Annotated in this window: 56 protein-coding genes and 3 tRNA genes; 8 read left to right on the forward strand and 51 right to left on the reverse strand. The window is 44.2% G+C overall.

What is annotated here, in order from left to right; genetic code table 11:
• Positions 1-300: 300 nt before the first annotated feature.
• From MSG37_RS20370 to MSG37_RS20385, 4 genes are read right to left on the reverse strand one after another with little or no spacing between them, the layout of a single operon-like run.
• Positions 301-897, reverse strand: coding sequence for a TlpA disulfide reductase family protein (locus MSG37_RS20370; protein ID WP_248472568.1), 597 nt, complete (start codon positions 895-897; stop codon positions 301-303).
• On the reverse strand, positions 894-1376 hold the full coding sequence (nrfF, locus tag MSG37_RS20375; RefSeq protein ID WP_248472570.1) for a heme lyase NrfEFG subunit NrfF: 483 nt from the start codon (positions 1374-1376) through the stop codon (positions 894-896). Before nrfF ends, MSG37_RS20370 begins: the two co-directional genes overlap by 4 nt.
• Complete coding sequence (locus MSG37_RS20380; RefSeq protein WP_248472571.1) at positions 1373-1924, reverse strand: DsbE family thiol:disulfide interchange protein; 552 nt, start codon at positions 1922-1924, stop codon at positions 1373-1375. The genes nrfF and MSG37_RS20380 overlap by 4 nt, the downstream gene beginning before the upstream one ends.
• A 16-nt stretch (positions 1925-1940) precedes the next feature.
• A complete protein-coding gene (locus tag MSG37_RS20385; protein ID WP_248472573.1) occupies positions 1941-3911 on the reverse strand; it encodes a heme lyase CcmF/NrfE family subunit in 1971 nt (656 codons plus the stop codon).
• Positions 3912-4342: 431 nt separating this feature from the next.
• Here MSG37_RS20385 and ccmI point away from each other — a divergent pair, with 431 nt between their 5' ends.
• Complete coding sequence (ccmI, locus tag MSG37_RS20390; protein WP_248472575.1) at positions 4343-5596, forward strand: c-type cytochrome biogenesis protein CcmI; 1254 nt, start codon at positions 4343-4345, stop codon at positions 5594-5596.
• A gap of 602 nt (positions 5597-6198) precedes the next feature.
• Here the strand turns inward: ccmI and MSG37_RS20395 are convergent.
• Positions 6199-6492, reverse strand: a complete 294-nt coding sequence (locus MSG37_RS20395) for a c-type cytochrome (protein ID WP_248472577.1) — start codon at positions 6490-6492, stop codon at positions 6199-6201.
• A 323-nt stretch (positions 6493-6815) separates the two neighbouring features.
• Between MSG37_RS20395 and ccmA the strand changes: the two genes are divergently transcribed.
• The 6 genes from ccmA to MSG37_RS20425 all read left to right on the forward strand — a co-directional run bounded on the left by ccmA (position 6816) and on the right by MSG37_RS20425 (position 11390).
• Entirely contained in the window at positions 6816-7466 is a 651-nt protein-coding gene (gene ccmA, locus MSG37_RS20400; protein WP_248472579.1) for a cytochrome c biogenesis heme-transporting ATPase CcmA, read from the forward strand.
• 9 nt (positions 7467-7475) lie between these two features.
• On the forward strand, positions 7476-8162 hold the full coding sequence (ccmB, locus tag MSG37_RS20405) for a heme exporter protein CcmB (RefSeq protein WP_220781322.1): 687 nt from the start codon (positions 7476-7478) through the stop codon (positions 8160-8162).
• A 1-nt stretch (position 8163) separates the two neighbouring features.
• Entirely contained in the window at positions 8164-8910 is a 747-nt protein-coding gene (gene ccmC / locus MSG37_RS20410) for a heme ABC transporter permease CcmC (protein ID WP_220781323.1), read from the forward strand.
• Positions 8910-9107 (forward strand): heme exporter protein CcmD, encoded by a 198-nt coding sequence (gene ccmD / locus MSG37_RS20415; RefSeq protein ID WP_248472581.1) that lies wholly within the window; start codon positions 8910-8912, stop codon positions 9105-9107. The genes ccmC and ccmD overlap by 1 nt, the downstream gene beginning before the upstream one ends.
• Positions 9107-9595, forward strand: a complete 489-nt coding sequence (ccmE, locus tag MSG37_RS20420; protein ID WP_248472583.1) for a cytochrome c maturation protein CcmE — start codon at positions 9107-9109, stop codon at positions 9593-9595. The genes ccmD and ccmE overlap by 1 nt, the downstream gene beginning before the upstream one ends.
• Before the next feature lie 1576 nt (positions 9596-11171).
• Positions 11172-11390, forward strand: a complete 219-nt coding sequence (locus tag MSG37_RS20425) for a hypothetical protein (protein WP_248472585.1) — start codon at positions 11172-11174, stop codon at positions 11388-11390.
• A gap of 282 nt (positions 11391-11672) precedes the next feature.
• On the opposite strand, the gene rplQ is transcribed toward MSG37_RS20425, so the two are convergent.
• The 44 genes from rplQ to MSG37_RS20645 all read right to left on the reverse strand — a co-directional run bounded on the left by rplQ (position 11673) and on the right by MSG37_RS20645 (position 44103).
• The gene (rplQ, locus tag MSG37_RS20430) at positions 11673-12065 is read right to left on the reverse strand and encodes a 50S ribosomal protein L17 (RefSeq protein WP_028767957.1); all 393 of its coding nucleotides are present in this window, start codon (positions 12063-12065) and stop codon (positions 11673-11675) included.
• 39 nt (positions 12066-12104) lie between these two features.
• Positions 12105-13094: a DNA-directed RNA polymerase subunit alpha gene (gene rpoA / locus MSG37_RS20435; protein WP_028767958.1), complete on the reverse strand. Its 990-nt coding sequence runs from the start codon at positions 13092-13094 to the stop codon at positions 12105-12107.
• A gap of 24 nt (positions 13095-13118) precedes the next feature.
• Positions 13119-13739: a 30S ribosomal protein S4 gene (rpsD, locus tag MSG37_RS20440; protein WP_012153477.1), complete on the reverse strand. Its 621-nt coding sequence runs from the start codon at positions 13737-13739 to the stop codon at positions 13119-13121.
• 35 nt (positions 13740-13774) lie between these two features.
• Positions 13775-14167 carry a 30S ribosomal protein S11 gene (gene rpsK / locus MSG37_RS20445; protein WP_012153476.1) on the reverse strand — a complete coding sequence of 131 codons (393 nt, stop codon included), beginning with the start codon at positions 14165-14167 and terminating at the stop codon, positions 13775-13777.
• Between the two features lie 14 nt (positions 14168-14181).
• Positions 14182-14538, reverse strand: a complete 357-nt coding sequence (rpsM, locus tag MSG37_RS20450) for a 30S ribosomal protein S13 (RefSeq protein ID WP_012153475.1) — start codon at positions 14536-14538, stop codon at positions 14182-14184.
• A 111-nt stretch (positions 14539-14649) separates the two neighbouring features.
• Complete coding sequence (gene rpmJ / locus MSG37_RS20455) at positions 14650-14763, reverse strand: 50S ribosomal protein L36 (RefSeq protein WP_006083579.1); 114 nt, start codon at positions 14761-14763, stop codon at positions 14650-14652.
• Positions 14764-14786: 23 nt separating this feature from the next.
• Positions 14787-16127, reverse strand: a complete 1341-nt coding sequence (gene secY, locus MSG37_RS20460) for a preprotein translocase subunit SecY (RefSeq protein ID WP_012153474.1) — start codon at positions 16125-16127, stop codon at positions 14787-14789.
• 7 nt (positions 16128-16134) lie between these two features.
• Positions 16135-16569: a 50S ribosomal protein L15 gene (gene rplO, locus MSG37_RS20465; RefSeq protein WP_202723793.1), complete on the reverse strand. Its 435-nt coding sequence runs from the start codon at positions 16567-16569 to the stop codon at positions 16135-16137.
• A gap of 1 nt (position 16570) precedes the next feature.
• Complete coding sequence (gene rpmD / locus MSG37_RS20470; protein WP_020912153.1) at positions 16571-16756, reverse strand: 50S ribosomal protein L30; 186 nt, start codon at positions 16754-16756, stop codon at positions 16571-16573.
• 6 nt (positions 16757-16762) lie between these two features.
• Entirely contained in the window at positions 16763-17269 is a 507-nt protein-coding gene (gene rpsE / locus MSG37_RS20475; RefSeq protein WP_012153471.1) for a 30S ribosomal protein S5, read from the reverse strand.
• A gap of 13 nt (positions 17270-17282) precedes the next feature.
• Positions 17283-17633 (reverse strand): 50S ribosomal protein L18, encoded by a 351-nt coding sequence (gene rplR / locus MSG37_RS20480; protein ID WP_012153470.1) that lies wholly within the window; start codon positions 17631-17633, stop codon positions 17283-17285.
• Between the two features lie 11 nt (positions 17634-17644).
• Positions 17645-18175, reverse strand: a complete 531-nt coding sequence (gene rplF, locus MSG37_RS20485) for a 50S ribosomal protein L6 (RefSeq protein ID WP_248472587.1) — start codon at positions 18173-18175, stop codon at positions 17645-17647.
• A gap of 10 nt (positions 18176-18185) precedes the next feature.
• Complete coding sequence (rpsH, locus tag MSG37_RS20490; protein WP_202723796.1) at positions 18186-18578, reverse strand: 30S ribosomal protein S8; 393 nt, start codon at positions 18576-18578, stop codon at positions 18186-18188.
• A gap of 24 nt (positions 18579-18602) precedes the next feature.
• Positions 18603-18908 carry a 30S ribosomal protein S14 gene (gene rpsN / locus MSG37_RS20495; RefSeq protein WP_012153467.1) on the reverse strand — a complete coding sequence of 102 codons (306 nt, stop codon included), beginning with the start codon at positions 18906-18908 and terminating at the stop codon, positions 18603-18605.
• Positions 18909-18918: 10 nt separating this feature from the next.
• Positions 18919-19458, reverse strand: coding sequence for a 50S ribosomal protein L5 (gene rplE / locus MSG37_RS20500; protein ID WP_028767967.1), 540 nt, complete (start codon positions 19456-19458; stop codon positions 18919-18921).
• A gap of 13 nt (positions 19459-19471) precedes the next feature.
• On the reverse strand, positions 19472-19786 hold the full coding sequence (gene rplX, locus MSG37_RS20505; protein WP_012153465.1) for a 50S ribosomal protein L24: 315 nt from the start codon (positions 19784-19786) through the stop codon (positions 19472-19474).
• Positions 19787-19797: 11 nt separating this feature from the next.
• Positions 19798-20166: a 50S ribosomal protein L14 gene (gene rplN, locus MSG37_RS20510; protein WP_011863976.1), complete on the reverse strand. Its 369-nt coding sequence runs from the start codon at positions 20164-20166 to the stop codon at positions 19798-19800.
• A 179-nt stretch (positions 20167-20345) separates the two neighbouring features.
• A complete protein-coding gene (rpsQ, locus tag MSG37_RS20515) occupies positions 20346-20594 on the reverse strand; it encodes a 30S ribosomal protein S17 (RefSeq protein ID WP_202723799.1) in 249 nt (82 codons plus the stop codon).
• The gene (gene rpmC, locus MSG37_RS20520; RefSeq protein ID WP_012144642.1) at positions 20594-20785 is read right to left on the reverse strand and encodes a 50S ribosomal protein L29; all 192 of its coding nucleotides are present in this window, start codon (positions 20783-20785) and stop codon (positions 20594-20596) included. Before rpmC ends, rpsQ begins: the two co-directional genes overlap by 1 nt.
• Positions 20785-21195 carry a 50S ribosomal protein L16 gene (rplP, locus tag MSG37_RS20525; RefSeq protein WP_028767970.1) on the reverse strand — a complete coding sequence of 137 codons (411 nt, stop codon included), beginning with the start codon at positions 21193-21195 and terminating at the stop codon, positions 20785-20787. The genes rpmC and rplP overlap by 1 nt, the downstream gene beginning before the upstream one ends.
• 11 nt (positions 21196-21206) lie before the next feature.
• Positions 21207-21896 (reverse strand): 30S ribosomal protein S3, encoded by a 690-nt coding sequence (gene rpsC / locus MSG37_RS20530; protein WP_028767971.1) that lies wholly within the window; start codon positions 21894-21896, stop codon positions 21207-21209.
• 9 nt (positions 21897-21905) lie between these two features.
• Positions 21906-22238 carry a 50S ribosomal protein L22 gene (gene rplV / locus MSG37_RS20535; protein ID WP_012144645.1) on the reverse strand — a complete coding sequence of 111 codons (333 nt, stop codon included), beginning with the start codon at positions 22236-22238 and terminating at the stop codon, positions 21906-21908.
• Positions 22239-22253: 15 nt separating this feature from the next.
• Complete coding sequence (rpsS, locus tag MSG37_RS20540) at positions 22254-22532, reverse strand: 30S ribosomal protein S19 (protein ID WP_011863970.1); 279 nt, start codon at positions 22530-22532, stop codon at positions 22254-22256.
• Positions 22533-22543: 11 nt separating this feature from the next.
• Positions 22544-23371, reverse strand: a complete 828-nt coding sequence (gene rplB / locus MSG37_RS20545) for a 50S ribosomal protein L2 (protein WP_248472589.1) — start codon at positions 23369-23371, stop codon at positions 22544-22546.
• Positions 23372-23388: 17 nt separating this feature from the next.
• Positions 23389-23691, reverse strand: a complete 303-nt coding sequence (gene rplW / locus MSG37_RS20550) for a 50S ribosomal protein L23 (protein WP_202723802.1) — start codon at positions 23689-23691, stop codon at positions 23389-23391.
• Entirely contained in the window at positions 23688-24293 is a 606-nt protein-coding gene (gene rplD, locus MSG37_RS20555; RefSeq protein WP_248472591.1) for a 50S ribosomal protein L4, read from the reverse strand. The genes rplW and rplD overlap by 4 nt, the downstream gene beginning before the upstream one ends.
• Positions 24294-24310: 17 nt before the next feature.
• Entirely contained in the window at positions 24311-24949 is a 639-nt protein-coding gene (rplC, locus tag MSG37_RS20560; protein ID WP_248472593.1) for a 50S ribosomal protein L3, read from the reverse strand.
• Between the two features lie 27 nt (positions 24950-24976).
• Positions 24977-25288: a 30S ribosomal protein S10 gene (gene rpsJ, locus MSG37_RS20565; RefSeq protein WP_005503530.1), complete on the reverse strand. Its 312-nt coding sequence runs from the start codon at positions 25286-25288 to the stop codon at positions 24977-24979.
• 361 nt (positions 25289-25649) lie between these two features.
• Entirely contained in the window at positions 25650-26834 is a 1185-nt protein-coding gene (gene tuf / locus MSG37_RS20570; RefSeq protein WP_248472595.1) for an elongation factor Tu, read from the reverse strand.
• An 83-nt stretch (positions 26835-26917) separates the two neighbouring features.
• Entirely contained in the window at positions 26918-29014 is a 2097-nt protein-coding gene (gene fusA, locus MSG37_RS20575; RefSeq protein WP_248472597.1) for an elongation factor G, read from the reverse strand.
• A 74-nt stretch (positions 29015-29088) separates the two neighbouring features.
• Positions 29089-29559: a 30S ribosomal protein S7 gene (rpsG, locus tag MSG37_RS20580; RefSeq protein WP_202723806.1), complete on the reverse strand. Its 471-nt coding sequence runs from the start codon at positions 29557-29559 to the stop codon at positions 29089-29091.
• 80 nt (positions 29560-29639) lie between these two features.
• Positions 29640-30014, reverse strand: a complete 375-nt coding sequence (gene rpsL / locus MSG37_RS20585) for a 30S ribosomal protein S12 (protein ID WP_012153454.1) — start codon at positions 30012-30014, stop codon at positions 29640-29642.
• Positions 30015-30203: 189 nt separating this feature from the next.
• Entirely contained in the window at positions 30204-34418 is a 4215-nt protein-coding gene (rpoC, locus tag MSG37_RS20590) for a DNA-directed RNA polymerase subunit beta' (RefSeq protein WP_248472599.1), read from the reverse strand.
• A gap of 84 nt (positions 34419-34502) precedes the next feature.
• Entirely contained in the window at positions 34503-38534 is a 4032-nt protein-coding gene (gene rpoB, locus MSG37_RS20595; protein WP_248472601.1) for a DNA-directed RNA polymerase subunit beta, read from the reverse strand.
• A gap of 239 nt (positions 38535-38773) precedes the next feature.
• Complete coding sequence (rplL, locus tag MSG37_RS20600; RefSeq protein ID WP_248472603.1) at positions 38774-39139, reverse strand: 50S ribosomal protein L7/L12; 366 nt, start codon at positions 39137-39139, stop codon at positions 38774-38776.
• Positions 39140-39192: 53 nt separating this feature from the next.
• Positions 39193-39690 carry a 50S ribosomal protein L10 gene (gene rplJ, locus MSG37_RS20605; RefSeq protein WP_248472604.1) on the reverse strand — a complete coding sequence of 166 codons (498 nt, stop codon included), beginning with the start codon at positions 39688-39690 and terminating at the stop codon, positions 39193-39195.
• A gap of 269 nt (positions 39691-39959) precedes the next feature.
• On the reverse strand, positions 39960-40661 hold the full coding sequence (gene rplA, locus MSG37_RS20610; RefSeq protein ID WP_248472606.1) for a 50S ribosomal protein L1: 702 nt from the start codon (positions 40659-40661) through the stop codon (positions 39960-39962).
• Between the two features lie 4 nt (positions 40662-40665).
• A complete protein-coding gene (gene rplK, locus MSG37_RS20615) occupies positions 40666-41094 on the reverse strand; it encodes a 50S ribosomal protein L11 (protein ID WP_012153448.1) in 429 nt (142 codons plus the stop codon).
• Between the two features lie 127 nt (positions 41095-41221).
• Positions 41222-41773, reverse strand: coding sequence for a transcription termination/antitermination protein NusG (gene nusG, locus MSG37_RS20620; protein WP_248472608.1), 552 nt, complete (start codon positions 41771-41773; stop codon positions 41222-41224).
• Between the two features lie 9 nt (positions 41774-41782).
• Positions 41783-42154: a preprotein translocase subunit SecE gene (gene secE / locus MSG37_RS20625; RefSeq protein WP_028767985.1), complete on the reverse strand. Its 372-nt coding sequence runs from the start codon at positions 42152-42154 to the stop codon at positions 41783-41785.
• Between the two features lie 290 nt (positions 42155-42444).
• A complete protein-coding gene (tuf, locus tag MSG37_RS20630; RefSeq protein ID WP_248472595.1) occupies positions 42445-43629 on the reverse strand; it encodes an elongation factor Tu in 1185 nt (394 codons plus the stop codon).
• Between the two features lie 197 nt (positions 43630-43826).
• Positions 43827-43900: transfer RNA gene (locus MSG37_RS20635), tRNA-Gly, on the reverse strand.
• 35 nt (positions 43901-43935) lie between these two features.
• Positions 43936-44020: transfer RNA gene (locus MSG37_RS20640), tRNA-Tyr, on the reverse strand.
• Positions 44021-44027: 7 nt separating this feature from the next.
• Positions 44028-44103, reverse strand: a tRNA-Thr gene (locus MSG37_RS20645).
• A gap of 234 nt (positions 44104-44337) precedes the next feature.
• Between MSG37_RS20645 and coaA the strand changes: the two genes are divergently transcribed.
• Complete coding sequence (coaA, locus tag MSG37_RS20650) at positions 44338-45288, forward strand: type I pantothenate kinase (protein WP_248472610.1); 951 nt, start codon at positions 44338-44340, stop codon at positions 45286-45288.
• A gap of 29 nt (positions 45289-45317) precedes the next feature.
• Here the strand turns inward: coaA and birA are convergent, their stop codons facing one another.
• Entirely contained in the window at positions 45318-46280 is a 963-nt protein-coding gene (gene birA, locus MSG37_RS20655) for a bifunctional biotin--[acetyl-CoA-carboxylase] ligase/biotin operon repressor BirA (protein ID WP_248472611.1), read from the reverse strand.
• 1 nt (position 46281) lies between these two features.
• Positions 46282-47307 carry a UDP-N-acetylmuramate dehydrogenase gene (gene murB / locus MSG37_RS20660; protein ID WP_248472612.1) on the reverse strand — a complete coding sequence of 342 codons (1026 nt, stop codon included), beginning with the start codon at positions 47305-47307 and terminating at the stop codon, positions 46282-46284.
• Between the last annotated feature and the right edge of the window lie 576 nt (positions 47308-47883).

Genomic DNA, 47883 nt, shown 5'->3' on the forward strand with positions numbered 1-47883 from the left:
CTTTGTTCAAGTCACATCTAATTGAGCTTCTAAAGCGATTGTCACCTGGTTCAAATCTCTTTCGATTTTCAAACCTCACTTCTTACTTAAAAGAAGACTGATTACGCTGCAAGTCCCTTGCTACCTAGGTAGTTGGCCTGCTGTGCCGTGTCAGTGGATGCGCATTATAGGGAGTTCTCGGACTAGCGCAACCCTCTTTTGTAATAAAACTAGCTTTTTCGAATCAAACGCATACTTATCAAACGATACGTACAAAAAAGGGGCTAAAAGCCCCTTTTCTCGCTATAAATGCTGTTGTATCTACTCAGCTTGGTCACTCACTTGCTCTACTTCTGCAGTTTGCGCAAGGAAACCTTTTATAAGTGTTACCGCTTTATCATCGTCCCAATCTACAAAGGTACGAACAAAAGCAATTAACTCACCTTCTCTATTAAGAATGAAAGTTGCTGGGATAGTATCTAACGGGAATACCTGACCCAGCTTTTGCTCTTTATCATAATAGGTATTGAAGTCTTCCATACCTAATGACTTTAGGAATGGTTCAACTTGCTTATTACCTTCTAGATCGATTGATACTGGTAGAACTTCAAAGTCATCCGATCCGATCTTGGCAGAAAAACGACTGATCGCCGGTAATTCTCTAACACATGGAGGACACCAAGTAGCCCACATGTTTACCATGATCACTTTACCTTTATATTGGCTAAAGTCGACTGCGCCACCTTTACTATCTTTAAATGGCACAGCTTCTATCGGAAATGGTTTAGGTAAAACACTAATTAAGTCGACACTAGATTGAACTTGAGTTTTGTCTTGCTTTTCCATTCCTGGGTAAGCTTGCGCGCCACCAGCTAACAACATAGTTGCAGCAACAAAGCCCACTAAGATCGATCTCATTTCGCATCTCTCTTTAACAGACGATCAAGTTCTTGCTGGTCTTCTGTGGTTAGATCTTGATTATTCGCTTCAGCAATACGCTGCTTGCGGATAAAGAAGAAACCAATCACACCACCAAATAGCAATAACGCGAATGGTCCTAACCAAAGAACGTAAGTTTTAGCTTCCATTCTTGGCTTATATAGGACGAATTCACCATAACGGCTTGTCATGAACTCGACAATTTCGTTATCAGCCTTACCTTCATCTACCATCTGATAAACTTCAAGACGAAGATCTTGAGCAACCGGTGAATTAGAGTCGATCAGGTTTTGGTTTTGACATTGTGGACAACGTAATGAATGAGCTAGTTCAAGCGCACGCTTTTGGTTATCTACTGACTTAAACTGATATGTATCTACCGGTGTAGCATTAGCGAATAAAGCTACACTCATCAACATGATTACAGCTGTAAAGCTTTTTACTAGTGATTTGATCATGATGCACCATCCTTCGCCGCTTCAGCTTGAAGCTCTTGCACCATTGGATAAAGAGTTTCTTTCCATACATTACGATCAATTGGACCAGCGTAACGATAACGAACGATACCTTTATGATCGATCAAGAAGCTTTCTGGTGCACCGTAAACTCCAAGATCTAAACCTAAGCGGCCATCGTGATCGAAAATATTGATCGCGTAAGGGTTACCTTCACGACTCAACTCACGAATTGCTAACGCTCGCTCATCACGATAGTTAATACCGTAGATAGGTAGAATATCTTTACGCGCTAACGTCATTAGGAATGGATGTTCATATTTACATGATGGGCACCATGTTGCCCACACGTTCAATAAGCCAACCTTGCCTTTTAGTGTTTCGTTAGTCACGGTATCCCCTGACTCTAACACTTCAAGTTGGAAAGCCGGAACCGGCTTTCCTTCTAACGCTGAATCGAGCTTTTGAGGGTTAAGGAAGAGTCCCTTATAAAGGAACACTCCCATACCTAAAAACACGACTAGTGGAATAAATAATACTAGCTTTTTCATACTGACCTTATTCCAATTAAGCCGTTGCTAACTTGCTAGTTGCTTTCTTTACTGTACTTACAGCTTTTGCGCGGTAGCGCTTATCTGAAGCAGCGAAGAAGCCACCAACCATCATGAAAATAGAACCGAACCAAATCCAACGTACAAATGGCTTGTAGTTGATACGTACTGCGTATTCTGTACGGCTAATTGGGTCGCCCATAGTGACATATAAATCGCGGAATAGACCCCAATCAATGCCAGCTTCAGTCATATCCATTGTACGAACATTGTATTGACGACGATCAGGTCTTAGCAAAGTAACGTAGTCATCACCTTGGTAAACTTCAATCTGACCTTGCTGTGCCGTGTAGTTAGGACCAACAACGTTTTTGGTTTCAGTGTAGTTAAAGGTGTAACCCGCTAACTCATGAGAGATACCAGGGCCCATACGGACGCTTTTCTCTAAAGAGTAGTTAGACACCATAGTCGCACCTACAACAGATACAGCGATACCTAAGTGAGCGATGATCATACCTAATTGGCTACGACCTAAACGCGACATATCGATCGTGCCTTCTTTGGTCTTCACGATATTGTAAGCAGCGCGGAATGTCATCAACGTGACCCAAACTGCAGTGCCGATACCAAATACAACCCAAACGTTAAACTCACCACCAGCTAGGAACGGTGCAGCTAAACCAACAACCGTAGCAATTACAGCTGGAATGATAAGCTGACGCTTAAGCTCGCCGGCTTTAGATTTCTTCCAACGAATGATTGGACCGATACCCATAAAGCCAAATAGTACTAGAACGATAGGAACAAATACTGCGTTGAAGTATGGAGGTCCTACTGAAATTTTGCCCATACCTAATGCATCGATTAGTAGTGGGTAAAGCGTACCTAGTAGTACCGTACCACATGCAACTGTTAGCAATAAATTACATACAAGTAGCATGGTTTCCTTAGATTTAAGCTCGAAACGCGCTGGACTGCTCATCTCGCTTGCTCGGAATGCGAACAAGGTTAACGAACCACCGATAGCTAAACCTAGTAGTAACAGAATAAACATACCGCGGCTTGGGTCTGCCGCGAATGAGTGAACTGATGTAAGTACACCAGAACGAACGATAAAGGTACCTAATAAACTTAGCGAGAATGCAAAGATAGATAGAAGTACAGTCCAGTTACGGAATGCACCACGCTTCTCAGTTACGATTAATGAGTGAACCAGTGCAGTACCGATTAACCAAGGCATAAATGAAGCATTTTCAACTGGATCCCAGAACCACCAGCCGCCCCAGCCCAATTCGTAGTATGCCCACCAAGAACCTAGTGAAATACCACCAGTTAGGAATACCCATGCAGCTAATGTCCAAGGACGACTCCAGCGAGCCCATGCAGAGTCAAGACGACCACTCATTAGTGCTGCAATAGCAAATGCAAAGCTTACAGAGAAACCAACATAACCTAGGTAAAGCATTGGAGGGTGGAAAATCAAACCAACGTCTTGCAACATTGGGTTAAGATCACGACCTTCCATAGGTACTGGGAATAAGCGTTCAAATGGACTAGAGGTCAACACCATAAACAGGGTGAAACCAATTAGAATCATCGCCAATACTGAGAGAACACGTGCAGTAAAGACTTCTTCTAATCCCTTACTAAATAATGCAACCGCTGCTGCCCAAGCTGCTAGTGAGAACACCCAGAACAGCAAAGAACCTTCGTGGCCACCCCATACTGCGGCAATCTTAAAGAAGATTGGTAATTCCGAGTTTGAGTGATGTGCTACGTAAGCAACAGAGAAGTCATCGACAGCGAAGCTATAGCCTAGCGCGACAACAGATAAGAAAATAAAGAAGAACATACCGTAACTAAGTGGCCAAGCATAGCGCACTAGGTATTGGTCTTTACGAGCTACACCTACTAAAGGGACGATGGCTAACAGCATGGCAAAAGCCAAGCCGATAATCAGCGAAAAGTGTCCTAATTCTGGGATCATGGGTTTTCCTCAGTCCTAAATCATGCATAATTAAGCATACACTTAATCATTACATACGTGTTTGCAGTTAACACTACTAAAAGGTACAAATTTTAGCTCAGTTTAGTATTTGCTATTGTTAATGTCTGCCTATTTCGTACAAATATGGGTGACTTGTCGCATTCTTCACCTATCTTATTAACAAACACACATAAACAATTGCATGTCACATTTCGCTTAAAACTGAGCGAATTTAGCGAAATTTTAAAGTCTGACTGACAAAGTTCCCGTAAGTTTCAAGAAAATTTACAAATAGAATCAATCTGTGAACAAGTACTCAACTATGACCTTTTAAGGTTATATTACTGTTCAATGAATAATCTTTACGTATAATCTTATCCCTAGTTCAGCGGTGAATCCGCTTTTTCGCAAACGAAAGTGAAATAGACATAATGACCACATTCTGGATTTTAATAGCTTCATTTCTGTTGGTTAGCCTTGCGCTGATTTGGTTCCCACACTTCCGCCAGCAGCGTATGCTGAAAGCTGAAGAAGCGGGTGTACGTAAAGGCACTAACCTTGAATTATTCAATGAACGTCTCTCTGTTTTAGAAAAAGAACTTCAAGAAGATCTTCTCGATCAACCTGAGTTCGACGCTCTAAAAAAAGAACTTGAAATCAGCTTACTGCAAGATATGAAGCAAGGTGATGATGAGTCACTCGTCAACAGCCTTAAGCCAAAAAGCATAATGTGGCCATCACTTATGTCAGCAGTTGTTATTGGTATATGTGGTTATATGTACTCAACACTGGGTGCATACAAGAACCTTGACCAACCAATGACTGCAAATGATCCTCACGCAGGCCAAACTACTGAACAAATCATGTCTCAACGTGTTCAGATGATGGAAGCACAAGCACAGTCTGAACCAGAAAATAGCCAACTATGGTTTAACCTAGGTCACGCTTATATTTCTGCAAACCGTTATGACGATGCGATTAAAGCATTCGATAAGACAATGGATCTTGTAGGTGTTCACGCTGAGTTATTAGGCCCTAAAGCAACTGCTCTGTATTACCGTTCAAATCAACAAATGACCCCTGCAGTGCAAGATCTTGTTGATCAAGCTTTAGCACTTGATGCCGAAGACCCATCAACATTACTACTTGTTGGTATGGATTCATTCTTTACAGCTGACTACCCGAAAGCAATTGATGCATGGCAGTTAATTCTAGATAGCGACCGTACCGATGTAGACCGCGGTGCAATCATGAATGCTATCGACAGCGCTAAAATGAGAATGGGTTCTGAAAGCGCAATGCCAAACGATGATGCTCACAAGAACGTTAAGCCTAACGCAACAGCTAAAACTGTGACTGTAGAGGTTTCAATTACTCCAGAGCTACAGGCAAAAGTGGCTAGCACTGACATGCTATTTATCTTTGCTCGCTCTACTGAAGGTCCTAAAGTGCCATTAGCAGCGACTAAGATTTCAGCACAAACTCTACCAGTAACCATTACTTTAGATGACAGCACCAACATGGGTGGTAATGTTAAACTAAGTGATGCCAAGTCTGTTGAAGTTATCGCTATTTTATCTAAGCATGGTAGCGTAAGAGCGCAAGCTGGTGATATCCAAGGTACATTGGCTATGGTTAAGGTGGGTGATACGGCACAACTAGTACTAGATACTCAAGTACAGTAATCCCCTCCTCTTTAAAAAAACCGGCAATAGCCGGTTTTTTTGTATCTAATTATCAAGTTAGGCATTCACGCCTGCTTCACTCGATGTAGCTGTAAAGCCAATCTAAATAGCCGTAATTTATTTGAGCAAAGTTATAGACCTCCCATTGGGTATCCTAGCTAATTTCCGATTCAGGATTACTTAACACTTGCTCCGCAACCTAAATTGTAACCTTATCCCCTACATCTTTAAAAGCTCATCACGACTGCGGTGTTTGTTAGCCAAATACTACTTATGTCTATTCAAAACATTATGCCTGTGAGTTAGATAAGCATTTTGCATCGTTAATTTAAAACGACCAGTGAAAGTGCGGCTTTGCGACACTAGTCAATCCTAAAGCTAATCATTCAATAAAAAACCACTGCTTGCTTAACTTTATGTACGATTTGCCACAACTATGGATATTACTAATGAGCGTTCTTTCATTGGCGATGAATAACACCTAAAGCAATCTATAACTACCAGTTTCGCGTGGAGATCCCCAAAACCACATACATATAGGTAAATTTCAGACACAAAAAAACCGGCGGTAGCCGGCTTTTATTATGTGACTAAGTAATCACTTACTTAGACATATACTCGATTGCTTTCTGGTAGTCTTCATCAGAACAATCGGTACACATACCACCTGGTGGCATAGCGTTTAAGCCTGATTTAACTGAAGATACTAGCGCGTCCATGCCCTTACCTAAACGTGGTTCCCACGCAGCAGCATCGTGTGATTTTGGAGCACCAGCAACACCCATGCTATGGCATACTTGGCACGCCTTGTCGTATACAGCCTTACCATCTTGGGCAAGTACGTTTGTAGACAGAGTCAAAGCTGCAGCTGCAGTCAGTGCTAATAATTTTTTCATCTTATACGTTCCTAATGCAAATTCTAACAAAGCTCACGCTGCCCTTTTAGGTTGGCAGACTTATTCTATATAGCGGCCTTAGGTTACTACAAAGTTCAACAAATCACATCTTTTTGTGATATTAATCGTGATAATAGCCGTTTCACAAGACATAGTTCGCAAAAACGTTAATATATTAGCAATTGTTTAAAAAGTTCATAGAAAATACTTAATATTCGAACTACATCAAATTGCTGACACTTAGAAACAAGCAAGACTAAACGCTTGAAACCGTATGTGTTAGTATCACTTGTGTTTTCATACAGCTTGATATAGAGGGCTCAGTGGTAGAAAAATCAAAAGCAACAACACTGGTATCAGCTAATAACTTAACTTGCATCCGAGAAGAGCGCATTTTATTTGATGAACTTAGCTTCGATATCAATGAAGGTGAGATCGTTCAAATTGAAGGGCCAAACGGTGCGGGTAAAACAAGTCTTTTGCGGATCATCGCTGGTTTATCTCGTCCCTACGCCGGACAAATCAACTTTAAAGGTGAAGACATTACCCGTTGTCGCGACGAGTACAATGACCAGCTCTTGTATCTTGGTCATCTTGCAGGTGTTAAAAGCGAGTTAACGGCCGAAGAAAATCTTAACTTCAATTTAAGGATCAGTGGGTATGATGATTTCGATGCCCGTGAAATCCTAGCTAAGGTCAATCTTTCAGGTTTTGAAGAAGCACTCGCAGGACACTTGTCTGCCGGTCAACATAGACGAACAGCCCTCGCTCGACTTTGGCATACCAATTGTAAGATTTGGCTACTTGATGAGCCTTTTACCGCAATCGATAAGAAAGGCGTAGAAGAGCTTGAACATCTGTTTTTAGCCCATGCAAAACGCGGCGGATGCGTAATCTTAACCACACACCAAGATATGGGTGTGATTGGCGATGATATTCTACGTAAAATTCGTCTCGATTATCGCTTTGTATAAGGTTTGGCAATGAACAAAGGCATCAGTTATACCAAGGCGTTTAGCACACTGCTAAAGCGTGACTTACAAATTGCAGTGCGTCATCGCGGTGACATTTTTAACCCGCTATTATTTTTTGTCCTAGTGGTGACACTGTTTCCATTAGGTATTGGCCCTGAGCCACAAGTATTAACCAGGGTTGCACCCGGCATTATTTGGGTAGCAGCCCTACTGGCATCGATGCTATCGCTTGAACGCTTATTTAAAGCAGACTATGCCGATGGTAGCTTAGAGCAAATGCTGTTAAGCCCGCAGCCATTGCCGCTAATGGTGCTAGCTAAAGTATTGGCACACTGGATATTAACTGGTGTACCTTTAATTTTAGTCGCTCCTTTATTAGCAGTGTTGCTACATTTAGAAGGTAACAGTTACGGTGCGTTAATTGCGACGCTAGCACTAGGCACTCCAGTGCTAAGCTTATTGGGTGCTATTGGTGTTGCACTGACAGTTGGATTGCGTAAAGGCGGCGTATTGTTAAGCCTGTTAATTCTGCCTTTATATATTCCAGTTTTAATTTTTGCTACTAGCGCGATTGACGCTGCTGGTATGAATTTACCCTATGATGGTCAACTCGCTATTATTGGCGCTATGTTGGTCGGTTCATTAACGTTAGCACCTTTTGCAATTGGTGCATCCTTACGAGTGAGTACTAACTAAAATGTGGAAATGGTTACATTCATACGCGGATCCTGAACGCGCCTACAAACTATCAGGCACTCTACTACCTTGGTTTGCAATGCTTGCAGTATCAATGATTGGTATTGGAACAGTTTGGGGCTTAGTGTTTGCTCCAACTGATTATCAACAGGGCGATAGTTACCGAATCATCTTTATCCACGTACCTGCGGCATCAATGTCAATGGCAGCCTACATGGCGATGGCAACATCATCTTTTATCGGTTTAGTGTGGCAAATTAAGTCTGCCGACTGGGCTGCCGCAGCAATTGCACCAATTGGCGCAGTCATTACCTTTATCGCCCTTATTACAGGTGCGACTTGGGGTAAACCTATGTGGGGAACTTGGTGGGTTTGGGACGCACGTTTAACTTCTGAGCTAGTGCTACTATTCTTATACTTAGGTGTGATTTCATTATATGCATCTTTTGAAGATAAAGTTTTAGCAGCAAGAGCTGCCGGCATCCTAGCGATCGTCGGTGTAATTAATATTCCAATTATTAAGTACTCTGTAGATTGGTGGAGCTCACTACATCAGCCATCAACAATTAAAATCACCGAAGAGTCGTCAATGCCTACGGAAATGTTGTATCCGTTGCTAATTAACATTATGGGCTTCGGTGTAATGATTGGTGCAATTACATTAGTGAGATTTAGATCAGAAATTTTGGCACGAAATGGCATGCGTCCATGGGTTCGTGAACTTGCTAAAGCAGAAGGGGTCAAATAATGCAGTTCGACTCAATTAGTGAATTTATCAATATGGGCGGCTACGCATTCTATGTATGGCTTGCCTACGGTGTAACTTTTTTCTCGCTAGGCACATTAGTGATCCTAAGCGTTAGACAAAAACGTAAGGTGTTAATAGAGATCGCGAAAAAGATCCAACGCGAAGAACGCCTTAAAGAAACTCGGAGTAATAAATAGTGAATCCAAGACGAAAAAAACGCCTTACCCTTGCTGTAGCCTTAATTGGTGGTGTCGCAGCTATCGCTTCTTTGCTTCTATACGCTTTGAATTCAAACTTGAACCTTTTCTTTACTCCTACGGAAATTGTTCAAGGTAAAAAAGATACTGGTGTTATGCCGGAGATTGGTCAGCGCATCCGCGTTGGCGGCATGGTAACTGTAGGTTCTATGGTACGTGACCCTAACAGTCTTCATGTAGAATTTGCTGTACATGACGCTGCTGGCGGTGAGATCATCGTAACTTATGACGACCTACTGCCTGATCTTTTCCGTGAAGGTCAAGGTATCGTAGCGCAAGGTGTTCTATCTAAGCCTGGCGTATTAGAAGCTACAGAAGTATTGGCTAAGCATGATGAAAACTACATGCCACCAGAAGTTGCTGAAGCCATGGGCAAGTCTCATGAGAAACTAGACTATAACGAAGAGCAAAAGTCTGGCGGCTACTAAGCCCTAGTAAAACTCTCGCCAAAAGCCTTCTTAAATGAAGGCTTTTTTGTTTCTGCCTCCTAGTTTGAGATGACTACGCTTTGGCCCTGCAAACTCTGCATACACGGTAGCGCCTATTAGAGCGATCTCTCCCCCAGAGAAGCTTTCATTTCTTTGCTACAAATCCAATTCAGTAAAAATGTTACTGGCAACCTAAAGCAGCCCGCTGGCCTGCACTTCTAAAATCACACGTCCCTAATATGGCTAAAAAAACACTGACAACGTAGATTAAAGCCTGTAAACATCTATACACTCGTTGTATGGACTCCTAACACTAGTAGTAACTTCTCACGAAATAATGAAAATTGCAGTTTGTTCATCTACACTTTCTTACTAACTGAAGATGTGTGCTCCCAAAGCATTTTCAGTAACAATGGTTAATCAAGCCCATGGGAAAGCTCGCTGGTTAACTTACTAAGCTAAAAAGCCAAATTAATTGTTCAACCAAAAGTAACTCCGCCTTGAAGCCAATCTTTAAAGAGTGACTCATGGGCAACTGTAAATTAATTCGATAGCATCATCATTGCCTTAATATTTCCACCGTAATGCACGATAACATTAGTTACCTCCCTACATAGAAGTACCTAATAGCTCGATTACGGCACTTTTCCTAACATCTAGTAATTGTCTACTTCAACTGCTTACAAAGCTCATAGTGCCACCTACAGGCTCTCATAAACAAAGTCAGGAACCATTCCCAGTTATCCACTTAGAACGAATTGCTCTACTACAGCGATTTTGCCTAACAACCATTTTCGTAAGCGCTAGCCGCCGCAGAAAATCCACGTTTTAAAAATTGGATACTGCTTCCGAAGTCTCAACGAACAATAAAAAAATGGTGCTTTATTAGCAATATCAAAATAGAGCAAACCAAAGCGTGGCCTAACTTACAGTAGCGATCCTTTCAAATTTACTGTTACCAAGAGGTTTTCAGCTTCGAAGCTAAGCCCATTGCAGTAAGCGATATATGTTTGCTGGCCATAAATGACCTAGGTAAATACTGATGCTGCCTTAATGACCGACCACACTGCAAACACCACAAGTGAAACTAGAAAGCAGAAAACTGCGAACTAAGTCCCTATCGAACTTAAGACTGTTCTTTTAGAGAAAAGCCTAATTTATTTGAAACCCCTGGAGATTTGCGGAACTTAGGTCGAAAACTATCGTTTAATAATTTATCAAATTCTGTTTACCTTCGTGAAACTGCAAGCACAATTTTGGATTTCTATTTATATGTAAAGCAGTGCCTTCATCGTAAAACGACCGCAACTAATAAAACATAATGAAAGGAGTATTATGAGAAATACCTGCATCAGTGAATATCCCCAACTCAAGCAAGTTGAAAATGCTTTTTGAATTGAATCAGAGCTGCAAGAGGTTAATCAATAACCGAAATGTAAAGCCAAGCCGGCCAACAGGGACTAACTTAGATATACGTTCTTCTTTGAGTTCATTTAGAGGGGGATGAGTAATGCCAATCGGTATAAGAAGTTGATCTACTCAGAGTATTTTTTGGCAACTAATTCAAGGCGAATAGATGAAAGAATGGTCATTCCCTTGTGCGGCTGTTCACGCAGAAGTAGGCAGCCAAAAACGCTCCAGAATGGCGAATTTTAGCGATTCTGATGCTGCGTTAACGAGCCTAACCGGAGAACAACTATGCTCTTCACTCGCCGCAAACCACATGGATGCGGTGAATGTCATTAAAGCAGGAGCACTTAATGACCTTGCCTCAGAAGCGCTAAATTCTCGCTGAGCGACCAAATCTTTATACTGATTGGTATAAATCCACTAGCACTAACTTCAGCGAATATCTGCGTACAGTTAAACTTTCTTAGCGCAGTCTAAACGCTTTACCATCGATATACAGGTTAATAACACGACTGATTTTGCCTGAGCCATGGGTACGGAAATCAGAAAGCTATGAAAGCTATGAAAGCTATGAAAGCTTGTGAGTTTAAGGGATAAGTTATTATGTTGGAATTACAGACATAAAAAAGGCCGAACTATTGTTCGGCCTTTTAAAACTAAGACTTATTTACTCTGCAGTGTCTTCAACAGCTACTGCTGCTTCAGGACGACCTACTAGTTCAATATACGCCATTGGCGCTTTGTCACCAGTACGTAGACCGCACTTAAGAATACGGGTGTATCCACCAGGACGTTCCTGGAAACGTGGACCCAATTCAGTAAATAACTTACCTACGACTTCAGCGTCGCGAGTACGAGCAAACGCCAAACGACGATTTGCAACGCTATCACTCTTAGCAAGTGTTATTAGAGGTTCAACTACGCGACGCAGTTCTTTCGCTTTAGCAACAGTAGTTTTAATCACTTCGTGACGAACTATTGAGCAAGCCATGTTACGGAACATAGCTTGGCGATGACTGCTGTTACGGTTTAGTTGACGACCACTCTTACGATGGCGCATGACCTAATCCTTATTACCTATATCTGTACTAATCTGGACTTAAAGGTCGTCTGCTAAACTAGCTGGAGGCCAGTTTTCTAGACGCATACCTAACGACAGTCCGCGAGACGCTAAAACATCCTTAATTTCAGTAAGAGATTTCTTACCTAAGTTAGGAGTCTTAAGCAACTCAACTTCAGTGCGTTGTACCAGATCGCCGATGTAATGAATCGCTTCAGCCTTCAAACAGTTGGCTGAACGTACAGTTAGCTCTAAATCGTCGACAGGACGCAACAATATCGGATCGAACTCCGGCTTCTCTTCTACTGGTGCAGTCTCAGTCACATCACGTAACTCAACAAACGCATCTAGCTGTTCTGCTAGAATTGTCGCTGAACGACGAATTGCTTCCTCAGGATCGATAGTACCGTTAGTAGTCATATCGATAACGAGTTTGTCTAAGTCTGTACGCTGTTCTACACGAGCTGCTTCAACATTGTATGCAATGCGAGCTACTGGCGAGAACGAAGAGTCAACCAACAAACGGCCGATAGGGCGATCATCGTCTTCAGTTTGTGCACGGGCAGAAGCCGGTACATAACCACGACCACGCTCTACGCGGATACGCATGCTGACGTCATTATTACCTGTCAAGTGACAGATAACATGGTCAGGATTCATGATAGTAACATCACCATCATGCGTGATATCTGCTGCAGTAACAGGGCCTGCGCCTGACTTACTTAGCGTAAGCATAGCTTCGTCTTTCCCTTCGATAACTACTGCTAAACCTTTAAGGTTTAATAGTATCTCAAGGATATCCTCTTGCACGCCTTCCTTGCTACTGTATTCATGCAGTACACCATCAATCTCTACTTCGGTAACCGCGCAGCCTGGCATAGACGACAATAGGATACGACGCAACGCGTTACCTAGAGTATGACCAAAACCACGCTCTAGCGGCTCCAGTGTAACCTTGGCACGTGTTGGATTAACCTGCTCGATATCAACGAGACGCGGTTTAAGAAATTCTGTAACAGAACCCTGCATTGTGTCCTCTCTTTTGTTTTAACCTTACTTAGAGTAAAGTTCGACGATCAGCTGTTCGTTAATTTCCGCAGACAAATCACTACGCTCAGGAATACGCTTGAAAGCACCTTCCATCTTAGTGTTGTCAACTTCAACCCATGTTGGCTTTTCGCGTTGAGCCGACACTTCTAAAGCCGCTTTAATACGAGCTTGAGTGCGTGACTTCTCGCGAACGCTCACTACATCATTCGCAGACACTTTGAATGATGGAATGTTAACGACGCTACCGTTAACCATAATTGATTTATGGCTAACTAGCTGACGTGATTCAGCGCGTGTTGCACCAAAGCCCATGCGATAAACTACGTTATCAAGACGGGTTTCTAAAAGAGTAAGTAGGTTTTCACCAGTGTTACCTTTAGTACGTGCAGCATCTTTGTAGTAGTTACGGAATTGCTTTTCTAGCACACCATAAATACGACGAACTTTTTGTTTCTCGCGTAGCTGAACACCATACTCAGACAAACGGGTCTTACGAGCGCCGTGTTGTCCAGGTGCAGTTTCAAGCTTACACTTCGAATCGATTGCTCTCACACCGCTCTTTAGGAAAAGGTCAGTACCTTCTCTGCGGCTGAGCTTGAGCTTTGGACCCAAGTATCTTGCCATGTTCTTTCTCCAACTATCCTATTAAAAACGACGAATTAAACGCGACGTTTCTTAGGAGGACGACAACCATTATGAGGGATAGGCGTCACATCGGTAATGTTAGTAATCTTGTAACCAACCGAGTTTAGTGCACGAATCGCTGATTCGCGTCCTGGACCTGGACCCTTCACAAAAACTTCTAGGTTTTTAACACCGTAGTCCTGAGCAGCAGTACCTGCGCGCTCAGCAGCAACCTGTGCAGCGAATGGGGTAGATTTACGTGAACCACGGAAACCTGAACCACCAGAAGTTGCCCAAGATAGTGCATTACCTTGACGATCTGTAATGGTAATAATTGTGTTGTTGAAAGACGCATGGATATGCGCCATACCATCAGCAACCTGTTTACGTACACGCTTACGCGGAGAACGTGACGGAACTTTAGCCATTTTGGATTACCCCGTTACTTTCTAATTGGTTTACGTGGACCTTTACGCGTACGCGCATTGGTCTTAGTACGTTGCCCACGAAGGGGAAGGCTACGACGATGGCGAAGGCCACGGTAACAACCAAGGTCCATAAGACGCTTGATGTTCATGGAAACTTCACGACGTAAATCACCTTCTACAATGTAGTTGGCAACTTCTTCGCGTAGAGTATCAATTTGAGCTTCGCTCAATTCCTTGATCTTAGCATCTTCAGCAATTGAAGTAGCCGCGCAAATAGCTTGTGCGCGAGTACGACCGATGCCGTAGATAGCAGTCAATGCAATGACTGTATGCTTTTGATCAGGAATGTTAATGCCAGCGATACGGGCCACTATGCACTCCTTAAGTTAAAGGTCATCTGTGAAAAGCCCGGTAGGATACTCGACAGACGACAATTTAGCAAATAATATTTTGACCAGCCCGGACTGGGCTGGTCAATTTTTTTAGCCTTGACGCTGTTTGTGTTTAGGTTCAACACAAATCACACGTACAACGCCACTACGCTTTACGATCTTGCAGTTACGGCAGATCTTCTTCACGGAAGCTCGAACTTTCATTTCATCACTCCGAGATTACTAGCTTAGCGACCAAAGCGATCTAAATTCGCTTTGTTTACCAAGTTAGCTTTCTTCATTACAGACTCATACTGATGAGACATCATATGCGTCTGAACCTGAGCCATGAAGTCCATGATTACGACTACCATAATTAGTAGTGAAGTACCGCCAAAATAGAACTGTACTTTCCACGCAATTAACATGAACTCCGGAATTAAGCAGATAAAGGTAATATACAACGCGCCTGCTAATGTCAAGCGAGTCATAACTTTATCAATGTAACGCGAAGTCTGTTCTCCAGGACGAATCCCGGGAATAAACGCACCACTCTTCTTCAGGTTATCAGCTGTTTCGCGAGGGTTAAACACCAACGCAGTATAGAAGAAACAGAAGAAAATAATCGCTGTTGCATATAATAATGAGTACAGCGGTTGTCCTGGTGACACAGCTAGTGAAAAATCACTTAACCATGACATGGACTCATTTTGACCAAACCACTGAGCCAGTGTGCCTGGGAACAAAATGATGCTGGACGCAAAAATAGGCGGGATAACACCAGCCATATTAATCTTAAGTGGTAAATGAGTACTTTGCGCTGCAAACACCTTACGGCCCTGCTGACGCTTAGCATAGTTAACAACGATACGACGTTGTCCACGCTCAACGAATACCACAAAATAAGTGACAGCGAAAACAATCACTGCCAGCAACAACAATACTAGTACATTCAAGTCGCCTTGACGCGCCTGCTCGGCTGTTTGGCCGATAGCAGATGGCAGACCAGCAACAATACCTGCGAAAATAAGAATCGAGATACCGTTACCTATGCCTCTTTCGGTAATTTGCTCACCTAGCCACATTAGGAACATAGTTCCCGTTACTAAGCTTACAACAGCAACAAAGTAGAAGCTAAATCCTAGGTTAACAACTAACCCTGGAACTAGGTTCGGAAGACCCGTTGCGATACCGATTGCCTGGAACGTACCCAGGACCAATGTGCCGTATCGAGTATATTGACTGATTTTCTTACGTCCAGACTCGCCTTCTTTTTTCAATTCAGCGAGTGCAGGATGTACCACAGTCAACAACTGCATAATAATCGATGCCGAAATATACGGCATGATACCTAATGCAAAGATAGAGGCACGTTCAAGGGCACCACCAGAGAACATGTTAAACATGCCTAGGATGGTCCCCTTTTGCTGATTAAACAGCTCTGCTAGTACAGCAGCGTCAATACCAGGAATTGGTACAAACGAACCGGCTCTAAAGACGATAATTGCACCAATCACGAACAGGAGACGGGTTTTCAATTCTGATAAACCGCCCTTCGCGCTTTTTAAATCAAGTCCTGGTTTTGCCATCGACGTATTATTCCTCGATCTTGCCACCGGCAGCTTCAATAGCTGCACGTGCACCTTTGGTTACCTTCAGACCTTTAACGGTCACTGGGCGCTCAATGGTACCTGAAAGAACGATTTTAGCAAACTGTATGTTGCGAGTAACTAGATTCGCATCTTTCAGCGCATTTAGGTCGATAACATCACCGTTAACTTTAGCTAATTCGCCAACGCGAATTTCAGCTGATACCAACGCAGTACGCGAGGTAAAACCGAACTTAGGTAGACGGATCTTAAGTGGCATCTGACCACCCTCGAAACCTACGCGAACACCGCCGCCAGAACGAGACTTCTGACCTTTGTGACCACGACCTGCAGTTTTACCAAGGCCTGAACCGATACCGCGACCTACACGCTTAGCTGCTGATTTAGCACCTGCAGCAGGTGATAGAGTATTTAGACGCATCTTATACTTCCTCCACCGAAACCATGTAGTAAACCTTGTTAATCATACCGCGAACTGAAGGTGTATCTTCTAGTTCAACAGTGTGATTAATGCGGCGTAGACCTAGACCAGTCAAAGTTGCACGGTGCTTTGGTAAGCGGCCGATAGAACTCTTGGTCTGAGTTACTTTAAGTGTTTTAGTAGCCATGGTGCATTAACCTCGAATTTCAGTAACATTCAGGCCACGCTTAGCTGCGATTTGTGAAGGTGATTTCATATTCACCAACGCATCTACAGTAGCGCGAACGATGTTGATCGGGTTAGTAGAACCGTATGCTTTTGACAGAACGTTATGAACGCCTGCTACTTCCAATACGGCACGCATTGCGCCACCGGCAATAATACCGGTACCGTCAGAGGCTGGTTGCATGTAAACACGTGAACCAGTGTGACGACCCTTTACAGGGTGGTGCAAAGTACCATTGTTCAATTCAACGTTTACAATGTTACGGCGAGCCTTTTCCATTGCTTTCTGAATTGCTGCTGGTACTTCACGCGCTTTACCATAGCCATAGCCAACTTTACCATTACCATCACCCACTACTGTTAGTGCAGTGAAGCTAAAGATACGTCCGCCTTTAACTACTTTAGAAACACGATTAACTGCAACTAATTTCTCTTGCAGATCGTCTTTTTGCTGTTGAGCTTCAAATTTAGCCATTTTTCATCATTCCTTAGAACTTAAGGCCAGCTTCACGAGCAGCGTCTGCTAATGCAGCAACGCGACCGTGATACTTGAAGCCGGAACGATCGAATGCAACTACAGCAACGCCTTTTTCGATAGCGCGCTCAGCAACGGTTTTGCCCACTACTTTAGCTGCATCTACGTTACCAGTGTACTTTAGCTGCTCGGTTACTGCTTTTTCAGCAGTAGAAGCTGCCGCCAACACTACGTTTTCAGGACTGATGACCTGAGCGTAAGTGTGACGTGGTGTACGATGTACAACCAGACGATTAACGCCCAGCTCTTGGATCTTCTTACGTGCACGTAGAGCGCGGCGTAAGCGAGATGTTTTCTTATCCATATCGTATTACCTTACTTCTTCTTAGCCTCTTTACGGCGTACTTGTTCATCGGAATAACGAACACCTTTACCTTTGTAAGGCTCTGGTGGACGGTAACCGCGAATCTCAGCTGCTACTTGTCCGATCAACTGCTTATCAGTACCAGAAAGTACGATTTCAGTTTGAGTTGGACATTCAGCTGTTACGCCGTCTGGAAGTTTGTGAACTAAAGGATGTGAGAAACCTAGAGTCAAGTCGACGTCTTTACCAGCAAGTTTTGCACGGTAACCAACACCAACAAGAGTCAGTTTCTTAACGAAACCTTCAGAAACACCAACAACCATGTTGTTGATTAATGCACGAGCTGTACCAGCTTGAGCAGCGGTTTTAGCGCTTTCAACTGGTGAACACTTGATTTCATTGTCTTCAACAACAACAGAAACGTCAGCATTAATAACTCGAGTCAAACTACCTTTAGGACCTTTTACGGTGATAGTTTGTTCGTTTAAAGTCACTTCTACGCCTGCAGGGATAGCGACTGGTGCTTTTGCGACACGAGACATTGCTAGCTCCTTATGCTACGTAGCAGATAACTTCCCCACCCATGCCATTTTGGCGGGCAGTACGATCAGTCATCAAACCTTTAGAAGTGGACACGATAGCGACACCCAGTCCGCCCATAACCTTTGGAAGATCGTTTTTACCTTTGTAAATACGAAGACCAGGACGGCTAACGCGCTGGATAGTCTCAACGACTGGCTGACCTTGGAAATACTTTAAAGTGATTTCCAATTCAGGCTTGGCTTCATCTGCTACGGCGTAGTCAGTGATGTAACCTTCTTCTTTAAGCATTTTCGCGATAGCGATTTTTAGCTTAGCAGATGGCATCTTCACAGATACGTGTTTAGCAGCTTGGCCGTTACGAATACGTGTTAACATATCCGCAATAGGATCTTGCATGCTCATATTAGCTTACTCCGTGACAAGTGCTTACCAGCTGGCCTTGCGAAGACCAGGAACTTCACCGCGCATAGTTGCTTCACGTAATTTAATACGGCTAAGGCCGAATTTACGTAGGAAACCATGTGGGCGACCAGTTTGACTACAACGATTACGCTGACGCGCTGCGCTAGAGTCACGTGGTAGAGCTTGTAACTTAAGTACTGCATCCCAACGGTCATCATCAGATGTAGTTGGACTGCTAATGATAGCTTTAAGTGCAGCGCGCTTTTCAGCGAACTTAGCTACGAGCTGTGCACGTTTTGCTTCACGTGCTTTCATTGAACTTTTTGCCATTACGCTACCCTTATTTCTTGAATGGGAAGTTAAAGCCTTCAAGCAAAGCTCGGCCTTCTTCGTCATTCTTCGCAGAAGTAGTGATTACAATATCCATACCGCGGATCTTATCGATTTTATCGTATTGGATCTCTGGGAAGATAATTTGCTCACGTACGCCCATCGCATAGTTACCACGGCCGTCGAACGACTTAGCGCTCAAACCACGGAAGTCACGGATACGCGGGATTGCGATATCAACTAAACGCTCTAAGAATTCCCACATACGCTCGCCGCGTAGTGTAACCTTACAGCCGATTGGGTAGCCTTCACGGATTTTAAAACCAGCAACTGACTTACGAGCTACAGTCACTACTGGCTTTTGACCAGCGATAGCAGTCATGTCACGAAGCGCATGCTCCATAACTTTCTTATCTGCTACTGCTTCGCCAACACCCATATTAAGGGTGATCTTTTCAATCCGAGGGACTTGCATGACACTGGTAAAACCGAACTTTTTAGCAAGTTCAGGACTAACAGTCTCTTTGTATTTATCATGCAGTTTCGCCATCGTTTACTCCAAATTACTTAACGAGTTCACTGTTCGACTTAAAGAAACGGACTTTTTTGCCGTCTTCAAATCGGAAACCAACGCGATCAGCTTTGCCAGTGGCAGAGTTGAAAATCGCTACGTTTGATGCTTGTATAGGTGCTTCTTGCTCAACAATACCGCCAGCTACGCCCAATTGTGGGTTTGGCTTTTGGTGTTTCTTAACAAGGTTGATACCTTCTACAATTAATTTACCAGTTGGAAGAACCTGAGAAACCTTACCGCGTTTACCCTGGTCTTTACCTGCTAGTACAATTACTTCGTCTTGACGACGTATTTTAGCTGCCATTTTGAAGCTCCTTACAGTACTTCTGGTGCCAATGACACAATCTTCATAAACTGCTCAGTACGCAGTTCACGTGTCACAGGTCCAAAGATACGAGTACCAATCGGTGCAAGGTTTGCGTTTAGCAATACCGCTGCATTCCGATCGAAGCGAATGACAGAACCGTCTGGACGACGTACGCCTTTCTTAGTACGGACTACCACCGCGTTATATACATCACCTTTCTTCGCTTTACCGCGAGGAATTGCTTCTTTTACAGAAACCTTGATGACGTCGCCGATACCGGCATAACGACGATGAGAGCCACCCAAGACCTTAATACACTGAACTCTACGAGCGCCACTGTTACAGGCGACTTCTAGAGTCGATTGCATTTGGATCATTTTAAGTGCTCCGCTATCGTTACTTACAATCCCACAAAGGGGCTACATTTCAACCTAATTTCGACTCTAATTTAGTCAAAATTGGCGCGCAAGTGTAACACCTATAAATAGGAATAGATAGTACTAAAAATAAAAACGGCCCCAACTTTAGGAGCCGTTTGCTTAAATACCTAATAAGCTTAGGCTTTTGATACTACTTCAACCAGAGTCCAAGACTTAGTCTTTGACAGCGGACGGCATTCGCGAATAGTCACGATATCGCCAGCATTACACTGATTTTGTTCGTCATGTGCATGGATCTTAGTAGTGCGCTTGATAAACTTACCGTATAAAGGGTGTTTAACCTTACGCTCAATAGCTACAGTGATAGACTTGTCCATCTTGTCGCTAAGTACTCGACCTTGCAAAGTACGGATATTATCAGACATTATGCACCCGCCTTAGAAGTAATAATGGTCTTTACGCGCGCAATGTTGCGACGCACGATTTTAAGCTGATGAGTCTGAGTCAACTGACCAGTGGCGTGTTGCATACGCAGATTAAACTGCTCACGCAGCAGACCAAGCAGTTCAGCGTTCAGTTCTTCAACGCTCTTTTCTGTTAGTTCGCTCGCTTTCATTACATCACCGTCTTAGTTACGAAGGTAGTCTTTAGAGGTAGTTTAGCAGCAGCTAGAGCAAAAGCTTCGCGAGCTAGAGCTTCAGATACACCATTCATCTCATAAAGAACCTTACCTGGTTGAATCTGGCAAACCCAGTATTCAACGTTACCCTTACCTTTACCCATACGCACTTCAAGAGGCTTAGAAGTAATTGGCTTGTCAGGGAATACGCGGATCCAGATCTGACCTTGACGTTTAATGTGACGTGTCATAGCACGACGCGCAGCTTCGATTTGACGAGCAGTTAGACGACCACGTCCAACAGCTTTCAAACCGAATTCACCGAAGCTAACTTCAGTGCCGTTCGCTAGACCGCGGTTGCGGCCCTTGAACATTTTGCGAAACTTCATTCTTTTTGGTTGCAGCATTGCCAGCTCTCCTATTTACCGCGAGGCTTACGCTTCGGCTGCTGTTTCGGCTCTTCGTGCTGAGGTAAAACGCCGTCTAGAACTTCGCCTTTGAAGACCCAAACTTTAACGCCAATCACACCGTATTGAGTGTGACTCTCAGAAGTAGAATAGTCGATATCAGCACGCAGTGTATGCAAAGGTACACGACCTTCACGATACCACTCTGAACGCGCAATCTCAGCGCCGCCTAGACGGCCACTCACTTCAACTTTGATACCCTTAGCACCAAGACGCATAGCGTTTTGTACAGCGCGCTTCATAGCACGACGGAACATAACACGACGCTCTAGTTGCGAAGCGATGCCATCGGCAACAAGCTTAGCATCTAGCTCTGGCTTACGGATTTCAGCGATGTTGATTTGAGCTGGAATACCAGTCAACTTCGCAACTGCGTTGCGTAGCTTCTCAACGTCTTCGCCTTTCTTACCAATCACAACGCCTGGACGGGCAGTGTGAATAGTAACGCGAACACTCTTAGCTGGACGCTCGATAACAATCTTAGAAACTGATGCTTGAGTAAGTTTCTTTTCTAGAAACTTACGCACTTCCCAGTCACTGCTCAAGTTATTGGCATAGTCTGACTTGTCAGCGTACCAGGTCGAGATCCAAGGCTTAGTGATACCCAGACGGATACCATTAGGATGTACTTTCTGTCCCATTGCTAACTCCTAGCGATCTGATACAACCACAGTAATGTGGCTGGTACGCTTGATTATACGATCAGCACGGCCTTTAGCACGTGGCATGATACGCTTCATAGTTGGACCTTCATCGATCATAATCGCTCCAACTCTTAGTTCGTCAATGTCAGCACCTTCATTGTGCTCAGCATTAGCGATTGCAGAGTCCAGTACTTTTTTAACAAGTACTGCAGCTTTTTTAGGGCTGAAAGTTAGAATTTCGAGAGCCTTAGCAACAGGCAGTCCACGGATTTGATCTGCAACCAAACGACACTTTTGAGGCGACGTACGGGCAAAACGATGTTTAGCTAAAACTTCCATCTTATGTCTCCCGTATTAACGCTTCTTCGCTTTCTTATCAGCAGCATGGCCGCGATAAGTGCGAGTTGGTGAAAATTCACCAAGCTTGTGGCCGATCATTTCGTCAGTTACGAACACAGGTACGTGCTGACGACCATTATGGACAGCGATGGTCATTCCAATCATGTTAGGAATGATCATAGAGCGACGAGACCAAGTCTTAATAGGCTTCTTGTCTCCAGCTTCCATCGCTTTCTCTACCTTCTTCAGCAAGTGTAGGTCAATGAATGGACCTTTCTTGAGAGAACGTGGCATGGCGAATCCTCTTACTTTTTATTGCGACGACGTACAATGTACTTGTCGGTGCGTTTGTTACTACGAGTCTTATAACCCTTAGTTGGCATACCCCAAGGTGATACAGGGTGACGGCCACCAGAAGTACGGCCTTCACCACCACCATGTGGGTGATCTACTGGGTTCATTGCAACACCACGAACTGTAGGGCGTACGCCTCTCCAGCGCTTAGCACCAGCTTTACCTAACTGGCGTAGCATGTGCTCGGCGTTACCAACTTCACCAAATGTCGCGCGGCAATCAACAGGTACTTTACGCATTTCGCCAGAGCGAAGACGTAGAGTAGCGTATGCGCCATCACGAGCAATAACTTGTACATAAGCACCAGCTGAACGCGCGATCTGAGCACCTTTACCAGGCTTCATTTCTACTGCGTGCACTACGCTACCCACAGGGATATTACGTAGAGGCATAGCGTTACCGGTCTTAATCTCTGCATCGATACCAGACTGGATCTTATCACCAGCTTGCATGCCTTTAGCAGCAAGGATATAACGACGCTCACCGTCAGCGTATAGTACCAATGCGATGTTAGCTGTACGGTTTGGATCATATTCCAAACGTTCAACCTTCGCAGGGATACCGTCTTTGTTACGCTTAAAGTCGATTAGACGATAATGTTGCTTATGTCCGCCACCAACGTGACGTACAGTGATGCGACCAGTATTGTTACGGCCACCACTTTTTGATTTTTTCGCCAACAGGCCTGCAAAAGGTTTACCTTTATGCAAATCGCTGTTCACCACTTTAACTACGTGGCGACGACCTGGAGAGGTTGGCTTACACTTAATAACTGCCATGATAATTCTCCTAATGCTTACTCAGCGCCGCCGACGAAATCGATGTCAGCACCAGCAGCTAAGGTAACGTAAGCTTTTTTCCAATCGCTACGACGGCCAGTACGGGCACCGTGACGCTTAGTTTTGCCTTTGTTAACCAAAGTACGAACTGTATCAACTTCAACTTCAAATAGCTGTGCTACTGCAGCTTTAACTTCAGCTTTAGTTGCATCGATAGCTACACGGAAAACTACCGTGTTGTTATTTTCTGCATTCACAGTGCTCTTCTCAGAGATGTGTGGTGCAAGAATAACTTTTAGCAAACGTTCTTGGCTTATCATCCCAGCATCTCCTCGATTTGCTTAATAGCTTCAGCAGTAACTAGTACTTTGTTGAAAGCGATAAGGCTAACTGGATCAATACCAGCAACATCACGCACGTCAACTTTGTACAGGTTGCGAGCAGCTAAGAACAAGTTCTCGTCAACTTCTGGAGTAACAATCAACACGTCTTCTAGTTGCATTTCAGTCAGTTTAGCTTTTAGCTCTTTAGTTTTAGGAGCTTCAACACCGAACGACTCAACAACGATAAGACGGTCTTGACGTACCAATTCAGAGAAAATGCTTTTCAGCGCTCCGCGGTACATCTTTTTGTTAACTTTTTGGCTGTGATCTTGTGTTTTAGCAGCGAAAGTTACGCCACCGCCACGCCAGATTGGGCCTTTAACAGTACCAGCACGTGCACGGCCAGTACCTTTTTGGCGCCAAGGCTTTTTGCCTGAGCCAGTTACTTCTGCGCGAGTCTTTTGAGCACGAGTGCCCTGACGCGCGTTTGCAGCGTAAGCTACAACTACCTGATGAACCAGTGCTTCATTAAAGTCACGGCCAAAGGTAGCTTCGGAAACTTCAAGAGCACTCTGTGCGTCTTTCAATACCAATTCCATTACTATCTCCTCAGACCTTAAGCTTTAACAGCTGGTTTGATGATCAGGTCGCCATTAGTAGCGCCTGGAACTGCACCCTTAACCAATAGCAGGTTACGTTCAACATCTACACGTACAACGTCTAGATTTTGAGTAGTAACGCGCTCTGCACCCATGTGGCCAGACATTTTCTTACCTTTGAAAACGCGACCAGGTGTTTGGTTTTGACCAATAGAACCGTTAGCTCTATGTGCCAGTGAGTTACCATGTGTTGCATCTTGAGTACGGAAGTTCCAACGCTTAATACCGCCTTGGAAGCCCTTACCTTTTGATTGACCAGTAACATCAACTTTCGCTATGTCAGCGAAGATATCTACATTAAGCTCAGCACCAACTTCGATGCCTTCACCTTCACCATCTGCCAAACGCATTTCCCATAAACCACGACCGGCTTCAACGCCTGCCTTAGCAAAGTGACCTGCTTCTGGTTTAGTGATGCGATTAGCTTTTTTGGTACCAGTAGTAACTTGAAGTGCACGGTAACCATCTGTATCCAAAGTTCTCACTTGGGTTACGCGGTTAGCAGCAATTTCAATTACTGTTACAGGTACCGACGCGCCATCTTCATTGAAGATGCGAGTCATACCTACTTTACGACCGATAAGACCGATAGCCATCTCTCAAACCTCTTCTAAGGATCTCAATTAACCCAAGCTAATCTGAACGTCAACACCAGCCGCAAGATCTAAACGCATAAGTGCGTCTACAGTCTTCTCAGTCGGCTCTACGATGTCAACAAGACGCTTGTGAGTACGTAGTTCGTACTGATCACGTGCATCTTTATTAACGTGTGGAGAAGTCAAAATGGTATAACGTTCTTTACGCGTTGGTAGTGGAATTGGACCACGAACCTGCGCGCCGGTACGCTTAGCAGTTTCAACGATTTCCGCAGTAGACTGATCAATCAAACGATGATCAAATCCTTTTAGGCGGATACGGATTCTTTGGTTCTGCATTGACCAGAGCTCCTAAAATGTACACAAAAAAATCACCCTCAAGCAATTTTCCTTATAGGAAAAGCCGAGTGAAATGATTTAGCCGTTCGACTCACAATCGGAGTCGCTGTTTTTTTACGTCAAACCCGAAGGCAGACCAATTTAAATCGCCTAATGGTTAAGGCGAGGGGCTATTATACTGATTTCAACGTTGAGATCAAGCCCGTTGTGTGAAATACCGTCAAATTAACTGTTTTCACCAAAGTTGCGCCATTATACATAGTCGGATCGGGAATACTAGCCCTGCCCTCACTTTTCTTTAGGCAATAAAAAAGGCAGCCTAAGCTGCCTTTTTCAGTATCGAGTTAAGACTCGTTGCTAATTAAGCAACGATCTCAGCTACAACACCAGCACCAACTGTACGGCCACCTTCACGGATTGCGAAGCGTAAACCTTCGTCCATCGCGATTGGGCAGATTAGAGTAACAGTCATAGCTACGTTGTCACCAGGCATTACCATTTCAACGCCTTCTGGCAATTCAATAGTACCGGTTACGTCAGTTGTACGGAAGTAGAACTGTGGACGGTAGCCTTTGAAGAATGGAGTGTGACGTCCACCTTCTTCTTTAGACAGAACGTAGATTTCTGACTTGAAAGTAGTGTGTGGAGTGATTGAACCTGGAGCAGCTAGTACTTGACCACGTTCTACTTCTTCACGCTTGATACCACGTAGAAGAACACCACAGTTCTCGCCAGCACGACCTTCGTCTAGAAGCTTACGGAACATTTCAACACCAGTACAAGTAGACTTAGTTGTATCTTTGATACCAACGATTTCTACTTCTTCACCTACTTTGATGATACCGCGCTCTACACGACCAGTAACAACAGTACCACGACCAGCGATAGAGAATACGTCTTCGATTGGTAGAATGAATGCACCATCGATAGCACGCTCTGGCTCAGGGATGTAAGTATCTAGAGCTTCAGCTAGTTCTAGGATCTTAGCTTCCCACTCTGGCTCGCCTTCAAGAGCTTTAAGAGCAGAACCCTGGATAACTGGTAGGTCATCACCTGGGAAGTCGTACTCAGATAGAAGTTCACGAACTTCCATTTCTACTAGTTCTAGAAGTTCTTCGTCATCTACCATGTCACACTTGTTCATGAATACGATGATGAATGGTACACCAACCTGACGTGAAAGCAGGATGTGCTCACGTGTTTGTGGCATTGGACCATCTGTAGAAGCTACTACTAGGATAGCGCCGTCCATCTGTGCAGCACCAGTGATCATGTTTTTAACATAATCCGCGTGACCTGGACAGTCTACGTGTGCGTAGTGACGTGATGGAGTATCGTATTCGATGTGAGAAGTATTAATTGTAATACCACGCTCACGCTCTTCTGGAGCGTTATCGATCTGTGCGAAATCACGTACAGTACCACCGAAGCTCTTAGTAAGAACTGCAGAGATAGCAGCAGTTAGAGTAGTTTTACCATGGTCAACGTGTCCGATAGTACCAACGTTAACGTGCGGTTTTACGCGTTCAAATTTTTCTTTAGCCACGATATATTCCTTTCTTTTCAGAAAATGCTCGGCTTAAAACCGAGCAATAGCAATTAAGTATATCAATAATAGAGTGAGACAGCTTAGCCTCTAGCCTCGATTATTGCTTTAGTAACATTTTGCGGTGCATCAGCGTACTTCAAAAACTCCATTGAGTATGAAGCACGACCCTGACTTGCAGAGCGCAAATCGGTCGCATAACCGAACATTTCAGATAAAGGCACTGTTGCATGCACAAGTTTTACACCTGCGATACCATCATCCATACCTTCGATAAGGCCACGACGACGGTTTAAGTCTCCAACTACATCACCCATATAATCTTCAGGCGTTGTAACTTCAACTTTCATGCAAGGCTCAAGTAAGGCAGGGTCTGCTTCAAGCGCACCCTTTTTAAAGCCCATTGAACCAGCGACTTTAAAGGCCATCTCGTTCGAGTCCACATCATGATATGAACCATCGTACAGAGTAACCTTTACGTCGAGAACAGGGAAACCAGCTAATACGCCGCTCTTCATCTGCTCTTGAATACCTTTATCAACTGCAGGGATGTATTCCTTTGGAACCACACCACCAACAATTTCGTTGACAAATTCGTAGCCAAAACCTTCTTCTTGAGGCTCTAGCTTCAACCAAACGTGACCGAATTGTCCTCGTCCACCTGATTGACGTACGAACTTACCTTCAACTTCCACAGTTTTGCGGATAGTTTCACGATATGCAACTTGAGGTTTACCTACATTACACTCAACACCAAATTCGCGACGCATACGGTCTACGATGATGTCTAAGTGTAGCTCACCCATACCAGAGATCAGTGTTTGACCTGATTCTTCATCAGATTCAACACGGAATGATGGATCTTCAGCTGCAAGCTTTTGCAACGCGATCCCCATTTTATCTTGGTCTGCCTTCGTTCTTGGCTCAACAGCAATAGTAATAACTGGCTCAGGGAATTCCATACGCTCAAGAATTACTTTGTGGTCTGCATCGCACAATGTATCGCCAGTCGTCACGTCTTTAAGACCAATAGCAGCAGCGATGTCGCCAGCGCGTACTTCTTTAATCTCTTGACGATCGTTAGCGTGCATTTGCACCATACGACCAATACGCTCACGCTTTTGCTTAACAGAGTTATATACGCCAGCACCTGTTTCCAATACGCCTGAATAAACACGCATAAAGGTTAAAGTACCTACGAATGGGTCTGTTGCAATCTTAAACGCTAATGCTGAAAACGGTGCGTTATCGTCAGCTTGACGCGACGTTTCTTCATCATTTTCATCGATGCCCTTAATTGCAGGGACTTCGACTGGCGATGGTAGGAAATCTACCACGGCATCTAGAACCGCTTGTACACCCTTGTTCTTGAATGCAGAACCACAGGTTGCCAATACGATTTCATTGTTTAAGGTACGTTGACGCAGTGCCTTTTTGATCTCTTCTTCTGAAAGTTCCCCATCTTCTAGGTACTTTTCCATCAGCTCTTCTGTCGCTTCAGCGGCACTTTCAACTAAGTATTCACGCATTTCTGCGGCTTTGTCAGCTAAGTGCTCTGGAATCGCTTCATAAGTGAAAGTCATACCTTGGTCTTCTTCAGACCAGTTAATGGCTTTCATTTTGATCAAATCGATCACACCGTTGAAATCTTCTTCTGCACCAATATTCATTTGAATAGGCACACAAGTCGCACCAAGGCGATTACGGATCTGGTCGACTACTCTGTCAAAGTTTGCACCTGCGCGGTCCATCTTGTTGACGAACACTAGGCGCGGTACATGATACTTATCAGCTTGTCGCCAAACGGTCTCAGATTGAGGTTCTACCCCTGATGAGCCACAAAAAACAACGACTGCACCATCAAGTACACGCAAAGAACGTTCAACTTCAATAGTGAAGTCAACGTGGCCTGGAGTATCGATGATGTTAATGCGGTGCTCAGTGAACTGCGCATCCATTCCGCGCCAGAAAGTAGTCGTTGCGGCTGAGGTGATGGTAATACCACGTTCCTGCTCTTGCTCCATCCAGTCCATGGTAGCAGCGCCATCATGAACTTCACCGATCTTATGAGATAAGCCAGTGTAGAAAAGAACACGTTCAGTTGTAGTGGTTTTACCAGCGTCAACATGAGCACAAATACCGATATTACGGTAGCGCTCAATTGGAGTTGTACGAGCCACGATTTATACCCTCTTAGCTAAATCTGAGTGTTAGCAATGCAAGTAAGGCGTGGGACATAGCCCACGCCAAGATATTACCAGCGGTAATGAGCAAACGCTTTGTTTGCTTCTGCCATACGATGCACGTCTTCGCGCTTCTTAACAGCAGTACCTTTGTTTTCAGATGCGTCTAACATTTCACCTGCTAGACGTAGAGCCATAGATTTTTCACCACGCTTACGTGCAGCTTCAACCAACCAGCGCATCGCTAGTGCGTTACGACGCACTGGACGAACTTCACATGGTACCTGGTAAGTAGAACCACCAACACGACGAGATTTAACCTCGACTGATGGACGTACGTTGTCCAGGGCTGCTTCAAGGATTACTAGTTGATCTTCGCCTTTCTTTTCAGCTGCAGTATCTAGTGCCTTGTAAATAATTTTTTCAGCAGTCGACTTTTTGCCGTCCTGCATAATGACGTTGATGAACTTAGCCAGCAACTCACTGTTGAACTTTGGATCTGGTAGGATTTTACGTTGTCCTACAACGCGACGTCTTGGCATAACAATTTCTCCGTATGCTTCAGGGACCCCAAAACTGGAATCTCAATTATATCTAGCTTGGCCTTACTTAACGGAAAACGTTAAGACTTAGGACGCTTAGCACCGTACTTAGAACGACCTTGACGACGTTCGCTAACGCCAGCACAGTCTAATGCGCCGCGTACAGTGTGGTAACGCACACCCGGTAAGTCTTTTACACGACCGCCACGGATTAGAATTACGCTGTGTTCCTGCAGGTTGTGGCCTTCACCGCCGATGTACGAAGTTACTTCGAAACCGTTAGTTAGACGCACACGAGCTACTTTACGTAGTGCAGAGTTAGGTTTTTTTGGTGTAGTGGTATATACGCGAGTACAAACACCACGCTTTTGTGGACACGCAGCTAGCGCAGGTACGTTAGTCTTATCGACTTTCGGTGCGCGAGGCTTACGTACCAACTGGTTTACAGTTGCCATGTATAGCTCCGAATCAGTTGACTAAATCAACAGTAAGGTGTGAAAAATCTATATCCCACAGGTGTGGGACGCGAAATTTTAGAAGTGTATGGAGTTTCTGTCAAGAAATAGACAACTTTTAACCGATTTAAAGTAAAAAAAAGGCGCTAAAAGCGCCTTTTTTACAATCTATTTACTTTTCAGCATCGATTAATCGTTGCTACCAGCAAGATTTAGTAGATCTGCAAGGTTCTGCTCAGCTTCGCTTGCGCTAATCACTGGTGCTTCTTCAGCAGCAGGTTTAACTGCAGCTTCAGCACGTTTCTGGTGGTATGAGTAACCTGTACCAGCAGGGATTAGACGACCAACAATTACGTTCTCTTTCAAGCCACGTAACTTATCGCTCTTACCACCAACAGCTGCTTCAGTAAGAACACGAGTGGTCTCCTGGAACGATGCTGCAGAGATGAACGATTCAGTCGCTAGAGACGCCTTAGTAATACCAAGAAGCTCACGCTCGAATGTTGCAGGCTGCTTACCTTGTGCTTCTAGTTCGCGGTTAGCGATCTTCACACGAGATACTTCAGCTTGTTCACCCGGTAGGAATTCACTGTCACCAGCGTCTACGATCTCACACTTACGCAGCATCTGGCGAATAATCACCTCAATGTGCTTATCGTTGATCTTAACGCCCTGTAGACGGTAAACGTCCTGTACTTCATTCACGATGTAGTTAGCCACATTGTGGATACCACGTAGACGTAGAATGTCGTGTGCTGCTTCTGGACCATCAGCAATAACTTCACCGCGTTCAACTTTTTCACCTTCGAACACGTTTAGGTTACGCCACTTAGGAATCATCTCTTCGTACTGCTCACCGCCATCAGCTGGGGTGATCACTAGACGACGCTTACCTTTGGTTTCTTTACCGAACGAGATAGTACCCGATACTTCAGCAAGAATTGCAGGCTCTTTTGGCTTACGCGCTTCGAACAAGTCAGCTACGCGTGGTAGACCACCGGTAATATCGCGAGTCTTAGAAGATTCTTGAGGAATACGTGCTAACGCGTCACCAACGTTAATTGGTGCGTTATCGTCAAGATTCACAATCGCGTGACCTGGCAAGAAGTATTGCGCAGGAACTTCAGTACCTGGGATCATCAAGTCGCCACCATCAGCAGCAACAAGACGGATCATAGGACGCATCTCTTTACCAGCTGTTGGACGTTGACCAACTTCAAGTACTACGATTGAAGATAGACCCGTTAGTTCGTCAGTTTGACGTGTCATAGTGACACCTTCAATCATATCTACGAACTTAATACTACCCGCTACCTCAGAGATAATTGGGTGAGTATGCGGATCCCACTTAGCGATAATCTCGCCAGCAGCGACGCCGTCGTCTTCCAACTTATCTAGTACTGTACCGTAAGGAACCTTATAACGCTCTTTCTCACGACCTAGCTCATCAATGATAGCTAGCTCAGAAGAACGAGAAACGATTACAAGCTTACCGTTAGTATTAGTTACAAACTTAGCGTTATGTAACTTCAGAGTACCTGAGTTCTTAACTTGAACGTTGTTCTCTGCAGAAGCTCGAGACGCCGCACCACCGATGTGGAATGTACGCATCGTAAGCTGTGTACCAGGCTCACCAATAGACTGAGCGGCAACAACACCAATCGCTTCACCTTGGTTAATGATATGACCACGAGCCAAATCACGACCGTAACAAGCAGCACACACACCGAAGTCTGTATCACAGCTAATTACTGAGCGAACAATCATTTCGTCGATAGAGTTGTCTTCAACAACGTCACACCAGCTTTCATCAAGCAGCGTATTACGCGGGATCAGAACTTCTTCTGTACCAGGCTTGAATACGTCTTGTGCAACAACACGACCAAGAACACGTTCACGTAACGGCTCAACTACATCACCACCTTCAATAAGCGGTTTCATAGTTAGACCTTCGTAAGTGCCACAGTCGTCTTCAATAACAACTAAATCTTGCGCAACGTCTACTAGACGACGAGTCAGGTAACCAGAGTTAGCTGTCTTCAATGCCGTATCCGCAAGACCCTTACGCGCACCGTGAGTAGAAATAAAGTACTGAGATACGTTTAGACCTTCACGGAAGTTAGCCACAATTGGGGTTTCGATGATTGAGCCATCTGGCTTAGCCATCAGACCACGCATACCGGCCAACTGACGAATCTGTGCAGCACTACCACGAGCGCCTGAGTCGGCCATCATGTAGATGCTGTTGAACGATTCTTGTTGTTCCTCTTCGCCATCACGGTTAATCACTGTCTCTTTAGACAGGTTTTCCATCATCGCTTTAGAAACTTTTTCGTTCGCGCTTGCCCAGATATCGATTACTTTGTTGTAACGCTCACCGGCTGTTACTAGACCAGATTGGAACTGCTCTTGAATTTCAAGAACTTCCGCTTCAGCATCCGCTACTAGCGTGTACTTAAGATCTGGAATAACCATATCGTCGATACCTACAGAGGCACCCGAGATAGTTGCAAAGTGGAAACCTGTGTACATCAATTGGTCAGCAAAGATAACAGTATCTTTAAGACCTAGTTGACGGTAACAAGTGTTCAATAGCTTAGAGATCTGCTTCTTACCCATGTTTTGGTTAACCAAATCATAAGAAAGACCTTTAGGCAGGATCTGTGAAAGCAATGCACGACCAACGGTTGTATCAACAACGCGACGTGTCTTAACTTTTTCGCCAGCTTCGTTCGTCGTTGTTTCCGTAATACGTACTTTAACGCGAGCGTGTAGCTCAGCAACACCTGTGCGGTAAGCTTTTTCTGCTTCAGCCACATCAGAGAATGCCATGCCTTCACCCTTGCCGTTGATACGCTCACGGCTAGTGTAGTAAAGACCCAATACAACGTCCTGAGATGGTGTAATCACCGGCTCACCGTTTGCAGGTGAAAGGATGTTGTTGGTAGACATCATTAGAGAACGTGCTTCTAACTGCGCTTCAAGCGTTAGTGGCACGTGAACAGCCATTTGGTCACCGTCGAAGTCGGCGTTGTATGCCGCACAAACCAATGGGTGAAGCTGAATCGCTTTACCTTCGATTAGTACTGGCTCAAATGCCTGGATACCTAGTCTGTGCAGTGTTGGTGCACGGTTAAGCATCACTGGGTGTTCGCGGATCACGTCATCTAGTACGTCCCAAACTTCAGGTACTTCGCGCTCAACCATCTTCTTAGCAGCTTTGATAGTTGTAGCTAAGCCACGACCTTCTAGCTTGCCATAGATGAATGGCTTGAATAGCTCAAGTGCCATCTTCTTAGGAAGACCACACTGGTGTAGACGTAAAGTAGGACCTACGGTAATTACCGAACGACCAGAATAGTCAACACGCTTACCTAGCAAGTTCTGACGGAAACGGCCTTGCTTACCTTTGATCATATCGGCCAAAGATTTAAGCGGACGCTTGTTAGAACCTGTAATAGCACGACCACGACGACCGTTATCTAATAGCGCATCAACAGACTCTTGCAACATACGCTTTTCGTTGCGCACGATGATATCTGGAGCAGCTAGGTCTAACAGACGCTTTAGACGGTTGTTACGGTTGATTACACGACGGTAAAGGTCGTTCAAATCAGACGTAGCAAAACGTCCGCCATCTAGTGGAACTAGAGGACGTAGATCTGGTGGCAGAACCGGTAGCACTTTAAGGATCATCCACTCAGGCTTGTTACCTGAAGTGAAAAATGCCTCAATAAGCTTAAGACGCTTAGTGATCTTCTTACGACGAGTCTCAGAATTGATTGATGGCAATTCTTCGCGCATCATTTCAATTTCTTTCTCAAGATCGATAGCACGTAGCAATTCTAGAACTGCTTCAGCACCCATCTTAGCTTCGAATTCATCACCGTACTCTTCCAATGCATCCAGATAGTTTTCTTCTGTTAGCATTTGGCCGCGTTCAAGACTGGTCATGCCAGGCTCGATTACCACGAAAGATTCGAAGTAAAGTACACGTTCGATATCACGAAGAGTCATGTCTAGCATCAAACCGATACGAGACGGAAGTGACTTCAAGAACCAAATGTGTGCAACTGGGCTAGCAAGATCGATGTGACCCATACGCTCACGACGTACTTTAGTCTGTGTAACTTCAACGCCACACTTTTCACAGATCACACCACGGTGCTTAAGACGCTTATACTTACCGCATAAACATTCGTAATCTTTTACTGGACCAAAAATACGCGCACAGAACAAACCTTCACGCTCAGGCTTGAATGTACGGTAGTTAATGGTTTCTGGCTTCTTAACTTCACCAAAAGACCAAGAGCGGATTAGATCTGGCGACGCTAGGCCGATCTTAATACCTTCAAATTCTTCAGTCTTGCTTTGCTGTTTCAGAAACTTTAATAAGTCTTTCACGTTTCTCTCCTGAAGGAGTTAAACCGGGTGCCCTGCAAAATGCAGAGCACCAATTTCTTTTGCCATAGAGGCAGTAACCAAGTGTTACTGTTGATCCAACTCGATGTTAATACCGAGTGAGCGGATCTCTTTCAACAATACGTTGAACGATTCAGGCATACCTGGTTGCATCTGATGGTTACCGTCGACGATGTTCTTATACATCTGAGTACGACCGTTCACATCGTCCGACTTAACGGTTAGCATTTCTTGAAGTGTATATGCTGCACCGTAAGCTTCAAGTGCCCATACTTCCATCTCACCGAAACGCTGACCACCGAACTGTGCTTTACCACCTAATGGTTGCTGAGTAACAAGACTGTACGAACCGGTAGAACGGGCGTGCATCTTATCATCAACCAAGTGGTTAAGTTTTAGCATATACATGTAACCAACGGTTACCTTACGCTCAAACTCATTACCAGTACGACCATCACACAGAGTCAACTGACCTGATTGTGGTAGACCTGCAAGCTCAAGCATCTGCTTGATTTCTTTCTCTTTGGCACCATCAAACGCAGGTGTTGCAATTGGCACACCGCCTTTTAGGTTTTTAGCAAGACGCAAGATCTCATCATCAGTAAATGTATCGATGTCAACGCGCTGCTGCACTTCGTCACCTAAGTCATAAACTTGCTTGATGTATCCGCGAAGTTCTGCCAATTCGCGCTGCTCTTCTAGCATTTCAGTAATACGATTACCGATGCCTTTCGCTGCAGCCCCCATATGAACTTCAAGTACCTGACCGATGTTCATACGTGAAGGTACACCTAGTGGGTTCAATACGATGTCCACTGGATCGCCTTTTTCGTCGTATGGCATGTCTTCAACAGGACAAATCTTAGAGATTACACCCTTGTTACCATGACGACCCGCCATCTTATCACCAGGCTGGATAGTACGCTTAACCGCTAGGTAAACCTTAACGATCTTCAGTACACCAGGTGCTAAGTCATCACCTTGAGTGATCTTGCGGCGCTTGATTTCGAACTTCTTATCGAAATCGGCTTTTAGCTCTTCCGCTTGCTCAGCTAGTTGTTCTAGCTCAGTTTGCTTCGCTTCATCATCGATGGTTTGAACCAACAATTGTGAGCGAGGAATAGCGTTAAGTTGGGCTTCATCGAAACCAGCACCTAGTAATAGGTTGCGAGCACGACCAAGAACACCATCTTCAAGAATTTGGAACTCTTCAGTCAAATCCTTCTTCGCCTGAGCGATGTGCATCTCTTCGATTTCTACAGCACGCTTGTCTTTCTCAACGCCGTCACGAGTAAATACTTGTACGTCGATGATAGTACCTTTAACAGAGTTAGGTACGCGTAGTGAGCTATCTTTAACGTCAGATGCTTTTTCGCCGAAGATCGCACGTAGAAGCTTTTCTTCTGGAGTCAGCTGAGTTTCACCTTTAGGTGTTACTTTACCAACTAGGATGTCACCACCCTTAACTTCTGCACCGATATAAACGATACCTGATTCATCTAGCTTAGAAAGCGCAGACTCACCAACGTTTGGAATATCAGCTGTGATCTCTTCGCTACCCAACTTAGTATCACGAGCAATACATGAAAGCTCTTGAATATGGATAGTTGTGAAACGGTCTTCTTGAGCTACACGCTCAGAGATTAAGATCGAGTCTTCGAAGTTGTAACCGTTCCAAGGCATGAACGCGATACGCATGTTCTGACCAAGAGCCAAATCACCTAAGTCGGTAGATGGACCATCGGCTAGTACGTCACCACGAACAACTGGATCGCCTACGCTACAACATGGACGTTGGTTAATACATGTGTTCTGGTTAGAACGCGTGTATTTAGTCAAGTTGTAGATATCGATACCCGCTTCACCAGGAGTCAATTCAGATTCGTTAACTTTAACAACGATACGGCTCGCATCAACGTAGTCAACATAACCACCACGTTTAGCAGCTACAACCACGCCTGAGTCAACAGCAAGTGTACGCTCAATACCTGTACCAACTAATGGCTTATCAGCCTTCAGTGTTGGAACAGCCTGACGTTGCATGTTCGCACCCATCAATGCACGGTTCGCGTCATCGTGTTCTAGGAACGGAATTAGCGATGCCGCAACAGAAATAATCTGTTGTGGTGAAACGTCCATATACTGGATGTCAGCAGCACCCATAAAGGTTGAATCACCTTTATGACGACAAGCAATTAGCTCGTCCATCATGCGACCGTTTTCATCTAGCTCAACGATTGCCTGTGCAATAACATAACGGCCTTCTTCGATTGCTGATAGGTAATCTACCTCATCAGTAACCACACCATCGATAACCTTACGGTAAGGTGTTTCTAGGAAACCATAGTTGTTAGTACGAGCAAAGGTTGACAACGAGTTGATCAAACCAATGTTTGGACCTTCAGGCGTTTCGATTGGACATAGACGACCGTAGTGAGTCGGGTGTACGTCTCGAACTTCGAAACCAGCACGTTCACGTGTTAGACCACCAGGACCTAGAGCAGAAATACGACGCTTATGCGTTACTTCTGACAATGGGTTGTTTTGGTCCATGAACTGTGAAAGCTGTGAAGAGCCAAAGAATTCTTTAACAGCTGCAGAGATTGGCTTAGCATTGATCAAGTCTTGAGGCATTAGCTCATTTAGATCGCCAAGGCTTAAACGCTCACGTACGGCACGTTCTACACGAACTAGACCAACACGGAACTGGTTTTCAGCCATTTCACCAACACTACGGATACGACGGTTACCTAGGTGATCGATATCATCCACTTCGTCCAAACCATTACGGATGGCGATAATGTTCTTCATCACGGCAACGATATCTTCTTTAGTTAAGATACCCGTACCTTCATCGTCATCAATGCTTAGACGACGGTTGAACTTCATACGACCTACTTTAGATAGATCATAACGTTCTTCGCTGAAGAATAGGTTGTTGAATAGTGCTTCTGCTGCATCTTTGGTTGGTGGCTCGCCTGGGCGCATCATACGGTAGATTTCAACTAGCGCTTCAAGGCGGTTAGTTGTTGAATCGATACGTAGTGTGTCAGAGATATAAGCACCGTTATCAAGCTCGTTGATATACAGAGTGCTGATTTCTTTGATACCAGCCATAGATAGCTTAGCAAGATCTTCAAGACTGATTTCAGCATTAGCAGAAACCAATACTTCGCCTGTATCTGGATCAATGTAGTCTTGACCAGAAATCTTACCAGCGATGTATTCAACTGGCACTTCAAGCTCAGTTGTATTTGTCTTTTCAAGTTGACGAATGTGACGTGCAGTAATGCGACGACCTTTCTCAACAAGAACAGTACCTTCAGCGTCTTTAATATCATAGCTTGCTGTTTCGCCACGTAGACGGTCAGCAACAAGATCCATTACTAGTGAATCTTTCTTGATCTTAAAGTTTACGCGATCGAAGAACAGGTCAAGAATATCTTGAGTAGAATAATCTAAAGCGCGCAGAATGATCGATGCCGCCAACTTACGACGACGGTCAATACGAACAAACAGAGCATCTTTCGGATCGAATTCAAAGTCCAACCAAGAACCACGGTAAGGAATAATACGTGCGTTATATAGCACCTTACCTGAAGAGTGGGTTTTACCACGGTCATGATCAAAGAATACGCCCGGGCTACGGTGTAGCTGAGATACGATTACACGCTCAGTACCATTGATTACAAAGGTACCGTTTTCAGTCATAAGAGGGATATCCCCCATATAGACTTCTTGTTCTTTAATGTCTTTTACTGTGCCAGGTGCAGCTTCACGGTCATACAGAACCATACGCAGTTTAACGCGTAGAGGTGCAGAGTATGTAACACCGCGGATTTGACACTCTTTCACATCAAAAACTGGCTCGCCTAGTTTGTAGCTGACATATTGAAGCTCAGAGTTACCAGAAAAGCTCTTGATGGGAAAAACGCTACGGAAGGCAGCTTCGAAGCCACGCTCACCTGTAGGATCTTGATCGGTGAACTTCTTAAAAGAGTCCAACTGGATTGACAAAAGGTAAGGAATATCCAAAACACGTGGACGTTTACCAAAGTCTTTGCGAATACGCTTCTTTTCAGAATAGGAGTAAACCATGGGTTTCCTCTGATTGCGAGATGTGACCAAGACTGAATCAACCTAAATGTTGAAACAGCGCGTTTGCCCATCACCGTTGAAAGCAAGAACCCAACCAGTAATCTCTGCTAGGAACTGCGAAATCTGGCGATAAACGGTGAAAAAAAAATCGCCTGCGCTTACAGCGCAAAAAAGGCCGACGGTTAAAAAACCGCCAGCCTCCGCCCGATTACTCGGGAGGTTGTAAGTTAGAGTATAACTTACTTGATCTCTACTGCAGCACCAGCTGCTTCAAGTTCAGTTTTAAGAGCTTCAGCTTCTTCTTTAGAGATAGCTTCTTTAACTGCTACTGGAGCAGATTCAGCCATGCCTTTAGCTTCTTTCAGGCCTAGACCTGTAGCGCCACGAAGAGCTTTAATTACTGCAACTTTGTTGTCGCCGTGAGAAGTAAGAATTACGTCGAATTCTGTTTTCTCTTCAGCAGCAGCAGCATCGCCACCACCTGAAACAACAGCAGCAGCAGCAGAAACGCCGAACTTCTCTTCCATTGCTTCGATTAGTTCAACAACTTCCATTACAGACATAGCTGCAAGGGCTTCTAAGATTTGGTCTTTAGTGATAGACATAACAAAAAATTCCTAATTGTACTGAATTCAATTTAATTAAGCGGCTTGTAAAATTAAGCAGCTTCTTTCTGATCGCGTAGAGCGGCCAATGTACGAACGAACTTGCCAGCAGATGCTTCTTTTAAAGTCATCATGAACTGAGCTAGTGCTTCTTCGTAAGTTGGTAGTTTTGCTAAACGATCAATGTTATCTGCAGGGATTAATTCCCCTTCAAAGGCTGCTGCTTTGATTTCAAACTTCTCTTGTGTTTTAGCGAAGTCTTTAAGAAGACGCGCTGCTGCACCTGGGTGCTCATTAGAGAATGCAATCAAAGTAGGACCAGTGAACGTATCGCTTAGGCACTCAAAATCAGTACCAGCTACAGCGCGTTTAACTAGAGTGTTACGTACAACTTTAACGTACACACCAGCTTCACGAGCTGCTTTACGAAGACCGGTCATATTAGCTACAGTTACACCGCGTGAATCGGCAACAACTGCAGATAAAGCACCTTTGGCAGCTTCGTTGACTTCAGCAACAATCGCTTTTTTGTCTTCGAGTCTTAATGCCATTGGCTTTACTCCTGGATTCGATCTAGGGAAATTTCCCTAGCAATTACCATGCTAAGCATCAATTGATACCTAGCGACTTACGGCGCGAATATATCCAGCAGAATAAAATCTATCTGGGGTCCGACACCGTCTACGCAGGAAATTAAGTTAACTACTTGAGCCAACACCTACGGTCTTGGACGGAGGCTAATAATCAATCTAAAAGATTAAATAACAGCCCCAACCCTACAAAGTGCGCGCATTATAGACTAATGCGCGAAACTTGTAAATTACTTAACGTCGTCCAGAGAACCCTGGTCAACTGAAACACCTGCACCCATAGTGGTAGAGATGCTTACTTTCTTAATGAAAACGCCTTTAGCAGCAGCTGGCTTAGCTTTCTTAAGCGCGCCAATTAGTGCTTCTAAGTTTTCTTTAAGTTGAGCTGGTTCAAAGTCCACTTTACCGATAGTAGTGTGGATGATACCGTTCTTATCGTTACGGTAACGGATTTGACCCGCTTTAGCGTTCTTAACTGCTTCAGCAACGTTTGGCGTTACAGTACCAGTTTTTGGGTTAGGCATTAGACCACGTGGGCCTAAGATTTGACCTAACATACCAACAACGCGCATTGCATCTGGAGATGCGATAACTACGTCGAAGTTCATTTCGCCAGCTTTGATCTGTGCAGCAAGCTCGTCCATACCAACAAGCTCAGCGCCAGCTTCTTTAGCAGCGTCAGCGTTAGCACCTTGAGTGAACACAGCAACACGTACTTCACGACCAGTACCGTGTGGTAGCACAGTAGCGCCACGAACGTTTTGGTCAGATTTACGTGGGTCAACACCTAGGTTAACAGCAACGTCAACACTTTCTAGGAACTTAGCAGTAGCTAGTTCTTTAAGAAGTGCAACAGCTTCATTGATGTCGTAGCTTTTAGTCGCTTCAACTTTCTCGCGAATTAGACGAGCGCGTTTAGTTAGCTTTGCCATTATATTAGTCCTCTACTACCAAACCCATTGAACGCGCAGTACCTTCAATTGAGCGAGTCATCGCTTCAATATCAGCACCAGTCATATCAGCGGCTTTAGTCTCAGCAATTTCCTGGACAGCGCTACGCTTGATAGTTCCCACTTTTTCAGTGTTAGGACGGCCAGAACCTGACTTCAGACCAGCTGCTTTAAGCAGTAGGAAAGACGCAGGTGGAGTCTTAGTTTCGAAAGTGAAAGAGCGATCAGAGTAAACAGTGATAACTACAGGAATTGGCATACCTTTCTCGAACTTTTCAGTACGAGCGTTGAATGCTTTACAGAATTCCATGATGTTAACACCTTTCTGACCCAATGCTGGACCAACTGGTGGCGACGGGTTTGCAGCACCGGCTGCAACTTGTAGTTTGATGTAACCATCAACTTTCTTTGCCATGAGACATTTTCCTCAAGTTTGGGTTCAAACGCTATCAACACTATGTTGAAAAGCTCCCCGAAAAATATGGGTGCGAATTATATATAAATTCGCACCCATTTCCAAATACTATTTGTGCTTTATTTAATCAGCTTTTTTCAATCTGACTAAAATCAAGTTCTACTGGTGTTGAACGACCGAAGATCATCACAGAAACCTTAACGCGGTTCTTCTCATAATCCACTTCTTCAACAGTACCGTTAAAGTCAGCAAAAGGTCCGTCAGTAACACGTACAACTTCACCTGGCTCAAACATAACGCGGTGCGTTGGAGACTCAGTAGTTTCTTGTAGACGCTGAAGAATTGCATCAGCTTCTTTATCAGAAATCGGGGCAGGACGATCAGACGTACCACCGATGAAGCCCATTACACGTGGAATGCTTTTAACCAAGTGCCAGCTTTCATCATTCATTTCCATCTGAACTAATACATAGCCAGGGAAAAACTTACGTTCGCTCTTACGACGTTGGCCTGCACGCATTTCAACAACTTCCTCAGTCGGTACTAGTACCTCACCGAAGTAATGTTCCATTTCGTGCATTCTGATATGTTCAAGCAGAGTTTTGCATACACGGCCTTCATAGCCGGAAAACGCTTGAATTACATACCATCTCTTTTTAGCTTCAGTAGCTTCAGTCATACTTAATGCCTATACGCCTGTAATAAAATTAACAATTCTAAGCAATACTGCATCTAGGCCCCAAAGGATTAAACCTAAAACGGCTGTTGCAGCTAATACAATGAAAGTTGTATTGAGTGCTTCTTGACGCGTAGGCCAAACCACTTTACGAACTTCAATCTGTGATTCACGAGCAAAAGTTAAAGCTTGCTTGCCTTTTTCTGTTTGCAACGCGATGAAACCAGCGATAGCAAAAGTCACGACTACACTCAGAGCGCGAACCACAACATTTGCTTCATTAAAATATTGATTGCCAATAATTGCAGCAGCCAACAAGATTACGACTAGGCCCCACTTAACGATATCCAGAGAGTTACCCTGGCTTTCAGTATTTGTTGTCATCGGTTAATTCCGTTACTCACTACGATCTGAGTCAAGTGATGCTATTAAAAACAGCATTTTGCTCAGTGAAAAATTCAGTCAGACTCGCTATCCGAACTGGCGACCGCTCAATATACTTAGGTAAAGTATAATCAACGACTCAAAAATCGGTCATAGATTGTATTCTTATTCCACTTATTTGGCAAGAATACATAGCTCAGCTTCACTAACAAATTCAACCTAAATGCAATAAAAACAAAAAAGGCAGCCTAAGCTGCCTTTTTCAGTATCGAGTTAAGACTCGTTGCTAATTAAGCAACGATCTCAGCTACAACACCAGCACCAACTGTACGGCCACCTTCACGGATTGCGAAGCGTAAACCTTCGTCCATCGCGATTGGGCAGATTAGAGTAACAGTCATAGCTACGTTGTCACCAGGCATTACCATTTCAACGCCTTCTGGCAATTCGATAGTACCGGTTACGTCAGTTGTACGGAAGTAGAACTGTGGACGGTAGCCTTTGAAGAATGGAGTGTGACGTCCACCTTCTTCTTTAGACAGAACGTAGATTTCTGACTTGAAAGTAGTGTGTGGAGTGATTGAACCTGGAGCAGCTAGTACTTGACCACGTTCTACTTCTTCACGCTTGATACCACGTAGAAGAACACCACAGTTCTCGCCAGCACGACCTTCGTCTAGAAGCTTACGGAACATTTCAACACCAGTACAAGTAGACTTAGTTGTATCTTTGATACCAACGATTTCTACTTCTTCACCTACTTTGATGATACCGCGCTCTACACGACCAGTAACAACAGTACCACGACCAGCGATAGAGAATACGTCTTCGATTGGTAGAATGAATGCACCATCGATAGCACGCTCTGGCTCAGGGATGTAAGTGTCTAGAGCTTCAGCTAGTTCTAGGATCTTAGCTTCCCACTCTGGCTCGCCTTCAAGAGCTTTAAGAGCAGAACCCTGGATAACTGGTAGGTCATCACCTGGGAAGTCGTACTCAGATAGAAGTTCACGAACTTCCATTTCTACTAGTTCTAGAAGTTCTTCGTCATCTACCATGTCACACTTGTTCATGAATACGATGATGAATGGTACACCAACCTGACGTGAAAGCAGGATGTGCTCACGTGTTTGTGGCATTGGACCATCTGTAGAAGCTACTACTAGGATAGCGCCGTCCATCTGTGCAGCACCAGTGATCATGTTTTTAACATAATCCGCGTGACCTGGACAGTCTACGTGTGCGTAGTGACGTGATGGAGTATCGTATTCGATGTGAGAAGTATTAATTGTAATACCGCGCTCACGCTCTTCTGGAGCGTTATCGATCTGTGCGAAATCACGTACAGTACCACCGAAACTCTTGGTCAATACAGCAGAGATAGCAGCAGTTAGAGTAGTTTTACCATGGTCAACGTGACCAATGGTGCCCACGTTAACATGTGGTTTTACGCGTTCAAATTTTTCTTTAGCCATGGTATTGCCCCAATCCAAAGTATTTGGTGATGAAACTGCATATAGCAAAAAATCCGATGCATAAAATATGTCATCGAATCAGTTAGTAAGATAATTAGATTGGCGAGAAGCAGGCTGGAGCTGATAGGTAGTCTTAAACTGGAAAAAGCACTCGAGACCGAGTGCTTTCTACTGATTAAGTATTATCAGCAAGATTTTGGAGCGGATGGCGGGAATCGAACCCGCGTTATCAGCTTGGAAGGCTGGAGTAATACCATTATACGACATCCGCGGAACCTACTTCAGGTTACCTAACTACCTAGAATATGGTGGAGGGAGAAGGATTCGAACCTTCGAAGGCTGAGCCGTCAGATTTACAGTCTGATCCCTTTGGCCACTCGGGAACCCCTCCAGAGAAATGGTGCCGGCACCAAGAGTCGAACTCGGGACCTACTGATTACAAGTCAGTTGCTCTACCAACTGAGCTATGCCGGCGTGTCATTTCGGTAGCGGATATTATGGAAATGTGCGCATAAGTGCAATAGCAAAAGTGAAAATTTATTAAAAAAAGCCGTTAAATGGCGTTTTTTTATGCTTAACAGCCTTTTTGAGTATACTTTTAAGGCTTTCAAGATGAATTAGCACTGAAAGCAAGCTGCCTACTTCTTATTGCAGTTGTTCATAATAATTTCATAGTGTAATGTGCTCTCCTGAACGGAGAACTTCGCAATGTCCCAATCCAACCAAATTCACAACGCGCTTTATCTGGCATTTCAACGCTTACAGTGGGCGAGCCTAAGAGAATCTGTACCATTAACTCTAAGCGAAACAGATCTAGCTGATTTGCGTGGCATAAACGAAAAAATATCCCTGTCAGAAGTGACCGACATATACTTGCCTCTTAGCCGACTACTCAATCTTAACGTCGGCGCCAAACAACAGCGCGGCCTGGCATTAAATGAATTCCTTGGGCATGTCCCACCTAAACGACCGTACATCATCAGTATTGCTGGTAGTGTTGCTGTAGGTAAAAGTACCACTGCACGTATTTTGCAAGCATTGTTAAGCCACTGGCCAGAACACCCGAAAGTCGACCTGATCACTACAGATGGCTTTTTATACCCTTTAGCAGAACTTAAGCGTCGTGGTTTATTACAGCGTAAAGGTTTTCCAGAAAGCTACGACATGAAAGCCCTAGTTGAATTTATCTCGGCAATTAAAGCTGGCGAGTCAGAAGTCAGTGCGCCGATATACTCGCATATTACCTATGACAGGATCCCTGATGAACAACAATGGGTACGCCAACCAGATATTTTGATTATTGAAGGTTTAAATGTATTGCAAACAGGGCAAGATTTACCAGTTGATACTCAACGCCCTTTCGTTTCAGATTTTGTCGATTTTTCTATTTATGTGGATGCCAACGAAAATCTTTTGAAACAATGGTATATAGATAGATTTTTACAATTTAGAACCGGCGCTTTCAGCGATGAGAACTCATACTTTCATCATTATTCTAAGTTTAATGATCAAGAAGCGACAGCAACGGCAGCCAATATTTGGGACACGATTAACGGACCCAATTTAACCTTAAATATTTTGCCTACTCGAGAAAGAGCCCATCTAATTCTACAAAAAGGACCTGACCACATGATGGATCAAGTCCTATTGCGTAAATGATCTTATCAGAGCAATAAACTCAAATGAGATTAGTCAGCTTTACGTAGGCTAATCTCACCACCAATAAAGCTCTGCACACCAGCATCTGTTTCCAGCAATATGGCGCCTTGGTCATCAATGCCTCTACAGATCCCATGCACTTCATCCTGGCCCATAAGTAATTTTACCGCTTGCCCTTCAAATAAATCAGCAGCGGCCCAACGCCCAGTAAATGCTGTTAAGCCGGAACCTTGAAACAGAGTAAGATCTTGATGTAACTGCTTTTGCAATAAAACCAGTAACTCAGTTTTATCCGGCATAGTTTGCTGACCGGTTAAATCGCTCCAGGGTTGGTCAATTTGTGCAGCGTGTTGCTCACCCATCGCCATATTCAAACCAATGCCAATAACTAGATTGCACTCGCTGTCTGTTTGGCCGTTCATTTCAATCAGTACCCCGGCAAGCTTTTTGCTTTCAAGATAGATATCATTAGGCCATTTAACACCAACCTCTTTAACACCAAGCTTTTCAAGCACTGTCACAATCGAACAGGCAACGACTAAGCTCAAGCCCATTGCTTGTGCCATACCTTGGGGGAATTGCCAATACATAGAAAAATACAGATGGCAGCCATAAGGCGACACCCATACGCGCCCACGACGACCCCGCCCCGCTGATTGGTATTCAGCGACACAGATATCGCCAGAAACCAAGTCTTCAGCGTGTTTTAAGATAAAAGCATTAGTACTCGGGATTTCATCGAAATAAAAACAACGGCTGCTAATCTGCTGCTTTAATTCAGCTTCGTTGACTAGAGAAATAGGTCCATTTAAACGATAGCCCTTGCCCTTTACGCTATATATATCCACACCATATTCTTCTAAACCAGAAATGTGATTACTAACTGCAGTACGAGAAACACCAAGCTGAGTTGCTAGCGCCTCGCCAGATACGAATGTGCCAGTCGCTAATTCAGTAAGAATTTCGCGTTTACGGATCCATTGCTCAGCCATGTTATAAACTCCTTTCGCCTGTTGCTGTTATCATTCTGGGTTCAGCTTCTAATCTAATGCCAAATTTACTTTCTATTTTACTTACAATAGATTTCGCCAGCGCCAAAACATCATCACTAGTGGCATTGTCTTTATTAATCAATACTAATGCCTGTTCAGTATGTATCGCAGCACCGCCGATTTGATAACCTTTTAAGCCAGCTTTATCAATTAACCAACCTGCTGCTACTTTTGTTTGTTCCTCAATATGAGGATAACCAACCATATCTGGATAAGTAGACACTAAAGATTCATACTGCTTAGTATCAATCAATGGATTTTTAAAGAAACTACCGGCATTACCATACTGTGCAGGATCAGGTAGCTTGGCTCGGCGCGTTTCACATATACAATCAAATACTTGCTTTGCTGTCACATGCTTTGCATCAAACTCTCTAAGAGGCCCATAACCTAGCTGTGGTAACCACACTTTCGGTAGCTTAAAGCCGACCCGAGTAATGACAGCTTTACCCAGTAAATCATTCTTAAATACCGAGTCTCTATAACCAAATTCGCATTCATCGGTACTTAAGCGTTTTAACTGGCCATTACCCAAATCTGCATATTCTACCCAATCACAAAAGCGATTTAGCTCAACGCCATATGCACCTATATTCTGGATGGGCGCAGCTCCAACAGTCCCAGGTATCAACGCCATGTTTTCTAATCCAGAAAACCCTTGGTCTAGGCAAAAACAAACCAAATCATGCCAATTTTCACCAGCAGCTGCCGTGAGGTAGTGGTAACTGTCGTCCTCGACAATATCAATACCCTTGGTTTCAACTAGCACCACAGTGCCCAAAAAGTCTTCACACAAAACAATATTACTACCGCCACCTAAGATCAGCATAGGTAACTGTGCTTGATAGAGTTTGCAACAGGTATCAATCAGCGCATCTATTGTGTTGGCTCGAACCAATTGCTGACAACCTCGGGCTAATCCGAACGTATTGAAGTCTTTAAGAGAGTAAAGTGGACTGCTTGGCATTTGAATATCGGTTAGAGGAAAAAATCTATTGTAGCCTAAAGAAGTAGATCGCAGAAGCATAGAGCATGTTCGATGTAGCAGCGTGATTAAACAATCGAAGAAAAGCGAACACGAAGTAGACTACAGTGAGCGGTGACCATCTAGAAGTTGCTGAAAAAATTAAGCTTAACAATGTGGGTTACGTCTAAAATATGAGCAACCAAAGAAATTGCAGACACGAAAAAGCCCTGCTATTGCTAGCAGGGCTTATCGTAATGTTGGCGAAGCGGACTTATTCTTATCAGGAGACGAACCCGCGGCCCCCCGGGCGTGACAGGCCACTTTCTTTTTAAAAGAGTCTAAAAGCTCCATGGATGGAGCGAATGCCGAAGATTGTCTGGAACAATCTCGGTCCAACTGAACTATCGCTTCTTTAGTAAACTGCTTGCGTATTTCGCTTTAATTTTTCTTTGAAATACGCATACGAAAAAGCCCTGCTATTGCTAGCAGGGCTTATCGAAATGTTGGCGGAGCGGACGGGACTCGAACCCGCGACCCCCGGCGTGACAGGCCGGTATTCTAACCAACTGAACTACC

The organism is Shewanella sp. 1CM18E (genome assembly GCF_023161665.1).
GTDB lineage: Bacteria > Pseudomonadota > Gammaproteobacteria > Enterobacterales > Shewanellaceae > Shewanella.

Coding starts and splice junctions, on each gene's coding strand:
- rpsC (WP_028767971.1), bottom strand. CDS start 21,896: ATGGGACAGAAAGTACATCCTAATGGTATCCGTCTGGGTATCACTAAG.
- rplO (WP_202723793.1), bottom strand. CDS start 16,569: ATGCGTCTAAATACTCTATCACCTGCTGCAGGTGCTAAATCAGCAGCT.
- rpoA (WP_028767958.1), bottom strand. CDS start 13,094: ATGCAGGGTTCTGTTACAGAATTTCTTAAACCGCGTCTCGTTGATATC.
- MSG37_RS20395 (WP_248472577.1), bottom strand. CDS start 6,492: ATGAAAAAATTATTAGCACTGACTGCAGCTGCAGCTTTGACTCTGTCT.
- rpsN (WP_012153467.1), bottom strand. CDS start 18,908: ATGGCAAAAAGTTCAATGAAAGCACGTGAAGCAAAACGTGCACAGCTC.
- ccmD (WP_248472581.1), top strand. CDS start 8,910: ATGCAGTTCGACTCAATTAGTGAATTTATCAATATGGGCGGCTACGCA.
- nrfF (WP_248472570.1), bottom strand. CDS start 1,376: ATGATCAAATCACTAGTAAAAAGCTTTACAGCTGTAATCATGTTGATG.
- rplP (WP_028767970.1), bottom strand. CDS start 21,195: ATGCTGCAACCAAAAAGAATGAAGTTTCGCAAAATGTTCAAGGGCCGC.
- rplF (WP_248472587.1), bottom strand. CDS start 18,175: ATGTCTCGTGTCGCAAAAGCACCAGTCGCTATCCCTGCAGGCGTAGAA.
- rpsH (WP_202723796.1), bottom strand. CDS start 18,578: ATGAGCATGCAAGATCCTATTGCGGATATGTTAACACGTATTCGTAAC.
- coaA (WP_248472610.1), top strand. CDS start 44,338: ATGTCCCAATCCAACCAAATTCACAACGCGCTTTATCTGGCATTTCAA.
- MSG37_RS20425 (WP_248472585.1), top strand. CDS start 11,172: ATGAAAGAATGGTCATTCCCTTGTGCGGCTGTTCACGCAGAAGTAGGC.
- rplA (WP_248472606.1), bottom strand. CDS start 40,661: ATGGCAAAGCTAACTAAACGCGCTCGTCTAATTCGCGAGAAAGTTGAA.
- rpsQ (WP_202723799.1), bottom strand. CDS start 20,594: ATGTCTGATAATATCCGTACTTTGCAAGGTCGAGTACTTAGCGACAAG.
- rpsL (WP_012153454.1), bottom strand. CDS start 30,014: ATGGCAACTGTAAACCAGTTGGTACGTAAGCCTCGCGCACCGAAAGTC.
- ccmB (WP_220781322.1), top strand. CDS start 7,476: ATGAACAAAGGCATCAGTTATACCAAGGCGTTTAGCACACTGCTAAAG.
- rpsE (WP_012153471.1), bottom strand. CDS start 17,269: ATGGCTAAATTTGAAGCTCAACAGCAAAAAGACGATCTGCAAGAGAAA.
- rplJ (WP_248472604.1), bottom strand. CDS start 39,690: ATGGCATTAAGACTCGAAGACAAAAAAGCGATTGTTGCTGAAGTCAAC.
- rplK (WP_012153448.1), bottom strand. CDS start 41,094: ATGGCAAAGAAAGTTGATGGTTACATCAAACTACAAGTTGCAGCCGGT.
- secY (WP_012153474.1), bottom strand. CDS start 16,127: ATGGCAAAACCAGGACTTGATTTAAAAAGCGCGAAGGGCGGTTTATCA.
- MSG37_RS20380 (WP_248472571.1), bottom strand. CDS start 1,924: ATGAAAAAGCTAGTATTATTTATTCCACTAGTCGTGTTTTTAGGTATG.
- rplW (WP_202723802.1), bottom strand. CDS start 23,691: ATGATAAGCCAAGAACGTTTGCTAAAAGTTATTCTTGCACCACACATC.
- murB (WP_248472612.1), bottom strand. CDS start 47,307: ATGCCAAGCAGTCCACTTTACTCTCTTAAAGACTTCAATACGTTCGGA.
- secE (WP_028767985.1), bottom strand. CDS start 42,154: ATGACAACAAATACTGAAAGCCAGGGTAACTCTCTGGATATCGTTAAG.
- tuf (WP_248472595.1), bottom strand. CDS start 43,629: ATGGCTAAAGAAAAATTTGAACGCGTAAAACCACATGTTAACGTGGGC.
- rpmC (WP_012144642.1), bottom strand. CDS start 20,785: ATGAAAGCGAGCGAACTAACAGAAAAGAGCGTTGAAGAACTGAACGCT.
- rplN (WP_011863976.1), bottom strand. CDS start 20,166: ATGATCCAAATGCAATCGACTCTAGAAGTCGCCTGTAACAGTGGCGCT.
- rpoB (WP_248472601.1), bottom strand. CDS start 38,534: ATGGTTTACTCCTATTCTGAAAAGAAGCGTATTCGCAAAGACTTTGGT.
- nusG (WP_248472608.1), bottom strand. CDS start 41,773: ATGACTGAAGCTACTGAAGCTAAAAAGAGATGGTATGTAATTCAAGCG.
- rpmJ (WP_006083579.1), bottom strand. CDS start 14,763: ATGAAAGTTCGAGCTTCCGTGAAGAAGATCTGCCGTAACTGCAAGATC.
- rplL (WP_248472603.1), bottom strand. CDS start 39,139: ATGTCTATCACTAAAGACCAAATCTTAGAAGCCCTTGCAGCTATGTCT.
- rplQ (WP_028767957.1), bottom strand. CDS start 12,065: ATGCGCCATCGTAAGAGTGGTCGTCAACTAAACCGTAACAGCAGTCAT.
- rplX (WP_012153465.1), bottom strand. CDS start 19,786: ATGGCAGCTAAAATACGTCGTCAAGACGAAGTAATTGTACTAGCAGGT.
- MSG37_RS20385 (WP_248472573.1), bottom strand. CDS start 3,911: ATGATCCCAGAATTAGGACACTTTTCGCTGATTATCGGCTTGGCTTTT.
- MSG37_RS20370 (WP_248472568.1), bottom strand. CDS start 897: ATGAGATCGATCTTAGTGGGCTTTGTTGCTGCAACTATGTTGTTAGCT.
- rplE (WP_028767967.1), bottom strand. CDS start 19,458: ATGGCGAAACTGCATGATAAATACAAAGAGACTGTTAGTCCTGAACTT.
- rplV (WP_012144645.1), bottom strand. CDS start 22,238: ATGGAAGTTTTAGCTAAACATCGTTTTGCCCGTACGTCGCCTCAAAAG.
- rpsG (WP_202723806.1), bottom strand. CDS start 29,559: ATGCCAAGACGTCGCGTTGTAGGACAACGTAAAATCCTACCAGATCCA.
- birA (WP_248472611.1), bottom strand. CDS start 46,280: ATGGCTGAGCAATGGATCCGTAAACGCGAAATTCTTACTGAATTAGCG.
- rpsD (WP_012153477.1), bottom strand. CDS start 13,739: ATGGCAAGATACTTGGGTCCAAAGCTCAAGCTCAGCCGCAGAGAAGGT.
- rplB (WP_248472589.1), bottom strand. CDS start 23,371: ATGGCAGTTATTAAGTGTAAGCCAACCTCTCCAGGTCGTCGCCACGTA.
- rpsJ (WP_005503530.1), bottom strand. CDS start 25,288: ATGCAGAACCAAAGAATCCGTATCCGCCTAAAAGGATTTGATCATCGT.
- rplD (WP_248472591.1), bottom strand. CDS start 24,293: ATGGAATTGGTATTGAAAGACGCACAGAGTGCTCTTGAAGTTTCCGAA.
- rplR (WP_012153470.1), bottom strand. CDS start 17,633: ATGGATAAGAAAACATCTCGCTTACGCCGCGCTCTACGTGCACGTAAG.
- rpsS (WP_011863970.1), bottom strand. CDS start 22,532: ATGCCACGTTCTCTCAAGAAAGGTCCATTCATTGACCTACACTTGCTG.
- ccmI (WP_248472575.1), top strand. CDS start 4,343: ATGACCACATTCTGGATTTTAATAGCTTCATTTCTGTTGGTTAGCCTT.
- rpsK (WP_012153476.1), bottom strand. CDS start 14,167: ATGGCTAAAGTTCCGTCACGTTCTCCGCGTAAGCGTGTACGTAAACAG.
- rplC (WP_248472593.1), bottom strand. CDS start 24,949: ATGGCTATCGGTCTTATCGGTCGTAAAGTAGGTATGACTCGCATCTTC.
- rpmD (WP_020912153.1), bottom strand. CDS start 16,756: ATGGCTACTAAAACACTTAAAGTAACTCAGACCAAGAGTTCTATCGGC.
- ccmC (WP_220781323.1), top strand. CDS start 8,164: ATGTGGAAATGGTTACATTCATACGCGGATCCTGAACGCGCCTACAAA.